50 protein-coding genes and 1 pseudogene (1 of these 51 cut by a window edge) are annotated in these 57,671 nt (G+C 58.6%); 29 read left to right on the top strand and 22 right to left on the bottom strand.

The annotated features are described in order from the left end of the window. The 4 genes in view from ACSQ8V_RS31080 to ACSQ8V_RS31065 are tightly spaced (at most 58 nt apart) and all read right to left on the bottom strand, a layout consistent with a single transcriptional unit that may run on beyond the window. Window positions 1-672, bottom strand: partial view of a hypothetical protein gene (locus ACSQ8V_RS31080; RefSeq protein WP_436208340.1) — the 5' portion only. Its footprint begins 675 nt before the window's first position; the window shows 672 of its 1,347 coding nt (coding positions 1-672); its start codon is at window positions 670-672; its stop codon lies off the left edge, out of view. After that, complete coding sequence (locus ACSQ8V_RS31075) at window positions 624-1,709, bottom strand: T6SS immunity protein Tli4 family protein (RefSeq protein WP_436208339.1); 1,086 nt, start codon at window positions 1,707-1,709, stop codon at window positions 624-626. The genes ACSQ8V_RS31080 and ACSQ8V_RS31075 overlap by 49 nt, the downstream gene beginning before the upstream one ends. After that, entirely contained in the window at window positions 1,703-3,274 is a 1,572-nt protein-coding gene (locus ACSQ8V_RS31070) for an esterase/lipase family protein (RefSeq protein ID WP_436208338.1), read from the bottom strand. Before ACSQ8V_RS31070 ends, ACSQ8V_RS31075 begins: the two co-directional genes overlap by 7 nt. Before the next feature lie 58 nt (window positions 3,275-3,332). Continuing rightward, a complete protein-coding gene (locus ACSQ8V_RS31065; RefSeq protein ID WP_436208337.1) occupies window positions 3,333-5,801 on the bottom strand; it encodes a DUF2345 domain-containing protein in 2,469 nt (822 codons plus the stop codon). Window positions 5,802-6,095: 294 nt separating this feature from the next. Here ACSQ8V_RS31065 and tssB point away from each other — a divergent pair, with 294 nt between their 5' ends. The 13 genes from tssB to ACSQ8V_RS31000 all read left to right on the top strand — a co-directional run bounded on the left by tssB (window position 6,096) and on the right by ACSQ8V_RS31000 (window position 18,457). Then, entirely contained in the window at window positions 6,096-6,602 is a 507-nt protein-coding gene (tssB, locus tag ACSQ8V_RS31060) for a type VI secretion system contractile sheath small subunit (protein WP_213765271.1), read from the top strand. A gap of 60 nt (window positions 6,603-6,662) precedes the next feature. Next, complete coding sequence (gene tssC / locus ACSQ8V_RS31055) at window positions 6,663-8,228, top strand: type VI secretion system contractile sheath large subunit (RefSeq protein ID WP_213765270.1); 1,566 nt, start codon at window positions 6,663-6,665, stop codon at window positions 8,226-8,228. 118 nt (window positions 8,229-8,346) lie between these two features. Continuing rightward, window positions 8,347-9,693, top strand: coding sequence for a type VI secretion system baseplate subunit TssK (gene tssK, locus ACSQ8V_RS31050; protein ID WP_436208336.1), 1,347 nt, complete (start codon window positions 8,347-8,349; stop codon window positions 9,691-9,693). Continuing rightward, window positions 9,690-10,361, top strand: a complete 672-nt coding sequence (locus tag ACSQ8V_RS31045) for a DotU family type IV/VI secretion system protein (RefSeq protein WP_436208335.1) — start codon at window positions 9,690-9,692, stop codon at window positions 10,359-10,361. The genes tssK and ACSQ8V_RS31045 overlap by 4 nt, the downstream gene beginning before the upstream one ends. Beyond that, window positions 10,325-12,136 carry an OmpA family protein gene (locus ACSQ8V_RS31040; protein WP_436208334.1) on the top strand — a complete coding sequence of 604 codons (1,812 nt, stop codon included), beginning with the start codon at window positions 10,325-10,327 and terminating at the stop codon, window positions 12,134-12,136. Before ACSQ8V_RS31045 ends, ACSQ8V_RS31040 begins: the two co-directional genes overlap by 37 nt. Before the next feature lie 13 nt (window positions 12,137-12,149). Next, window positions 12,150-12,635, top strand: a complete 486-nt coding sequence (locus ACSQ8V_RS31035) for an Hcp family type VI secretion system effector (protein ID WP_213765267.1) — start codon at window positions 12,150-12,152, stop codon at window positions 12,633-12,635. Window positions 12,636-12,752: 117 nt separating this feature from the next. Further along, window positions 12,753-15,479 carry a type VI secretion system ATPase TssH gene (tssH, locus tag ACSQ8V_RS31030; RefSeq protein ID WP_436208333.1) on the top strand — a complete coding sequence of 909 codons (2,727 nt, stop codon included), beginning with the start codon at window positions 12,753-12,755 and terminating at the stop codon, window positions 15,477-15,479. Then, window positions 15,476-15,904, top strand: coding sequence for a type VI secretion system baseplate subunit TssE (tssE, locus tag ACSQ8V_RS31025; protein ID WP_436208332.1), 429 nt, complete (start codon window positions 15,476-15,478; stop codon window positions 15,902-15,904). Before tssH ends, tssE begins: the two co-directional genes overlap by 4 nt. A 35-nt stretch (window positions 15,905-15,939) precedes the next feature. Further along, window positions 15,940-16,086 carry a hypothetical protein gene (locus ACSQ8V_RS31020; RefSeq protein ID WP_436208331.1) on the top strand — a complete coding sequence of 49 codons (147 nt, stop codon included), beginning with the start codon at window positions 15,940-15,942 and terminating at the stop codon, window positions 16,084-16,086. Window positions 16,087-16,136: 50 nt separating this feature from the next. Beyond that, window positions 16,137-17,033 (top strand): DUF6731 family protein, encoded by an 897-nt coding sequence (locus ACSQ8V_RS31015; RefSeq protein ID WP_436208330.1) that lies wholly within the window; start codon window positions 16,137-16,139, stop codon window positions 17,031-17,033. Window position 17,034: 1 nt separating this feature from the next. Beyond that, entirely contained in the window at window positions 17,035-17,463 is a 429-nt protein-coding gene (locus ACSQ8V_RS31010; RefSeq protein WP_436208329.1) for a hypothetical protein, read from the top strand. A gap of 101 nt (window positions 17,464-17,564) precedes the next feature. Then, on the top strand, window positions 17,565-17,837 hold the full coding sequence (locus ACSQ8V_RS31005; RefSeq protein WP_436208328.1) for a hypothetical protein: 273 nt from the start codon (window positions 17,565-17,567) through the stop codon (window positions 17,835-17,837). A 266-nt stretch (window positions 17,838-18,103) separates the two neighbouring features. Further along, window positions 18,104-18,457: a DOPA 4,5-dioxygenase family protein gene (locus tag ACSQ8V_RS31000; protein ID WP_436185541.1), complete on the top strand. Its 354-nt coding sequence runs from the start codon at window positions 18,104-18,106 to the stop codon at window positions 18,455-18,457. A gap of 26 nt (window positions 18,458-18,483) precedes the next feature. Here the strand turns inward: ACSQ8V_RS31000 and ACSQ8V_RS30995 are convergent, their stop codons facing one another. After that, a complete protein-coding gene (locus ACSQ8V_RS30995) occupies window positions 18,484-19,401 on the bottom strand; it encodes an AraC family transcriptional regulator (RefSeq protein ID WP_436208327.1) in 918 nt (305 codons plus the stop codon). 327 nt (window positions 19,402-19,728) lie between these two features. On the opposite strand from ACSQ8V_RS30995, the gene ACSQ8V_RS30990 reads away from it, so the two are divergent. Then, complete coding sequence (locus ACSQ8V_RS30990; RefSeq protein WP_436185539.1) at window positions 19,729-21,114, top strand: dihydrolipoyl dehydrogenase family protein; 1,386 nt, start codon at window positions 19,729-19,731, stop codon at window positions 21,112-21,114. A 29-nt stretch (window positions 21,115-21,143) separates the two neighbouring features. Here ACSQ8V_RS30990 and ACSQ8V_RS30985 read toward each other — a convergent pair whose 3' ends face one another. Continuing rightward, the gene (locus ACSQ8V_RS30985) at window positions 21,144-22,160 is read right to left on the bottom strand and encodes a LacI family DNA-binding transcriptional regulator (RefSeq protein WP_436185538.1); all 1,017 of its coding nucleotides are present in this window, start codon (window positions 22,158-22,160) and stop codon (window positions 21,144-21,146) included. 291 nt (window positions 22,161-22,451) lie between these two features. Here ACSQ8V_RS30985 and ACSQ8V_RS30980 point away from each other — a divergent pair, with 291 nt between their 5' ends. The 6 genes from ACSQ8V_RS30980 to ACSQ8V_RS30955 all read left to right on the top strand — a co-directional run bounded on the left by ACSQ8V_RS30980 (window position 22,452) and on the right by ACSQ8V_RS30955 (window position 30,470). Next, window positions 22,452-23,594 carry an ABC transporter ATP-binding protein gene (locus ACSQ8V_RS30980; protein ID WP_436185537.1) on the top strand — a complete coding sequence of 381 codons (1,143 nt, stop codon included), beginning with the start codon at window positions 22,452-22,454 and terminating at the stop codon, window positions 23,592-23,594. A gap of 11 nt (window positions 23,595-23,605) precedes the next feature. After that, window positions 23,606-25,546, top strand: a complete 1,941-nt coding sequence (locus ACSQ8V_RS30975; RefSeq protein ID WP_436208326.1) for a beta-galactosidase — start codon at window positions 23,606-23,608, stop codon at window positions 25,544-25,546. 35 nt (window positions 25,547-25,581) lie between these two features. Then, a complete protein-coding gene (locus ACSQ8V_RS30970; protein ID WP_436208325.1) occupies window positions 25,582-26,826 on the top strand; it encodes an ABC transporter substrate-binding protein in 1,245 nt (414 codons plus the stop codon). Window positions 26,827-26,883: 57 nt separating this feature from the next. Continuing rightward, a complete protein-coding gene (locus ACSQ8V_RS30965) occupies window positions 26,884-27,792 on the top strand; it encodes a carbohydrate ABC transporter permease (RefSeq protein WP_436208324.1) in 909 nt (302 codons plus the stop codon). A gap of 14 nt (window positions 27,793-27,806) precedes the next feature. Beyond that, window positions 27,807-28,658 carry a carbohydrate ABC transporter permease gene (locus ACSQ8V_RS30960; protein ID WP_213765258.1) on the top strand — a complete coding sequence of 284 codons (852 nt, stop codon included), beginning with the start codon at window positions 27,807-27,809 and terminating at the stop codon, window positions 28,656-28,658. Between the two features lie 213 nt (window positions 28,659-28,871). Further along, window positions 28,872-30,470: a methyl-accepting chemotaxis protein gene (locus tag ACSQ8V_RS30955; protein ID WP_436208323.1), complete on the top strand. Its 1,599-nt coding sequence runs from the start codon at window positions 28,872-28,874 to the stop codon at window positions 30,468-30,470. Between the two features lie 296 nt (window positions 30,471-30,766). Here the strand turns inward: ACSQ8V_RS30955 and ACSQ8V_RS30950 are convergent, their stop codons facing one another. After that, window positions 30,767-30,976: a hypothetical protein gene (locus ACSQ8V_RS30950; RefSeq protein ID WP_158937921.1), complete on the bottom strand. Its 210-nt coding sequence runs from the start codon at window positions 30,974-30,976 to the stop codon at window positions 30,767-30,769. Window positions 30,977-31,256: 280 nt separating this feature from the next. After that, window positions 31,257-34,733: a response regulator gene (locus ACSQ8V_RS30945; RefSeq protein WP_436208322.1), complete on the bottom strand. Its 3,477-nt coding sequence runs from the start codon at window positions 34,731-34,733 to the stop codon at window positions 31,257-31,259. Between the two features lie 282 nt (window positions 34,734-35,015). Here ACSQ8V_RS30945 and ACSQ8V_RS30940 point away from each other — a divergent pair. Next, window positions 35,016-36,703: pseudogene (locus tag ACSQ8V_RS30940) on the top strand (fibronectin type III domain-containing protein). A gap of 1,095 nt (window positions 36,704-37,798) precedes the next feature. After that, the gene (locus ACSQ8V_RS30935) at window positions 37,799-38,806 is read left to right on the top strand and encodes a LacI family DNA-binding transcriptional regulator (protein WP_255631434.1); all 1,008 of its coding nucleotides are present in this window, start codon (window positions 37,799-37,801) and stop codon (window positions 38,804-38,806) included. Here the strand turns inward: ACSQ8V_RS30935 and ACSQ8V_RS30930 are convergent. The 4 genes from ACSQ8V_RS30930 to ACSQ8V_RS30915 are packed head-to-tail and all read right to left on the bottom strand — an operon-like array spanning window position 38,796 to window position 42,362. Next, on the bottom strand, window positions 38,796-39,665 hold the full coding sequence (locus ACSQ8V_RS30930) for a sugar phosphate isomerase/epimerase family protein (RefSeq protein ID WP_436208321.1): 870 nt from the start codon (window positions 39,663-39,665) through the stop codon (window positions 38,796-38,798). The two genes, ACSQ8V_RS30935 and ACSQ8V_RS30930, sit on opposite strands and share 11 nt — an antisense overlap. After that, entirely contained in the window at window positions 39,662-40,915 is a 1,254-nt protein-coding gene (locus ACSQ8V_RS30925; RefSeq protein ID WP_436208320.1) for an NAD(P)/FAD-dependent oxidoreductase, read from the bottom strand. The genes ACSQ8V_RS30930 and ACSQ8V_RS30925 overlap by 4 nt, the downstream gene beginning before the upstream one ends. Beyond that, complete coding sequence (locus ACSQ8V_RS30920; protein WP_436208319.1) at window positions 40,912-41,262, bottom strand: non-heme iron oxygenase ferredoxin subunit; 351 nt, start codon at window positions 41,260-41,262, stop codon at window positions 40,912-40,914. The genes ACSQ8V_RS30925 and ACSQ8V_RS30920 overlap by 4 nt, the downstream gene beginning before the upstream one ends. A gap of 26 nt (window positions 41,263-41,288) precedes the next feature. Further along, a complete protein-coding gene (locus ACSQ8V_RS30915) occupies window positions 41,289-42,362 on the bottom strand; it encodes a fatty acid desaturase (RefSeq protein ID WP_436208318.1) in 1,074 nt (357 codons plus the stop codon). A gap of 287 nt (window positions 42,363-42,649) precedes the next feature. On the opposite strand from ACSQ8V_RS30915, the gene ACSQ8V_RS30910 reads away from it, so the two are divergent. After that, entirely contained in the window at window positions 42,650-43,528 is an 879-nt protein-coding gene (locus tag ACSQ8V_RS30910; protein WP_436208317.1) for a phytanoyl-CoA dioxygenase family protein, read from the top strand. 1 nt (window position 43,529) lies between these two features. On the opposite strand, the gene ACSQ8V_RS30905 is transcribed toward ACSQ8V_RS30910, so the two are convergent. Then, window positions 43,530-43,880 (bottom strand): response regulator, encoded by a 351-nt coding sequence (locus ACSQ8V_RS30905; RefSeq protein ID WP_213765249.1) that lies wholly within the window; start codon window positions 43,878-43,880, stop codon window positions 43,530-43,532. 213 nt (window positions 43,881-44,093) lie between these two features. Here ACSQ8V_RS30905 and ACSQ8V_RS30900 point away from each other — a divergent pair, with 213 nt between their 5' ends. Then, the gene (locus ACSQ8V_RS30900; protein WP_436208316.1) at window positions 44,094-44,795 is read left to right on the top strand and encodes a hypothetical protein; all 702 of its coding nucleotides are present in this window, start codon (window positions 44,094-44,096) and stop codon (window positions 44,793-44,795) included. A gap of 93 nt (window positions 44,796-44,888) precedes the next feature. Here ACSQ8V_RS30900 and ACSQ8V_RS30895 read toward each other — a convergent pair whose 3' ends face one another. The 4 genes from ACSQ8V_RS30895 to ACSQ8V_RS30880 all read right to left on the bottom strand — a co-directional run bounded on the left by ACSQ8V_RS30895 (window position 44,889) and on the right by ACSQ8V_RS30880 (window position 48,322). Further along, window positions 44,889-45,695, bottom strand: a complete 807-nt coding sequence (locus ACSQ8V_RS30895; RefSeq protein ID WP_436185525.1) for an SDR family oxidoreductase — start codon at window positions 45,693-45,695, stop codon at window positions 44,889-44,891. Further along, complete coding sequence (locus ACSQ8V_RS30890; protein WP_436185524.1) at window positions 45,689-46,141, bottom strand: GlcG/HbpS family heme-binding protein; 453 nt, start codon at window positions 46,139-46,141, stop codon at window positions 45,689-45,691. The genes ACSQ8V_RS30895 and ACSQ8V_RS30890 overlap by 7 nt, the downstream gene beginning before the upstream one ends. Then, window positions 46,138-46,566 carry a nuclear transport factor 2 family protein gene (locus tag ACSQ8V_RS30885; protein ID WP_436185523.1) on the bottom strand — a complete coding sequence of 143 codons (429 nt, stop codon included), beginning with the start codon at window positions 46,564-46,566 and terminating at the stop codon, window positions 46,138-46,140. The genes ACSQ8V_RS30890 and ACSQ8V_RS30885 overlap by 4 nt, the downstream gene beginning before the upstream one ends. 124 nt (window positions 46,567-46,690) lie before the next feature. Then, a complete protein-coding gene (locus ACSQ8V_RS30880) occupies window positions 46,691-48,322 on the bottom strand; it encodes an FAD-dependent oxidoreductase (protein WP_436208315.1) in 1,632 nt (543 codons plus the stop codon). A gap of 215 nt (window positions 48,323-48,537) precedes the next feature. On the opposite strand from ACSQ8V_RS30880, the gene ACSQ8V_RS30875 reads away from it, so the two are divergent. The 4 genes from ACSQ8V_RS30875 (at window position 48,538) to ACSQ8V_RS30860 (ending at window position 50,658) form a co-directional block, all read left to right on the top strand. After that, window positions 48,538-48,993, top strand: a complete 456-nt coding sequence (locus tag ACSQ8V_RS30875; RefSeq protein ID WP_436208314.1) for a MarR family winged helix-turn-helix transcriptional regulator — start codon at window positions 48,538-48,540, stop codon at window positions 48,991-48,993. A 194-nt stretch (window positions 48,994-49,187) separates the two neighbouring features. Next, window positions 49,188-49,502, top strand: coding sequence for an EthD family reductase (locus ACSQ8V_RS30870; protein WP_436208313.1), 315 nt, complete (start codon window positions 49,188-49,190; stop codon window positions 49,500-49,502). A 131-nt stretch (window positions 49,503-49,633) separates the two neighbouring features. Further along, window positions 49,634-50,320 (top strand): type 1 glutamine amidotransferase domain-containing protein, encoded by a 687-nt coding sequence (locus ACSQ8V_RS30865; protein ID WP_213765242.1) that lies wholly within the window; start codon window positions 49,634-49,636, stop codon window positions 50,318-50,320. Between the two features lie 50 nt (window positions 50,321-50,370). Next, window positions 50,371-50,658: a muconolactone Delta-isomerase family protein gene (locus ACSQ8V_RS30860; protein WP_213765241.1), complete on the top strand. Its 288-nt coding sequence runs from the start codon at window positions 50,371-50,373 to the stop codon at window positions 50,656-50,658. A gap of 76 nt (window positions 50,659-50,734) precedes the next feature. Here the strand turns inward: ACSQ8V_RS30860 and ACSQ8V_RS30855 are convergent, their stop codons facing one another. The 4 genes from ACSQ8V_RS30855 to ACSQ8V_RS30840 all read right to left on the bottom strand — a co-directional run bounded on the left by ACSQ8V_RS30855 (window position 50,735) and on the right by ACSQ8V_RS30840 (window position 55,945). Next, window positions 50,735-53,512, bottom strand: a complete 2,778-nt coding sequence (locus tag ACSQ8V_RS30855) for an ATP-binding protein (protein ID WP_436208312.1) — start codon at window positions 53,510-53,512, stop codon at window positions 50,735-50,737. A gap of 458 nt (window positions 53,513-53,970) precedes the next feature. Next, complete coding sequence (locus tag ACSQ8V_RS30850; protein WP_436208311.1) at window positions 53,971-54,516, bottom strand: hypothetical protein; 546 nt, start codon at window positions 54,514-54,516, stop codon at window positions 53,971-53,973. Between the two features lie 21 nt (window positions 54,517-54,537). Then, complete coding sequence (locus tag ACSQ8V_RS30845) at window positions 54,538-55,434, bottom strand: carotenoid oxygenase family protein (RefSeq protein ID WP_436208310.1); 897 nt, start codon at window positions 55,432-55,434, stop codon at window positions 54,538-54,540. Continuing rightward, the gene (locus ACSQ8V_RS30840) at window positions 55,406-55,945 is read right to left on the bottom strand and encodes a carotenoid oxygenase family protein (protein WP_436208309.1); all 540 of its coding nucleotides are present in this window, start codon (window positions 55,943-55,945) and stop codon (window positions 55,406-55,408) included. Before ACSQ8V_RS30840 ends, ACSQ8V_RS30845 begins: the two co-directional genes overlap by 29 nt. Window positions 55,946-56,049: 104 nt before the next feature. On the opposite strand from ACSQ8V_RS30840, the gene ACSQ8V_RS30835 reads away from it, so the two are divergent. Beyond that, window positions 56,050-56,784: a TetR/AcrR family transcriptional regulator gene (locus tag ACSQ8V_RS30835; RefSeq protein ID WP_213765237.1), complete on the top strand. Its 735-nt coding sequence runs from the start codon at window positions 56,050-56,052 to the stop codon at window positions 56,782-56,784. Window positions 56,785-56,885: 101 nt separating this feature from the next. On the opposite strand, the gene ACSQ8V_RS30830 is transcribed toward ACSQ8V_RS30835, so the two are convergent. Continuing rightward, window positions 56,886-57,488: an SRPBCC domain-containing protein gene (locus ACSQ8V_RS30830; RefSeq protein WP_213765236.1), complete on the bottom strand. Its 603-nt coding sequence runs from the start codon at window positions 57,486-57,488 to the stop codon at window positions 56,886-56,888. Window positions 57,489-57,671: the final 183 nt, after the last annotated feature.

The following is a 57,671-nucleotide window of genomic DNA, read 5'->3' as shown; positions in this document are numbered from 1 at the left end:
CATAACAAAATGAACGTCAAGCGTAAGCCTTTGAGGCAGCGTTTTGATGACCTCCGCAAGTTCTTCAATCAGCTCTGCAAAGAGCCATTTGCTTACTTCAAGGTGCCGTGTCTTGTCTGCCACTAGGGTGCCTGGCACCAACTTCACGGTAGGTAGGACCAGCCACCGTGCAACGACCGGAGGCGCGTCTCGCGCAATAGCGACCTGCGAGACAAGCTTCATCGACTTATCGAGGATGCTATTCAGTGCGTTGTCTTTCCTGTCGCACGAAAAGCGGTAGGCCGTAGCGAGCACAGCGATTGGCTTGCTCGCTACGTCGAAAACGCTTTTGTTGTACGCAGTGACGACTTCGTTTTTGGCTTGTACGTCAAGCTTGCTCGCCTCATATGCGCTGAACCGACGCGTGAGGATGAAGGTAGCGAGCGCGCTCGGAAGGACAATGATGGTTGTCCAGAACAGCAAGCCGTTCGTGGGCATGCTCTTCGGCCAAAGTAGCATCGTTGCAGCGACTCCTCCCGCAAACACAAGTGCAAATACGACACTCCAAAGGAGCTTTGAGGGCGGGTTAGCCGGTTCCGATTCTTCACCCGGCAGTTGGAGAAAGTCAACAGCCATACTGATGTCTAAAAGCCGTTCGGCCGTGGCCGTAGCGTGCGCGAAACCGCGTCCCATAACGCTACGGACTCGTTTTCGGTAAGCGAGGCTTTTTCTAGCTTCTGTTTTGACAGGCCATCTGGAGCGGGCCATCCGTTATGCATCTCCACTCCGACGAGCGGATTTTGCGCGCTACTAGTGGTCGAATTAGCCTCCAACATGAAAAAGGTGCCTTGCACGGAAATCGGACTAAGTCCAGCCATAAGCCACTCTTCTGCTTGAATTTCCGGCAAGGACAAGGGGCCACTTCGTATCGTGCGGCCACCGTCAGCATTCTTAAGCATGCCTCTTATCTGTTCACCCCGTTGTAAGAGCGTAGTTGTTTCTCTTATCCCCGAGTTCGTCTCTACGCCAAAACTGACGTCAGTTGCAGCGGCAACGACAAATTGCGACGACACTTCTTCGTTGGTTTGGGCTTTACCTGAAAGAAATCCCCCAAGAAAACAAACACCAGGCTCAGTCGGAATGACATGGTCGTCCCGACCTCGAAGACGCCCTAGTAAATCAAACACCAGCCGAGACTTCTGCGGAACATCGTTCTTAACGTCAAGGCTCATCACAGACGGTGTGCTCCTGTAGATCGACTCGGTAAAGTCAGAGCCGGTAATACTCAATTTCAAGCGATATCCATCGGCCCACTTATAAGCGTCAATAGTTCTACTGCTGTCGCTTGACTCATTAGGGGTCTTTAAGTGAATGAAATACCGAGTATCAGCAGTGGGGCCGACGCCATGCTCGTATAGATACTTGTATCCAAAGACGCTTTTTGTCCCTGACAGTTTCGCTTCAGTTGCCTGCATATCTCGAACGAAATCTTCACGGGTCATTTTTTTCGAGTCCAGCAACACACCCTCTACCTTCGCGCGACCGAAGGTTAGCGCCTCGCTTGGTACATCGACGACGAACCGACCGATGCAGCGCGGCGCCAAACTAACTTTACCTATGCTCATGAAGTTGCTCTCTGGATATATGACCGACATTGAACTTTCGCACGCACCGAGGCAGATAGCGAGAGCGGTAATAGACAGGGTCAACCGTTTAGTAATTCTCAGCATCCATTCTCCGAAGCACGAACGCTGGCTGTAATTTTTGTGATCGCCCATAGAGCAAACGACTGTTGAATGGGTTTTTTGTATGCTCCCTCATGATCTACGTCGGGATAGCCAAGACATACCACGGCTTTTGATATCGGGGCTTTCCCCGAACGTATTGGCACGGTTCCATCCCCGTTTTCACCCGCAGCCTTTATCCTGAACATAGTTTTTATAGTTTTTCCGCCTGCCGCTTGACTTAGCGTTTGATAGCCGAAGCCCCTGTCCTTTAGAACTTGGCCACTTGCAGGATCGTCAATTGGTCGAGACGACCCGAACACCCTTGTCGTAGTGGGTATATCGCGCTCCCACACAACGTCACCCCAAGTCGCGTGATTTACGTCGTCACCATAAAATGCATAAGTGTTTCGGTGGTACAGCCCCGTCCCGTCTTCGCCGGCTAGCCGTTTGTGGAATGTCATCACGCTTTCGGTTATCAATGTCGCATACGCTGACCAGTCGGAATTCAGGTCCTTTTTCTCAACGTCGAAAGGGTTAACGAGATTTTCGTCGCACAAGCTCCACCACTGTCCCCGGGCCGTATAAATCTCGACGTATGGGTCAACCTTCGGTAAGGTAACAACGTTTGCCCCATCTTTGATCTTCAACCAATCCATTCCGTATTCTGGGGTCGGCAATAGCTGGAGAGGCCCAGGTGATTGTGCAAAAACAGCAGTCATTTGCGCAGCGTTGAGGCCGAGCGCGAGACCTGAGGGAAACTCCGTTCCTGCCTTCACGCGTTTGTAGGCGGTTGCCGATCCAGTGGCTGGCATAACGCCATGCACGACCCCCGCAACTTGTGCACTCCCCCCAAGGCATTCGGAGTAAAAGCGAGAAACTAACCCGCCCATCGAGTGGGTCAACAAGATTACCGAGTCACACTTAAATCCCTTCGAGACGTAATAGTTTTTAAACTCGTCAATCTTTTGCTGCAGACGTTGCGCGGAATCTGTATTCGATCCAAGCCAGTTATAACCAACGGCGTGCAGTGGTAGTTGGTATCGGTATGAAGATGCGACCTCCGTTGGAGTCAAAGGTGCAACCCCTAACGGCTCGACGGTCGCTTTCTTCATTAAGTGTGCTCTGTGGCCAGATTTCCATGCACCCACGTCGTCAAGAGCGGATTGCAATGTTTTTAAAAATGGGCCATAGCTCATATTTGCTACCTCTCCCCATCCTCGCCGCTTCAACTCGTCGTCGGTCAAATTCGTGCCGCTCGGAAGCTCGCCGTCGGTGTAAACATCTGTGGCTTGAGGATCGAGTAACGATTTCCGTCGTTCGGAACCTCTCCCAGCCCAATCCCAGACGACCCTCGACTGACTATTTACTAACCAGACCGGAGTTGGGGGCTCTGAGTTTGACCTCAAGTTTGTTCCCATTACCCCGGGGACAAAAATAACGGGAATGTAATGATCCGGTACCATATGGCAAACGGCAATGCTGCTGTCGCTTGGTGACATCACGGACGAGTAGTGAACCGATCCATCGTCGTCAATTTTTGCTTGTAAAATTCGTTCCGTTGTATTCATTGGCTTTGTATTGGCTTTAGGTGATGTCGGGTGGATTGAGCGAAGAGACGCCGCGTCTTTATTTTGGGTCTATGCGTAGTCGAACGCCGTCCACAAAAATGCTCTTCTGCAGGCCCGTCATCCCCGCACTGTCAGTGACACCCTTGATGACGCTCCCGTCCTCGCGAATGATGGAAAATGCGCGGTTAGCGACAGGCTCGTTATCGACTGGCCATTTCAAGACGAACTGCTCGTCGAACTTCGCATGCTTCCATGTGTTCATTGATTCGCCAAGTGACGCCGGCTCCTGTCGACCAAACGAAGCAGACTTGAATGTCCGATCACCGCGAGTACCGTCTTCGATGCCAGTAGACGACATGCGAAAGTAAGACCCGCCACACTTAAGCAGCAGTTCTTCTTTCGCCTCGATCGTCACTCGACCGTTGACGCTGGTGATGGTCATGTTCTGGTCAGAAAGCAAGCGCATTTCATCGCTTTGCGCTTGGATTTCAACCTTGCCCTTCGCGGCAAAAAGCTTCATGCCAAGCCGTTGCGCATAGAGCGACACAGCTTCGCCAGCAGCCACGGTGAAGCGCTTGATGACACCAATGTCCGCGTTCCCGCCAGCCGTTGCAATCAGGTTGTCCGTCGCGCTCAGTTGCAGGTGCTCGCCCGAGGCCAGCGCAATACCCGCCGGGGCGCTCACCAGAATCCCGGCCTTTTTAAGCTCTTTTAGCGTACCGTCGAGAAGTGTCTTCTGTTTCTCATAGTCCGCTGCAATGGCCTGTGCCGCATTGGCCGCTTCAGCGAGGGCCTGCATTTGCTGAAGTGCCTGCTGAAGCAATCCTTCCGCGGCAGTCATTTCAAGCTGTTTGCCGCTCGCGGCAGGCTGATCGTCAGCCGAGATGAACATGCCTTTACCGGCTCGAATCGCGCCATAACCGGACGTTCTCAGCTCATACCCTTCACCCCGATTTTGCCGCTTGCCATCGACAATGTGACCGAGGGTCAGTTGGCTTTTCCCAGAATGCTCAGTCGACAGCTTGATATGCTCTTCGCCCTTCCAGTCCTCCATGCGCAGCTTGTTGTTGCTCTGCGTGCGAATAACGTGGCGCGACATCCACCGGTCCTGATTGGTAATCAGGTCGGTTTGAAGGCTGGTGTGATGAAATTGCGAGATGAATAATTTATTTGGGTCACCGTCTCGGGCCATGATGACCGCTTCCGTGCCATCGAGCACCGGGAAGTGGAACCCCGTTTGCAGCCCACCCGCGAAAGGTTTGGCAAGCCGCAGCGGCACGCTTTCACCACCCGGATTCCAGGCATCGAAATCGAGGTCGAGCCGAACCGTGTAATGACCGAACTTCGTGATGTACGGATACGGGTATTTGTTCGGCGACGTGACGCGTGCACTGAGCGCACCGCTGATCTTCGGCCACTTGCTTTCGTCTATTTTCATGCGAAAACGTCGGTCGGACGGGATCGCTTTATACGAATTGGTGTAAGCCTTGCCCCGGCCACCGGAATGCGTCACCTCGATAATCACCTGCCCACTGGGCGCATCGGGCAGGGGTTCATCGATGCGCAGAATGCGCCCCGGCCGCAACTCCAGCACATTACTCTGCCCGTGATACACCACCTGCCACGCAATGGCCGCCTCGTGGCGCAACTGAGCTTCCCACTGCGCGCCAGCCTGATTCAGATGATTCGTGCCGTAGATATACGGTGTGCCGTAGGTCGTCGTATCGTTGATCGCGACGTTGGCTTCGTCCTTGAAGCGCTCCCATGCAATCAGCGGGTTGTAGTCGGCGACCATCACTGATTGCGGCACCACTTCAGCGTGCGTCTCCAGCGCGAACACCGCTTCAATCCCCGCCTCAAGCCCGGCGTTCTCCCGGTACGGCACCTTCAACTGAGGCGTATAGACGTAGTGATCGATATCGTCTCCGAACACGATCACGTCACCATGCTTTCCTTGTTCTGTATAGAAGAAAATTCCTTCTTGCTCGCAGATCAGGCGAATATAGTCAAGATCCGACATCTGGTACTGCAGCCGGAAATCATGGATGGGATAGTCACGGCGCAGCTTGAAGACAAACTGATGGTCCATGAACTTATCGCGCAGCAGAATTGATTCGATGACCTGCGGCCCGCTCTGGTGCTGAAACACGCGGCTTGCGTGCACGAGGCCCAAACGTGCGATCTGCGACTTAATGACGAAGGTGTAGTGAAACTCGTCCTTCGTCTTCTTGGTCCGTATCAAACTGACGAGGATGCCGGTGTATATGCGCGGCTGCGAGCCGTCTTCGGCGGTGATCGTGAAGTGCGCATCGCGGCCGAGGAAGTCAGCGCGCGTGAGCTGCTCGGGGTGCGTCACTTGGACCACGATCTCGTAGGGCTCACTCATGGCCTCGCGCAGATGATAGGACACCACGGACAGGTCCTTCGCGTTCGTCGCGCTCGGCACGTCAACGTGATACGCCTGCCGACCCGTTATGAGTGCGCCGGACGAGCGTTGCGATCCCGCTCCCTGATCAGTTTCTGCCATCTTTTTAAGGCCCTCGATTTGCTCTGCAAGGTCACCGTCTGCGTTGTTTTGCACGGCGTGTACCGATGCAAAACGCGAAACGTTCGACCTCATTGGTTCGCTGAACAGTCAAACTCGTGGATGATCGTTGAACCTGGGCAAAGAGGAAAGTGATTTTGGTAACGAATGGTCGCAAATCAAAAATCGGATTTGTCCTAGTAGGGTTTCGGTGGATTTTTATCCGAATCACGTGTTACCGTTTTTCGCGAGATTGGTTGTGCTAACCAAATAAAGACCAAAAAACGGAGAAGCAAAATGGCCGAAAGTTTTCAGAATGAAGTGCCTAAAGCACGCGTCAATATCAAGCTTGACCTTCACACGGGCGGGGCATCGAAGAAGGTTGAACTGCCGCTAAAACTGCTGGTGATGGGTGATTACAGCAACGGCCAAAACACGTTGGCACTCGGCGAGCGCGTCAAGGTTTCGGTCAATAAAAACAACTTCAATTCGGTTTTGGCCGACCTGAATCCAAAAGCCAAAATATCGGTGGTGAACACACTGGCCGGCGACGGCAGCGAACTGCCCGTCGACCTGGACTTCAAGTCGATGGAGGACTTTCGCCCTGAGCGAGTCGCCGCTCGCGTCCCCGAACTTCGTACTTTGATGTCGGCACGCAATCTCCTACGCGACCTGAAATCAAACCTGCTGGATAACGCCACGTTCCGCCGTGAACTCGAAAAAATCTTGTTAGACCCGACGATGTCCGCCAGCTTGCGCGCGGAGCTTCAAGGCATCGCTGAATCCGCGCCGTCGGCCGCGTAGTCAACTGCGTTGTCCGCTGCGTCGTCAGTCCAATAACCCGTTTTATCGAGAAGACACATCATGGCAAAAAACGAATCCCGCATCCACGAGGCTGCGGCGGAAACGCTCGTCCTGGATAAACCCGTTGCCGCTACGGCAATCGTTGAAGAGAACGTCTACGCGAATCTCTTTAACAAGATCAATTTGAATACGGTTGCCTCCGCTCGCTCGGTTGGCTCCTTTCACAACCCCGATTCCCTATCCGAATCGTCGGCTGACGAGCGCGTAACGCAAGCGCTGCGCGTGTTCCTCGATATGATCGCCGAATCGTCCCAGCACGTGGACCGTCTGGACAAGAGCCTGATCGACCATCACATGGCGAGCATCGATCGCAAGATTAGCGAGCAACTCGACGCGATCATGCACAACGAGACATTCCAGCAAATCGAATCTGCATGGCGCGGTCTCAAGTTTCTCGTCGACGGCACGGACTTCCGCAAGAACGTCAAGATTGAAGTGCTGGATGTATCGAAGGACGCGTTGCGCCAGGACTTCGAAGACACGCCGGAAATCATCCAAAGCGGCCTGTATCTTCACACGTACATCCAGGAATACGACACCCCGGGCGGCGAGCCGATTGGTTCTGTGATCTCGAACTATGAGTTCGACCGCAGCCCGCAGGATATTGCGTTACTGCGTAATATTTCAAAGGTCTCGGCTGCTGCTCACATGCCGTTTATCGGCTCTGTTGCGCCGAAGTTCTTCGGCAAGGAATCGATGGAAGAGGTCGCGAGCATTCGTGACATCGGCAATTACTTTGATCGTGCTGAATATCTGAAGTGGAAGAGCTTCCGCGAATCGGACGACGCGCGCTATATCGGCTTGACGCTGCCGCGCTTCCTCGTGCGTTTGCCCTACGGTCCAGATACGGTGCCCGTGCGCGCATTCAACTACACGGAAGCGGTCAAGGGACCGGATCACAACCGATATCTCTGGGCCAACGCTTCGTTCGCGTTCGCGGCGAACATGGTGAAGAGCTTTATCGATAACGGCTGGTGCGTGCAGATTCGCGGTCCGCAAGCGGGCGGTTTGGTTGGCGATTTGCCGATTCACCTGTATGACCTCGGAACCGGCAATCAGGCGAAGATTCCTACCGAAGTGTTGATTCCGGAAACGCGTGAATTCGAGTTCGCCAATCTCGGTTTCATTCCTCTGTCGTATTACAAGAACCACGATCACGCGTGTTTCTTCTCGGCGCACTCAGCGCAGAAGCCGGCGATTTATGACACGAAGGACGCGACGGCGAATAGCCGCGTCAACGCGCGCCTGCCGTACATCTTCCTGCTCTCGCGCATTGCGCATTACCTGAAGCTGATCCAGCGCGAGAACATCGGCACGACCAAAGACCGGCGCGTGCTCGAACTCGAACTGAATACGTGGATCAAGACGCTCGTCACCGAGATGACCGATCCGGGCGATTCGCTGCAGGCATCGCATCCGCTGCGCGAGGCGAAGGTGACGGTAGAAGACATTGAAGACAACCCGGGATTTTTCCGCGTGAAGCTCTTCATCGTGCCGCACTTCCAGATTGAAGGCATGGATCTGAATTTATCGCTGGTCTCGCAGATGCCCAAGGCGAAAAGCTGAAGCGTTAAGCATTAGCTCCCGGTTTTAGAAAGCAACACATCAATAGAGTAAGTCGCGCTGCACGGTCGCTACCGTGCAGCGCCTCTCTGCGCGCATAAAAGAAACACAAAAATAAAGAATGAAAATAACCAGACCGCTGTGGGCCAAGGGTGTGTTCATGACGCCCCAGCATTTCCAGCAACAGGCGATGTGGAATCAATTCGCTGACGAGCGGGTTGCGAGAATGATCAGCGCCGATCCGTGGGGTTTAAGCCGCGTCGTATTCGACCAGCAAGCGCTGGGCGTCAACCGGCTGCAACTCAACGCAATCGACGTGCGTTTGCCCGATGGTACGTTTATCGATTCGGAGACGGCGGATCGCTTGCCGGTTCCGCGTCAACTCAGTGACATATCAACGGCGGTTGACGGCGTGGTGGTGTCGATCGGGCTGCCCCTGATCGATGCGCAAGGCGGAAATTGCATCGAGGAAGGCGAGCGTCACGCGCGGCCGCGCCGTTTCGTGCGCGAATATTTGAACGTCGCCGATATCAACGGCGAAGGTCACGAAGAACTGAGCGTCGAGCGGCACGCACTCGCCTTGCTCTTTGACTTCGAGGCGTCAGATAGTTATGTCACGTGCCCGATCGGGCGTCTGCTTCGCAACACGCAGGGATTGTTCGAGTTCGATCCCGCGTTCGTGCCGCCGTGTTTGTTCCTGTCGGCGAACGAGCGCTTGATGGAACGCATGAAGCGTTTGTCCGAGATCCTCAGCGCAAAAAGCGCGAGTCTCGCTGTGCGCCGCCGGGAGCGTTCGGATCAGATCGCCGACTATGCTGTGTCCGACGTATCGCTCTTCTGGCTGCTTCACAGCGTGAACAGCACCTGGCCGGACCTCGCGCGGCTGTGCGCGGCGCCCCAACAGCATCCAGAGCGGCTCTACGGTGTGCTGGCGCGCCTGGCCGGCTCTCTGCTGACGTTCTCCACCACCGAGACGCTGCAGGCCATTCCCGCCTACGATCACCACGCGCCCGAGCCGATGTTCGCGGAACTGGAATCGCTTATTCGCGTGCTGCTTGATACCGTCATTCCGTCCCGTGTCGTGCCGATTACGCTGGAACGTCCTAAACACACGATGTGGGCAGGCAAGATCAACGACGAGCGCCTGACCGATGGCGCCGACTATTACCTGTCGGTGCAGTCGTCGCTGCCGGCGCACGTGTTGCTCGAACAGTTGCCGCGATTGTGCAAGGCGGGTGCGCCCGATGAGGTCGAGCAGATCGTGAATTCCGCGATGCCGGGCATTCCGTTGCGCGTCATGTCGCGCTTGCCGGCCGCGATCCCTATTCGCATCGAAAGCCAGTATTTTGCGCTCGACAGTGCTCACCCTGCGTTCAAACGGATGATCGCGGCGCGCGCGTGCCAGTTCTATGTGCCGTCGTCCATTCCCGATGTCGTCCTTGAACTCTACGCGGTGCTGCCGACATGAACGAGATAACTACTTCGCCCGACAAATACACAGCGCTATTACCGAACGCCTTTCGCGACACCGCGTTTACTGTCGCGAGCCTTGCCGATGACGCGTCATCTCTCACTTTCGTGTCGTTCAGGGCGAAATGCGTCGCGCAAGTCGATGCGCTCGGGCGCGAACTCAGGGCGGCAGGTCACCTTCCCGATGTCGTACGAGATGCAACTTACGCTCAATGCGCGCTGCTGGACGAAACGGCCCTTGCCCATTTGAAGGGAACGGAGCGCGACGCATGGGAGCGCGAACCGCTCCAGGTGCAGCAATTCAAAAGCAATGATGCAGGCTACGAACTCATCGACAAGATCCAGCAGCGGCTCGCGGAACCAAGACCTAAACTTGCCCTGTTGCACATGTTTAACACCGTGCTCGGACTTGGGTTCAAGGGCAAGTTCGCACTGAGCGGCGCCGATGCGCGCCTGGAACTCATGCGTGCGCTCGACCAGCGCATCGGTCAAGCCGGGAGTGTAGATACCTCGGGCACAGTGGTGCTCACGCAGGATGCCTCGCGCCGCTGGAGCACAAACGTCTCGCCGCTTGGCTGGGTGATAGGTGCTGTTCTCGTTGCTGGACTCGTGTATCTGGCGCTGGGGCAGTGGCTCACCGCGTCGATTGCGCGTATTCCGGTTTGACGGGACGTAGCGTGATCCATTCGGCGATCCATTCACCCACCGGCTATCCGTATCGATCGATCTTTGCATGGATCGCAACGCTCGCCATTGTGTGGCTGGTGCTGTGTTCACCGTGGTCGATCGGCTGGAACGTATTCGCGGGCGTGCTCGTCGTGCTGAGTGTGACGGCGGCGATCGTTGTCGCGACGCGGCGCATGATTGCACGCGTGGGTGCGACGCAGCAAGTCCTGCGCAAGATCGACGGTGCGCTCAGTGGACTGCCCGCGGATATCAAGCGCAATACGCCGCTCGTGCTGGTGGTTGGGACAACCAGCACGCTTGTCGCCAGCGCGTTCGGTCGCGAGTTAGCTCAGGAAGCCATCCGCGTGACCGAGACGGCGATCTGGGTACGCGTAAGTGATCCGAGTCGCCTCGCGCACTTTGCCGATTCGCTCAAACGCTGGCGCGACGGTCAAGGCCCCGACGCGCTTGCGTATCTGGTCGATGCAGACGCGGCCAATGATCAGGCAACGTTGATCGGAGGCCTTCGGCGCTGGCGCTCGGCAATCGATGAAGCCGGCCGCGCGGTCGGTTATCCGTTGCCGGTTTGTGTCGCGGTGTATGCGAACGAACTGCGTCCTACCGCCGACGAGTGTCCGTGGTTCGGAACGTCGGGCGGCCACGACGTGAACGTGGCCGCATTGCCTGAGCTGATCTCGGCACGTCTTACGCAATATGCGGGCATGGCGATTCCCGAGGTTCGCGAAGCGCGCGCGCGTCGTGCGGCGCGGCTGGATATCGTGACATGTTGGGCGACGGCCGCCCTGCTGCCAGCGCTTTCTGACGATCAACGATCAACGCGCGCAGTCCACGTTCGCGCGTTCGGCGTGATCGCAGTCGAGGGTCAACCGGCGACGAATTCACTACTTGCGCGGTATGGCTTCGATCGAACCGGGCTCGTGTTGCCTACGAATACGAACGGGATAACCGATGCAAGCGCACGTTATCCCCTGCCCGAACCGCTCATCCGCGGCATTGCCACGCAACAAGCGCATCGTGCGTTACCGCGCGCGCTCGCCCACGGGTTTGTTGCGCTCGTTGCGCTGTTTTGTGCGGCGGCGGCCGCTTCTGCGTGGCAGAACCGCAAACTGGTCGAGCGTGTAAATACCGACATGGCGCAGTACCGGGCGATCCCAGCGAGCAAGGACGCAGCGCGTGTCGATGCGCTCAACGTCGTCAAGCGCGACCGGGATCAACTCGCCGCGTATGCAAGCAACGGCGTGCCCCCAAGGCTCGGCCTGGGCTTCTATCGTGCGGCACCGCTACTTCCTGTCGCCAATGCCTTGATTGCCAGTTATCAGCCGCCTGAACCACCGGCATCGATGATCGAACTCAGCAGCTTGTCGCTATTCAACAGTGGTAGCGCCGTGCTTAACCCCGGCTCGAACCGGGTGCTGGTCGGCGCGCTTGAATTGATTAAAGCGCATCCGTCCAAGCGCGTATTGATTGCTGGTCATACCGATTCCGTGGGCGATCCGCGAAGCAACCAATTGCTCTCCGAAGCGCGGGCCGGGTCGGTGCGCGACTGGCTGGCCGACGCATCCGGTATCTCCCCCACACGATTCGCGATTCAAGGCTATGGCGACACACGCGCTAAAGCCAGCAACGAAACAGAGGCGGGGCGCGCTGCGAACCGTCGCGTCGAAATTACGCTCGTTCCGGACTGTCGTGACGATCGTAAGAACGGGACACCTCCCGAGGGTCATGAAGGCAATGTGGCCTGCTCATTTAATTAGAAGAGGAAAGAAAATGGCAATTCCGTCATACATGTGGATCAAGGACGATGGCGGCGCGGACGTCAAGGGTTCCGTCACCGTTACCGGTCGCGAAGGCAGCGTTGAAGTGGTTGCGTTCGAGCACGGTATTCACATTCCGACCGATGGCAACACCGGCAAGTTGACCGGCACGCGTGTGCACAGCGCGGTCACGTTCACGAAGGAAACGGACGCATCGACGCCGTACCTTTACAAGGCTGTGACGAGCGGTCAGACGCTCAAATCGATCGAGATCAAGTGGTACAAGATCGATGACGCCGGCAAGGAAAAAGAGTACTTCAACACGAAGCTCGACAACGTGAAAGTGGTGAGCGTGAAGCCGAAGATGCACGACATCAAGGACCCGTCGTACGAGAAGCATAACCATCTGGAAAACATCGAACTTCGCTACGAGAAGATCACGTGGGCGTACAAGGACGGCAACATCATCCATGCCGATAGCTGGAACGAACGCTCGTAAGCGTTTGAGTTTTTGCGACTGGTAACGGATGGCAACCAATGTCTTCTCGAACCGGTTTGTTCGCACGAGCCTCTCTCGCAGGTTCGTGCGTTTAATCTTCTCTTCGATGACTCCCCCATGACCGCTCGCGACCTCTCTCCATTCCTGCGCCGCCTGAACGACCACTGCGCCCGTGCACTTGCTGATGCAGCGAGCCTGTGCGAGACCCGCGCGCATAGAGAGATCGAGATCGAGCACTGGCTGATCAAGTTACTGGAACTCGGCGACGGCGATCTGGTAGCCATCGCGCGGCGCTACGAGCTGGATATGGACGGCATCTGGAACGGCTTGCTAAAAAGCATCGACCGGTTGCCGCGTGAACTGCGGGGCAAGCCGGGGTTGTCGCATCGGCTTGGACAGATACTGGAAGCCGCCTGGTTGCGCGCTTCGTTTGAAGGCGATCAGCCTGCCATCCGCTCGGCTCACTTGCTGGCCGTGCTCGCTGATATGCCGCATCTGCTGCGTGCACCGGATGCCTGGCAGTTGTTGAGCGTGTCGGCGGTTCAGATAGAACGTTTGAAGCCCGAGTTAGATCGCGTGTCGATCGAAGGACAGACGGGAGCGTCGGCAGATAGAGTGGCGGGTTCCGATGCCATGCGCACGAACGCTGAAGAGCCTGCGACGATAGTACCGAAACAAGCGCCATCCGACGCGCTGCAGCGTTTCACCATCGACATTACGCAGAAAGCCCGCGACGGCAAGATCGATCCGGTGTTCGGGCGCGAAGTCGAAATCCGCCAGATGGTCGATATCCTCGCGCGACGCCGCAAGAACAATCCGATCCTCGTGGGTGAACCGGGAGTAGGCAAGACCGCGCTTGTTGAAGGGCTCGCGCTGAAGATTATCGAAGGCGATGTGCCGGCGGCCATCCGCAATGTCAGCGTGCTGACGCTTGACCTTGGTCTTCTGCAAGCAGGCGCGGGCGTGAAAGGCGAGTTCGAGCAGCGGCTGAAGAATGTGATCGAGGCCGTTCAGCAATCGTCCACGCCGATTTTGTTGTTCATCGATGAAGCGCATACGTTGATTGGCGCGGGCAACACAGCGGGTGGCGCGGATGCCGCGAACTTGCTGAAGCCCGCGCTTGCCCGAGGCGAGTTGCGCACGATTGCCGCCACCACCTGGTCCGAATACAAACAATACTTCGAACGTGACGCCGCGCTTGAACGCCGTTTCCAGATGGTCAAGGTCGATGAACCCGACGACGACAACGCGTGCCTGATGCTGCGCGGTTTGAAGGAGCGCTACGCGCAACATCATGGCGTGCATATCACCGACTCCGCGGTGAGCGCGGCAGTGCGTTTATCGCGTCGATATCTCACTGGCCGTCAGTTGCCGGACAAGGCCGTCGATCTGCTGGACACGGCGGCCGCGCGCGTGCGCATGAGTCTCGACGCAACCCCGATCGCCATCTCCACCCGGCGGGCAGAACACGCAGCGCTCGAAGTGGAACGCGCGGCCTTGCTGCACGATGAAGGTGCGACGTCGGTGGAATACGCGGAGCGTCTTGCTTCCATCGATACCCGGCTGGAAACGCTCACGCGCGAACTGGTGCAACTGGAAGTTGAATTCGCGCAACAAAAGGACGCGATTCTGACGCTCTTCGCGCTACGCGCACGATGGCATGCTGCAACCGACGACACCCAGCGGCGCGACTTGCAGCCGTCGATCAAACAGGCGCACGACCAACTCGCCCAACACGGCAACGGCGCGTTGATCTACGCAGAAGTCGATGAAGCCGCGATTGCACGGGTGATCGCGGATTGGACGGGCGTGCCGGTGGGTAGTTTGTTATCGGATGAACTCGCCACGCTTCTTGAACTGGAAGCGCGACTCGGGCAAGTGGTCGTTGGTCAGGACGATGCATTGCAAGCGCTCGGCAAGAGCCTGCGTGCGGCCAAAGCGGGGCTCAAGTCCGAGGACGCGCCGCTTGGCGTGTTTCTATTGGTTGGACCATCGGGCGTGGGAAAAACCGAGACGGCGCGAGCGCTTGCCGACTTGATGTTCGGCGGCGAACGCGCGCTTCTTACGATCAATCTCTCTGAGTATCAGGAAGCACATACCGTTTCTCAACTCAAAGGCTCGCCTCCGGGTTATGTCGGTTACGGGCAAGGCGGTGTGCTCACAGAAGCTGTGCGCCGCCGTCCCTACAGCGTGATTCTGCTCGATGAAGTTGAGAAAGCGCATCGCGATGTGTTGAACGTCTTCTATCAAGTATTCGATCGCGGTTTCATGCGCGACGGTGAAGGACGCGTGATCGACTTTCGCAATACGGTGATTGTGATGACATCGAATCTGGGCAGCGACCAGATCATGGCCGCGCAGGAAGCGGTAGTCGAAGCCGGCGGTGAGGTCACCGCCGGCATGCTGATGGAGGCGATCAGGCCGACGCTTGTCGAGCACTTCCAGCCGGCGCTGCTCGCCCGCTTTCAGACAGTTGTGTACCGGCCGCTTTCTTCGGATGCGATGACCACGATCGTACGCATGAAGCTCGCGAAGGTGGCGCAGCGCATCGAGCGCAAGTTCAATGTGCCGCTTATTTGCGATGACGCGCTGATCGGCGAACTGGTGCGTGCGTGCCAGTTGCCGGATTCGGGGGCACGCAATATCGATAGCCTGCTGGATCAGCAGATTCTGCCTGTGCTTTCGCGGGAGTTGCTGATGCGCGTGTCGCAAGCGCAGACCCTCCATGCGATCAGGTTGTCGTACTCAGATGAAGCCGGAATTGCTGTCGATTTCGATGAGGCCCCAAGCGATGTTCATGCGGTGTCGATCAGCGAAGAACTCTCACCAGAAGCGACGCCATGACGCGCGGCGGACCTGGACTGTTCGAAGCGGTAACGGGGCACTTTGCGAACGGCGATCCGATTGATCTTCACAGCCGGCACCAACAAACGTTTCTCTCGGTGCGCGACAACATTCAGCGCATCCTGAATAGCCGCCGCAATAGCCTCGCGCACTTGCCTGACTACGGTCTGGGTGATCTGTCGAAGATTTACCGACACATGCCCGCGTCGGCGCACACGCTCCAGCGTGAGATCGAAGGCACATTGCTCAAGTACGAACCGCGTTTGAAATCGATCGAGATTAGCGCCGCTGAACCTGAAGACGGCATGTTGTTGAGCTTCACGATGTCCTGCGAATTGCATCAAGCAGGACTTGTGCGCTACGGCACGCACTTCTCACCTGATGGACAAACCCGGCTTACGACGCAGGACAACACGCGGGGCTAGCACGTACATGCAGATTAGTCCCCAAGGAAGCAAACATGAAAAAGATGGCGGTGAAAGGTAACGGAAGAACGACCGGCGCAGAAATACTCGACGGCGATGGAACCGCTGCTCGTAGTCCCATCAGCAACGTGGTGCGAAAGCGTCGGGGTATGCAACGGCGTGCCAACACGACAGACATCTGATTCATTAATTACGAATATTTCAACTTATAGGGAAGATGATGGTAGGAGTAATGGCTGTTCACTTGTTTGAAGTTCGAGCCTTGCATCGCACGCCTCCATTGGCACAACTGCTGGAGCGCATACACGGGGACGCAATCGCTGATCGCCTGAGAACCGTAGGCCATCAGGAGGTGCGCGTCGAAACAATCGCCGCACCGCGCAGTAGGGGCAACAACACGCCATATTGGCTACTCGATTTCACGAAAATTCGCTTCGAGCACGGACCTGGTAAGGCGAGCAGAGAAGATCCAATTGAGAGTTTCGAACTCGATGCCGATCAAGGATTCGGTGAAGAGACCGCTGTCCTCTATGATCCCCGGCGGCAAGCAATGTTGATCCAGTACAATCACTATGGCGCACGCTCGACGATCATAGAGAACTACTTCGCGCTCTATGACCATGATCAAAACGAGGCTAGGGGCTACGATTTCGATATCCGAATGGACGAAGACGCAGACTTGCGTTTTGCCAAAAAGCAAACCATCACCAAAATGCATTTTAAGATCGCCCCGCCTCGCATGACAAATGCGCAGCGCGGCGGAAACGTTTCTCTCGGCCGCTCTATTGACTTAAGTAGTAGCCTTGATGCCGAAAGCATTGAAGTAATTGTTTCTGCTGGAAGGGGCGTCAATGCGTCACTGTCATTTGCACAAGTCACTGCCTTTACCCGCCGCTTGATGCGAATGAGGGTAGCAAGAGGTGAGGAGCCTGTCTTATCGAAGTTAGAAATCGCAGGCCGAGATTCGCCCCTAGAACCCCTTGATGTCGTTGATTTGCTTAGGCCAAAGCTGGTTCACTACATAAGTGACCTTGTTTTGAACCCAGCAGATCGACGATACACTCAACGATCCCGATGGGATGGGTTACTTCGAGCCCGCAACGGCTGGGAACACGTTATCGCAGGTTGAAATGTCGCTAAGAACTGAGCGCTGGTACCCCCACGTTGTCGCCAGCGCTGCGGGACTGGCGTGGTGGCATTTTGAAGTTCCGCTCCCTGTTGCGATCAAAGAGTTTTTGTCTGCGGCCATAAGCGTCAGTGCGATCCTTACTGGTTTCGTTGCGACCTCGCAGGCGATTCTTGCCGCATTGCCCACCGACACAGTAGTTGGTCGCCTGCGAGCGTCGGGGTACATTGATGATTTGATCTCTTACCTAGCCGGAGCGCTCTACGGATGTTTGATCCTGAGTGGCTATTCGATATCAGGATTTTTTTGGAACGAACATCTTCCATTTTGGTACGGGCCGGCTTGGATCTGTCTAGCGACATTCTCTGCATTGTGTTTTCATCGCGTCTCTCGAATATTCTTCAAGATATTGCGTTGGGCACCGCCAATCTGAATGTGTACCATAAATGCTTGAATCAGATGGCATCGTCTCGATGGTAAACGACCACGGAGATCTCATGATATCGGATGCTATCGCATGGCCAATCTAACAGCATGAATAGCAGACGCGTCCACGCCATTTTCAACAAAACCTATCCATCGATCGACCTGTCGGGATGCGAGTGGAAGCACGTTTATTCGAAAGACGGCATCCAACGGGAATTACTGCGGCAATTGATGTCTGGTCTTCCCGGCGACGACTATTTCGTTCACGCGCACCGCAAACTTGGAAATTTTTTACCGAAGCAAAGTGCGCTGGATTTTGTAGTTGAGCATATCGGGAAGGGTACCATCCGCATCACGGATCGCGCCTTCATGAGGTTGTGATCGTCGGCTAGAACGGTGTAGTGACCACCTAGCCGCCCGCTTTGACGCCCGCTGCAGTGGTTTTGGGTGATGATGTATCTATGTAGACTAAGTGGGGTTCGCAAACACAAGAGCGACTTCCGAAGACCCGCCAATTTCGAATCTGATGAACGGTCAGGCTGAAAATGAGATGTTCAGACCATTCTCTAAATGGAATATCGGCCTAGGCGGATCACTATGCTAAGCAGCAAATCCCTAACCTTTCAGCCTGCGCGAGAGAAACTTCCATGACCCTCCTCACCACCTCGTCCATTCAAACCTGGCATGCCCACATCTACTTCGACGCCGCCACCCGCGATGCCGCCTGGCAATTCCGCGAGGAGATCGCGACCCGTTTCGGCGATGCACTGCAACTCGGCCGGTTCCACGAGAAGCCCGTCGGCCCGCATCCAAAATGGTCCTACCAGCTCGCTTTCGAGCGCACGCAATTTGCCGATATCGTGGAGTGGCTGACGCTGAACCACGGTGCGCTAGACGTTTTCCTCCATCCAAATACCGGTGATTCGTTGTGGGACCATCGCGACGCGGCGGTGTGGATCGGCCATTCGCACAAGCTGGTGCTCGACAACTTCATGGCGTGACTAAAGCGTAAACCCGTCCGTCCGACTCACGACCCACGCCCTTGCCTGAACCCACCCGGCCCAACCCCATACGTGTCTTTAAACTTCTTGCTGAACGCCGATTCCGACTGGTAACCAACATTGTCTGCAATCTCGGCGATGCTCTTCGATGTACGCGTCAGCAAAGTCCCCGCAAGCTGCATGCGGATGCGGGTGAGCAGGGTCATCGGCGAGTCTTCGGTGAGTGCGCTGAACGTCCGCATGTAGGTGGCGCGTGACATTGCCGATTGCTGCGCCAGCATGTCGATCGTCCATCGTTCAGCGGGCCGTTCCAGCATGGCAATCACCGATGTCCCAAGCCGCGGATGTGCGAGCAGCGCGAGTACATCGGTGGTGGATGGCTGCTGTTCAAGATGCGCCCGCAGCAACAGGGTGAACAGCGCGGTAGAGAGCGCTGACACGATGGGATATGCCCCGGGCGCCGCCTCGCTCGCCTCCTTGCGCATCATGCCGACCATGCGCGTGAGGTCGCGGACATCGGCGCGGGCGAAGGACATTTTCACGAGATCCGGCAGCACGTCGATAAGTAATGCATTCGCCGCGTAGTTAAAGCGGCCGCATAACAAATCGAGGCTCGCGGCATTGGGCCCGCAATTCGAGCGGACGGTCACCGCGCCGTTATGGCGGCTCTCCATCTCACCATGCTCGCGGCCGTTAGCTAGTTCCACTCCCTGGAGCACGTGGGCATCGCCGCGCGGCAACATGACAATATCGCCAGTTTCCAGCAGCACGTCCGCTTTCCCGCGGAATTTGAGGAGGCAACTTCCTTCCAGTACCACGTGGTACACCGCTTCGCTCGGCGGAGCGGGCGGATGATCCCGCTCCCACTGCCCGCTTAGAAGGCAGCGCAGGTCGAGCGCGCCTTGCAGGCGGGATAACTGGATCAGTCGGTCGAGTGCGTCCATGGTTGAGCGGAGAGGGGCAAGTAGCAAGGCATCAACAGCGGCAGCGGCTTAGCGAGCTTACCGGAGAAAAGAGCCCGCGATGATCGGCTGAAGTTTGTGGGCACACCGCTTCCTTTACGCAATTCGTCTGCAATGAAACCCGGGCAATGAGACGAACGAGCATCTATTCGAGCCGGTCCGGCATGGAGATTCAGCGCTCCGAGGTCTACATTTACGTCATGGCGGGGGCAGGATTGGATCGAAACGAACCCGCTCTCTCGGCATAGTGCGAATCCTCCCATACCGGCTCGGTTCAGCTATGCGCAAACCTTTGAAAGGGAGCTGAAAATGTCGACGGTCGAGCAATTCGAATATGTGTTTTTGGGCGGCGGAAAGGGCGGCAAGACGCTCGCGATGGAACTCGCCAAAGAAGGCGAGCGCGTGGCCGTAGTCGAAGAGGGAATGATTGGCGGCTCCTGTATCAACGTGGCATGTATTCCGAGCAAGGCGCTGATTCAAACCGCGCGCATCATGCACGCGGTGCAATCCGCAGACATATTGAAGGGCGCCGCTCGCGACGCCACGGTCGATATGACGCAGGTTCATCGCCGCGTGCGTGAAGTAGTGGACGGCATGGTCGATATCAACGCAAAAGCGTTCGAAGCATCGGGCTTTGACCTGATCCTCGGCACCGGACATTTCGTGGGCCCGCGCCGCATTCACGTCGCGATGAACGACGGGCGGGAACGCGTGGTCGAGGGCGTTAATGTGTTCATCAACACAGGGACGTACGCCGCTGTCCCGGATATTCCCGGCCTGCGCGACGCGGCACCCATGACGCACGTTGAAGCACTCGAACTCGACTCGCTGCCGGAGCGTCTGATCGTGATTGGCGGTGGGTATGTCGGTCTGGAGATGGCGCAAGCGTTTCGGCGCTTGGGCAGCAAAGTAACCGTCGTGCAAGAGGCGCCGCGTGTTGCCATGCGTGAGGACGCCGATGTCACGGATGCGATTGAATCGGTCCTTACCAACGAAGGAATCAACCTTAGGGTGTCGGTCAAGCCCTTGCAAGTGAGCGGGCGCTCAGGGCAATCCGTCACTGTCGAGCTCAACGACGGCAGCCGCATAACGGGCACGCATCTGCTGGTCGCGACGGGCAGGGTGCCGCGCACGGCAGGCATTGGACTGGACTTGGCGGGTGTAGCGCTAGATGAACGCGGATTTATCAAAGTCGATGAGCGTCTGGCGACGTCCGCGGCGAACACGTGGGCAATCGGTGAAGTGGCGGGCACTCCGATGTTCACGCATGCTTCATTCGATGACTATCGCGTACTCAAGTCGCAACTCGCCGGCGGCAATCTGACCACGCGTGATCGCGTCATTCCGTACGCGATGTTCATCGAGCCGGAGCTTGCACGTATTGGTATCAACGAAAGCGATGCGCAACGACAAGGCATCGCCGTGCGTGTGGCGAAACTCCTGATGGCGTCTATCCCCCGCGCCCGTACGACCGGTGATACGCACGGCTTCATGAAAGCGATTGTGGATACGCAATCGGATCGCATCCTCGGTTTCACGATGCTTGGTTCGAACGCCGGCGAAGTGGTTGCGGTAGTGCAGATGGCTATGCTCGGTAATCTCCCGTACACCGCTGTCCGGGACGCGATCCTCTCGCATCCGACCATCGCGGAAGGCCTGAACATGCTGTTCGCGACGATCCCTGAGAGAGCGTGATTGGGCCGCAATAGGTCTTCAATAATGCTTCAACCACGTACCGGTCCCGTCGATGCCCTTTGAACCAGCACGGGCGGGGGCGCTACGCGCATGGGTGTCTCGCAGTGACCACCGCTTTCGATCAACGCCTCCAGCAACTCAACGGCCATGGCAGCGGCGGCATCGGTAGGGACCGCAACCGTCGATAACCCCGGTCGTGATTCGCGTGCCAGTTGAATGTCAGTAATCCCAATCACCGACAGGTCGTCGGGAATGCGCATGCCCCGATCTGCCGCGGCGTGCATCGCGCCTAACGCAGGCAAGTCGTTGGTCGCGAAGATCGCGGTCAGGTCCTCATGCTCCGTCAGCAATTCGCACGCGGCCTCGTAGCCGCCCTGGACGGCGTCGCGAGTAAAACGCGCTTCTTGCGCCGGATGCGCCACGCCCGCAGCCTTCAGCGTGTGACAAAAGCCGGCGTATCGCGCTGCCTGAACACCATCCGGCTGACTCCCGATGATCGCGCCAATCCGTGTATGCCCGAGGTCCAGCAGATGCTGTGCGGCCAGTGCGCCGGCAGCAAAAAAATCGACGGCGACGCACGGCAATCCCGGCGATACCTCCGGACGTTCCCACATGCACAGTACGACCGGTGTGCCGCGCGCGCGCGTGGTGTGAAGATCGTCGAAAGCGATTCGCGAGTTCATCACGAGCACGCCTTCCGACAAGGTCCCCGCAATCTGATCCAGATACGCACGGCTGATCACGGGATCTTCGTTCGTATTACATACGATCAGAAAACGTCCGTTCTTGCGCGCAGCCCGTTCTGCCGCCAGCGCGAACTCCGGATAAAACGGGTTCGCGATACTGGTCACCATCAACGCAAGAGTCGGTGCGCTTCCTTCAGCCAGCGCCCGTGCGGTCAGGTGCGGCCGGTACCCCAGCGCCTCCACCGCGTCGAGCACTCGCTGACGCGTTGCGGCGCCCACCTTGCCGCGCTTGCGCAGCACATTGGAGACGGTTGCCGGGGTGACGCCGGCGCGTACAGCGACTTCGGCCAACGTAGTCATCGAAATCTCGAGGCAAGGGTTAACGCAGGCACAACATCGGCCAAGTCCGGTGAACTATCGGGCGCTTGGCCGCTTCGTCCAAATATCCATCTCGCTGTCCATATTTTGGGATGGCTTCCCGGCATTTGTATAAATCGGCCGACGCCGCTAGATTTGAGACCCAATGCAGTTAAAAAACATAGACGGAGACAGCCGGTCAAAGCGATCCCAAACACGGATCGTTTTTTCACAGGCAGAAGGTTAAGCGCTTAACCTTCCGTTGTCTCCCCGGTAAAACACGGAGACGTCGGCATGGCGAGCATCTCGTTACGATCGGTTCAAAAAGCGTACGGCGATCACGCACTCGTGATTCGCGATGTCGATCTGGAGATCGGCGAGCACGAATTCTGCGTATTCCTCGGCCCTTCGGGATGTGGCAAATCCACCTTGCTGCGCATGATCGCGGGGCTGGAAGACATCACGGACGGTGACCTGTATATCGACGGAAAACTCGTCAACGAAGTGCCTGCTGCACAGCGCGGCGTGGCGATGGTCTTCCAGAGCTATGCGCTCTTTCCGCACATGACCGTCTACCAGAATATGGCGTTCGGCTTGATGCTCGCGAAGACGCCGAAGGACGTGATCGACCAGAAAGTGAAGGAGGCCGCGCGCGTGCTGCAACTCGAAGCGTTGCTTGAACGCAGGCCGAAAGAGTTGTCCGGCGGCCAACGGCAACGCGTGGCGATTGGCCGGGCAATCGTTCGGAGTCCGAGTGTGTTTCTCTTCGACGAACCGCTCTCCAACCTCGACGCTACCTTGCGCGGTCAAACGCGGGTCGAGATTGCGCGCCTGCACAAACAGTTCAATACCGCCAGCGTTGTCTACGTCACTCACGATCAGATAGAAGCCATGACGCTCGCCGACAAGATCGTCCTGCTGCACGCAGGTGCGGACACGGCGAAGTACGGCAGCATCGCGCAGGTGGGTGCGCCGCTCGAGTTGTATCACCGGCCGAGAAGCCGCTTTGTCGCGGGGTTTATCGGCTCGCCGCGAATGAACTTCCTCCCCGCGCGAGTGGTATTGGGCGGCGCGGAAAGCGTATCGATTGTCCTCGACGAAACGAACGAGCGACTGCAGGTTCACGCCAACGGCGAGGCCTTGCGACCGGACCAAGCGGTCACGCTCGGCATTCGTCCCGAGCATCTCGAACCAGCCGCAAACGATGGTTCGATTCAACAAATCGCCCGCACCGTGTCGCTGGTCGAACAACTCGGCGAGCACAGCTATCTGCATCTCGATCAACCGGGCGGTGCGGTGCTGATCGCCAAAGCACCCGGCGACAAGACCCCACGGCAAGGCGAGAACGTCGTCTTTAACGTGCCGCCCGCGTCCTGTCATCTCTTCACCGAGGACGGCTTCGCCGTCACATCGGCTGCCATTGAACACTTTGCGTAGGAGCGCACCGTATGCATCTTGGAGTCTGCTATTACCCGGAACACTGGCCCGAATCGATGTGGAAAGACGATGCGGCGCGCATGAAAGCGCTGGGTATCGATCGCGTCAGGATTGCGGAGTTTGCATGGAGCCGTATCGAACCTGCGCCAGGTGAATACAACTGGGACTGGCTGGATCGCGCAATCGATGTGCTCGCCGACGCGGGCCTGAAGGTCGTCATGTGCACGCCGACCGCGACGCCGCCGAAGTGGCTGATCGATCGTCATCCGGACATCCTGCCCATTGGCGCCGATGGCCGTGCGCGCGCATTCGGCTCGCGTCGGCATTACGATTTTTCATCGCCGTCGTACTTCGAAGCGTCGCAGAAGATTTGCACGGCAGTGGCCGAGCGTTACGGCAAGCATCCCGCCGTGGCGTTCTGGCAAACCGACAATGAGTTCGGTTGCCATAACACCGTCGTGAGTTATTCGCCTGCCGCGTTGCAGCGTTTCAGAGGATGGCTGAAGCATCGCTACGACACCATCGACGCGCTCAATGCGGCATGGGGCACGGTTTTCTGGAGCATGGAGTTCCGCAGCTTCGACGAAATCGATCTGCCCGTTGGGACTGTGACGGAAGCGCATCCGACACATCGGCTCGACTACCGGCGTTTCGCTTCGGACGAGGTCGTGCGCTACAACCGCATGCAGGCCGACATCATTCGCGCGCATTCACCCCAACGGCCAGTCGCGCACAACTTCATGCAGTTGTTCACCGAGTTCGATCACTACAAGGTGGCTGCGGACCTGGATATAGCAACGTGGGACAGTTATCCGCTCGGCGCGCTGGAGGAGCAGTGGTTCGATCCGTCGATCAAGGCGAAGTGGCTGCGCACGGGTCATCCCGACTTCGCATCGTTTAATCACGATGTGTATCGCGGCATGTCGAAGCTGCCGTTCTGGGTGATGGAGCAGCAACCGGGGCCGGTGAACTGGGCGCACTGGAATCCCGCGCCGCTGCCGGGCATGGTGCGTCTCTGGAGCTGGGAAGCGTTCGCGCATGGCGCTGGGTGTGTATCGTATTTTCGCTGGCGGCAAGCGCCGTTTGCGCAGGAACAGATGCACGCGGGTTTGAACACGCCGGATAACCGGCTCGATAGGGGCGGCGCGGAAGCGTCCGTGGTGGCTAAGGAAATCGAGCAGGTGCGGGAGGCAGATGGTGAATCAAAGGTTTCCACCAAAATTGCACTCGTTTGGGATTACGAATCAAAATGGTTATTCGAAATTCATCCGCAAGGTGCTGATTTTCACTATCCGCGTTTCGCGTTCGAGTACTACAGCGCGTTGCGCAGCCTGGGACTCGACGTTGATGTGATTCCGGTAGATGCACCACTGGACGGCTACAAGATGATCGTTGTGCCGCCGCTGCCGGTGGTGTCCGAGGAGTTTGCCGACAGGCTCGCGGCAAGCGGTGCGCAGGTGGTGCTTGGTCCTCGCACGGGATCGAAGACCGTCAATCTGACGATTCCCGCCGCGTTGCCGCCGGGTGAGGGCGTCGCGAAGCTCATCCCCATCCGAGTGTGGCGCGTTGAGTCGATGCGGCCGAACGTAACCGAAAAAGTGGACCAACGCGGTGAGGCGCGTCACTGGCGTGACTTCATCGAGACGAACAATGGCGTGCAGATTGAAGCGACGTTCGCCGATGGGCACCCCGCTATCGTACGTAACGGTTCGGTACTTTACCTCGCCAGTCTCTTCGATGAAACGCTCACGCAGGACATCTTCCTGAATGTGGCGAAAGCAGCCGGACTCGATGCCGCACCGCTGCCCGAGGGTATCCGGATCAGCCGGCGTGGTGGCTTGACCTACGTCTTCAACTACAACACGACGCCGTACAGGATTCCGGCCGCCGTGAATTTTATAGTCGGGCAGGAGGAAGTGGAACCGCAGGGCGTCGCGATTTATAGAGCATAGCTAAGCAAACAACACTCATCAATGAGGAGACACGCATGAAAACCTTGATTCGTCACGGACTGACCGGTGTGGCGCTGGCCGTCGCAATGGCTACGACCAGCATCGCGCAAGCGGGGACCTTGACTGCGAACATTGCGTTTAAAGGTGCAAGCCAGCGCGCGGTCTGGCAGCAGACCTTCGATGCTTTCAAGAAAGCACATCCGGATATTGACGTGAAGGCGACCTTCGTCGATGAAGAAGCCTACAAGGTGCAACTGCCCGGCTGGCTCACAACCGTCGCCCCCGATATTGTCAACTGGCACAACGGCGAGCGCATGGCGTATTACGCGAAGCGTGGCCTGTTCGAAGACCTGACGCCTGACTGGAACAAGAACGGTTGGAACGCGATGTACGCGTCGACGAAAGAATCGTCCACGTACAACGGCAAGCAATATTCGGCGCCGACGGTGTATTACGCCTGGGGCATGTTCTACCGGAAGGACCTGTTCCAGAAGGTCGGCATCACCGCAGAGCCTAAGACGTGGCCCGAATTCCTCGACGCCTGCAAGAAGCTGAAAGCAGCGGGCATTGCACCGGTTGCGGTGGCGGGGCGCGATGCGTGGACACTCGCTGGATGGTTCGATTACCTCGACCTGCGCATCAACGGCAACGCGTTTCATCAGAAGCTGATGGCAGGCGATGTAGCCTACACGGACCCGCGCGTGAAGAAGGTTTACACCGCGTGGAAGGGCTTGATCGATGACAAGATATTCATCGACAACTCGCTGTCCTACGACCTTGACGCGGTGCAGCCGTTCCTGTTCCAGGGCAAGGCGGCCATGATGCTGATGGGCACGTTCATTACCGGCGGATTCCCGGAGAACATCAAGCCGCAGATGGGCTTCTTCCAGTTTCCGATTATCGACAGTAAGGTGCCGACCGCTGAAGATGGTCCGGTGGAGTCGCTGCATATTCCGTCGAAGGCGAAGAACAAGGCGGACGCGCATACGTTCCTGGCATTCGTGGAAACACCGGAAATCAGCGCGCAACTGGCGAAGGGACTGGGGTCGTTGCCGGCCAACAGCAAGTCGCCGGAACCGGATGATCCCATTTCCAAGATCGGCTTCCAGATCCTCTCGCAGACGAAGGGGGGTATCGCTCAGTTCTACGACCGCGACATGACCAAGGAGATGGCCGACGAAGGCATGAAGGGCATGCAGCAGTTCGTGTCTGACCCGACCCAACTTGACGCGATCCTGGCGCAGCTCGAAGCCACGCGTAAGCGTATCTACAGGAAGTAGGGTGCGACGGCGGCTCGCGATCTTCACGAGCCGCCCAGGCGATCAGGAGAGAACCTCATGTCCGAAACCCTCAGCGTTCCGGGGATTAAAACGAAGCGCCGCAGAAGGATGTCGGCCGCGGCACGGCAGCAGCGGCTGGCCGCGTTCCTGTTCCTTGCGCCGGCCTGCCTCATGGTCGCGATCTACGTGATCTGGCCGATTTTCTCCAGCCTTCGGCTCAGTTTTTACAACTGGGACGGGATGACGGAGAAGACCTTTGTCGGCTTCGATAACTACATCGAACTGTTCCACGCACCCACGTTTTATACCGCGCTGAAGAACAATGTCTTGTGGCTGATCCTGTTTTTGCTGGCGCCGCCGATGGGTCTCGCCGTCGCGTTGTACCTGAACCAGGCCGTGCGTGGCATTCGCATGGTGAAGTCGCTGTTCTTCGCACCGTTCGTGTTGTCAGGCGTGGTGGTCGGCTTGATGTTCAGCTGGTTCTATGACCCGACCTTCGGCTTGCTGAAGCTGATTCTCGGACACGGCGTGCCGGTGCTCGGCGATCCGCATTACGTGACGTTCGGCATTATCTTCGCCGCGCTTTGGCCGCAGACTGCCTACTGCATGATCCTGTACCTGACCGGACTGACATCGCTTAATTCCGAGCAGATAGAAGCCGCCCGGATGGAAGGCGCGAAGGGCTGGACCATGCTGTGGCACGTCGTCCTGCCGCAGCTCCGTCCAACTACCTTCATGGCGATCGTGGTCACGATTATCGGCGCCTTGCGAAGCTTCGACCTGATCGCCGTCATGAGCGGCGGCGGCCCGTTCGAAAGCTCCACCGTGCTGGCCTATTACATGTATGACCAGGCGATCAAGTATTACCGCATCGGCTATTCCGCCGCGATCGCCGTGGTGCTGTTCGCGATCATGATGGTGTACATCGTTTATCACTTGCGCAGAATGTTGCGCGCCGAGCAATAAGCCAGGAGCGCGCCATGTTTCCAATGCCCGTCGCCAAGTGGAAGCCCGTGAACCGGGCGCTTTACAAGTTATCGTTACCGGTTGCGCTGGTGATCTGGTTGTTGCCGCTGATAGCAGTCATGGTGACGTCCATTCGTTCCTCCGATGAACTCGTCGAAGGCAATTATTGGGGCTGGCCGCGCCACTTCTCGCTGATCGCCAACTACAGCGACGCGCTGACGACTTCACCGATGCTCCACTATTTGTGGAACAGCGTGCTCATCACGGTGCCTGCTGTAATCGGCTCGATCGTGCTGGCTTCCATGGCCGGTTTTGCGTTGGCGATCTATTCGTTTCGCGGCAACACGACGTTATTCGCAGCGTTTGTCGCGGGGAATTTCGTGCCTATCCAGATCCTGATGATCCCGGTGCGGGACTTGTCCTTGCAGTTGGGCATCTTCAATACCGTCGGCGCGCTGATCCTGTTTCATGTCGCGTTTCAGACCGGTTTTTGCGCGTTGTTCCTGCGAAATTTCATCAAGCAATTGCCGTTCGAGCTGGTCGAAGCCGCGAGGATTGAAGGCGCGAATGAGTGGACGGTGTTCTTTCGTATCGTCCTGCCGTTGATTCGTCCGGCGCTGGCCGCACTGGCAATCCTGGTCTTCACGTTCGTGTGGAACGACTATTTCTGGGCGCTGTGCCTCACCACGGGAGACGAGGCCGCGCCCATTACCGTGGGTGTCGCCGCGCTCAAAGGCCAGTGGGTGACGGCGTGGAACCTGGTCTCGGCGGGATCGATACTGGCCGCATTGCCGTCGGTCATGATGTTCTTCGCGATGCAACGGCACTTTGTTGCCGGTCTGACATTCGGAGCAACGAAGGGCTAGGGCGATGATCTGTTCGTGCAAGTCATTTTCTATCCGGACAACGACATAGTCTGCCCTTGGTGTCTATTCGTTAGTGGAAAAAAGCGCTTATAACCGAGCTAAATCCCGCTAATTGGGCCGCTTTGATTTATTCATCGATGACCCCTCCAGTCTTGCCTCCGGCCCGCCGATATACCTTCGATAGAAGGTACACGACGAGTCGGAGACAATCGGATGAAAATATCAAAAACGCCCACCGTATCCCATCTTTCGGGATATTCAAGCTTCTTTAGTCACATCAGCTTGCGTACCAGCATCACGCTTGTATTGACGGTTTTTGCCGCGCTGTTGATTGCGGTTAGCGCATTGGCTGGCGTCGCGCTTCAAACCAGTAACGCAGCCATTGAAAAGATGTACACGGAAGACACGCGCTCGCTTCTTCAAATCAAAAGCAGCTATGAACATGTAATGCATGCGCGTCTCGCGCTGGGCAGCTTTGCGGCGCTTTACGGACTAGGCGATGTTCAGCCGGCGCTGCTTGAGGGCGCACATGGCGACCTGCGTCAATCGGACGAGGAGGTGCGGGCGTATCTCGCGACCGCATCGGCGGACGATACTGAAACGGCGCTGCGCACCCGCTTTGTCGCTGCACGTCAGAAGTACTTGCGTGACGGTCTGGAAGCCTCTTTCGACGCGCTGGGTAAAAGCGATTTCTCGGCCTACAAATCCCTGCAAGGCGCTGAAACAGAAGCGCTGGCCAACAACTTCGGCGCGCAAGTGGCCGCACTGGAAGGTGTTCTTACCGAGCGCCAGAAGGCACGCTACACCAGCGCTCAAGACCGCTTCCACATGATGCTCTGGCTGCTTGCCGCAGCGGCGTTCGCATCGGTGGTCATCGGTACATTTGCTCGTCATGCATTGCTTAACGCAATCGTCAAACCGGTGGGGCAAGCGATTCGCCAGTTTCAGCGGATCGCTGCGGGCGACCTGACGAATCCCGTCGATACCGGCCGCGACAACGAGATGGGCGCGCTATTGCGTGCGCTCGAACAGATGCAGCAATCGCTGGTTGAGACGGTGACGACCGTGCGCGCCAGCACCGAATCGATCAACGTCGGCGCGACGGAGATCGCAAGCGGCAACAACGATCTTTCGGTTCGAACAGAGCAACAGGCGGCGTCGCTGGAAACCACGGCAAGCAGCATGGAGCAAATCACGGCGACGGCGAAAGCGAGCTTCGAGAGCGCCCGGCAAGCGAGAGAAATGGCGACACAAGCATCGGCAATGGCGGTCAAGGGGGGAGCCGTCGTCAGCAATGTAGTAACGACGATGCAAGGCATTGCCGCTCATTCGAAGAAAATCTCGGAGATCACGAGCGTGATCGATGGCATCGCTTTTCAGACGAACATCCTGGCGCTGAACGCGGCAGTCGAAGCGGCGCGTGCCGGCGGACAGGGTCGGGGTTTTGCCGTCGTGGCCGGTGAGGTACGCAGTCTCGCGCAACGCAGCGCAGCGGCGGCCCAGGAGATCAAGATGCTCATTCAGGACTCGAGCGCGCATATCGACGCCGGATCGACGCTGGTGGAAAGCGCAGGGACGACTATCGGCAGCGTGGTGAGCGCGGTCGAACGCGTTTGCCAGATCGTGACGGAGATATCCGCCGCGGCGGGCGAACAAAGCAAGGGTATCGAGCAGGTCAATCTGGCGGTCGCGACCATGGACCAGAGCACGCAGCAAAACGCGGCGCTCGTCGAGGAAGCCGCCGCCGCGGCACAGTCCCTGCAGAGTCAGGCGAGAACGTTAAGTGAGGCGGTCGAGGTGTTTCGGCTTTAAGGCGCGTACGCTCGTTCGGCTGTTGAACCGCGTCATAAGAAAAATCCAGACGTTGCAGGAAATGAATCGGCGCACTGAATCGAAGTTCGGGAACGTACGACGAATACGGAATAGATAAGGGGAATATTTTCGGCGCGTGGCGGCCGGTTGCGGTGGGAATATTTCAGCGGGAAACCGTCTGCGCGAGTAAGGAATTAGTCAGCATGACGACGAGCACCGCATGATGCAGCGCGACGAGTGAACGCTATGCACCAGGCCAGCCCCTTGCACAGCGGCTGGCCTGGTGCGACAGGAAATCAGGCCTGTGTTCCGGCACTGTCCGCGTCATCCGGACTGGCTTCGTCCTCTTTCTTTTCTACCAGCGACTCCAGAGCGCCGGCGCCTTTAAAGCCGGCGACGGCCGCAATCCCTTTCGTCAGAATTGAAGCATCCGGATCGACCTTGTCCGTCGCTTCCACTGCCGCGATTGCACCCGCGACCTTACCTACCTCATCCAGAAAGCCCATATCAATCACCGTATATATTGAACATGAACGCGCACTATTTCACGTTCACGCATATTAAAGGACGTCGCGGTTGGAATCTTCAGCGGCATCTTCCACCGGCGACACTTCTTCCTCTTTCAGCCTCGTCGACGAACACGCCCATTTCGAGTGCACGGCAACGAGGGTATATCTTACGTTGATGACGGGCGTCTAACCGCCATCGTCAATGACAATATCACCGCGCGAACCGCGAGACTGTAAATTCTTGTCATGGGCCTTCGCGGTCGTTCTTCAACTCAGCTTAGCTACGCATCCGTTCGAGACTCGGCAGCCACACGCGCAGCAGCGAATAGAGCCGGTCCAGGTCGATCGGCTTGGCGAGATAGTCCGTCATCCCCGCTACACGAGTCTGTTCCTGATCGTCCTTCATCGCTTTCGCTGTGATCGCGATGATCGGCAGGGTGGCGAAGCGAGGGTCGGTACGAATCCGGCGCGTGGCCTCAAGTCCGTCCATGCCGGGCATCATGACATCCATCAGCACAAGGTCGATGTCCGGCGTTTCGTTCAGCTTGGTGATCGCTTCGAACCCGTTGCGTGCGATCTCCACCGTCATGCCCTTATGTTCGAGCGCGCTGCTCAATGAGAAGATGTTGCGGATATCGTCGTCTACCAGTAGGATGCGCCGCCCCTCGAAGGCACGATCCCGGCTGCGCACCGCCTTCAACATGGTTTGTCGTTCATATGAAAGGTCCGCCTCGACCTTGTGCAGGAACAGGGTTACTTCATCCAGTAATCGTTCAGGCGAGCGCGCACCCTTGATGATGATCGAGCGCGAATATTTCAGCAGGTCGGCTTCTTCCGCATGCGTCAGGTTGCGTCCGGTATAAACGATCACCGGCGGGAAAGAGCACATGCTTTCGCTCGACATCTTCCGCAGCAACTCGCCACCCTGCATGTCGGGCAGCTTCAGGTCGATGATCATGCAATCGAAGATCGTCGTTCGCAGCAGCGCCAGTGCCTGTTCGCCAAACTCGACGGCGGTGATGTCGATATCGTCGTCTGCAATGAGTTGCACGATGCTTTCGCGCTGGCGTGCATCGTCTTCAACCAGCAGCACGCGCTTGACCTTCTGCGTGAACTTTTCCTCCAGCTTGTGGAAGATGTCCTTCAGTTGCTCACGCGTGGTCGGCTTGACTGCATAGCCGATTGCGCCGAGATGCAGCGCGGCCTCGCTGCGATCAACCGCCGACACTACATGCACAGGAATGTGACGCGTGAGGGGGCCGTCTTTCAACTGCTGCAGCAGTGCGAGACCTGACCGGTCCGGCAAGCCGATATCGAGAAGAATGGCATCAGGCAGGTACTGCGCGGCGAGTTGCAGCGCTTCAACGGCAGTCTGTGCGACCAGGCAGCCGTACTGCATTTCATGGGCAAGCTCGAACAGAATGGCTGCAAATGAAAGGTCGTCTTCGATCACCAGCACTGATCGGCGGCCAGGCGTCCAGTTCGCGCGATCGTCGTCATAGGCTGCCACGTCTTGCATCCCGGAGGCCGGCTGCTGAGCCGGTGCGACGACGACGGGCGCTGGAGCCGGTGCCGTAAATGCACGGACGCTTTCCGTCGGCTCGCTGGCGCCCGTCCAGTGCCTGGGTAGCGTCAGCTCGAACGTGCTTCCTGCGCCGAGCGCGCTGTTGACGCGGATTGCGCCGCCTAGCAGCGTTGCGAGATCGCGCGAGATGGACAGGCCCAGGCCGGTGCCGCCATAGCGCCGGCTGGTGGTTCCATCGGCTTGACGGAACGCTTCGAAAATCGTCTGCTGGTGTTCTGGCGCAATGCCGATACCCGAGTCTGTTACGGTAAAGCGTACTCGATTGCCGCTGTCCAGACCCAAGGCGAGCTTGATGGTTCCGGCGTCGGTGAACTTCAACGCATTCGACAGCAGGTTCTTGAGAATCTGTTCCAGCCGCCGCGAGTCGGTGAATATGGACGGCGGCATATCCGCCGCTATATCGACGGCGAATTTCAATTGCTTTTGGGCTGCGAGCGGCTCGAAGGTGCGCTTCAACGATTCAACCAGACGGGGCATCGATACATCTTCCGGCGCGAGTTCGAGCTTGCCGGCCTCGACCTTGGAGATATCGAGGATGTCGTTGATGAGGTTGAGCAGATCGTTGCCGGCTGAATGGATCGTATTGGCAAACTTGACTTGCTCGGCGCTTAAATTTCCACCCGGGTTTTCCGACAGCAGTTTGGCGAGGATCAGCGAACTGTTGAGCGGCGTGCGCAACTCGTGCGACATGTTTGCCAGGAATTCTGACTTGTACTGGCTGGCACGCTGCAGGTCGTCGGCGCGCTGCTCCAGTTCTGCTTGAGCATGGCTAAGCTCCTCGTTCTTTTGATCGAGTGCAAGGGCCTGGAAGGTGAGCTGCTCGTTGATCGATTCGAGCTCCGTTTTCTGATTGCCCAAATTGGATTGCGATTCTTCGAGCGCGGCAGTTTGCTCTTCCAGCTCCTCGTTCGCGGTGCGCAGTTCTTCCTGCTGAAGCTGCATTTCCTCGTTGAGGCGTTGCGTTTCCTCTAGCGTGTCCTGCAGCCGTTCGCGATACATTGCCGCTTCAACCGACGCCCCCATGTTTCCTGCTATCAGCTTCAATAATTCGATGTCCCGCGCCGATACCGGCTTCATGAACCCGAGTTCCACGACGCCATTGACCATGCCGCCGTTCTCGATCGGCGCTATGACTACGCTCTTCGGTGCACTGGTTCCCAGTCCCGATGTGACCTTGAGATAGTTGTCAGGGACGTTGTCGACTTTGATCAGCCGTCCGTCCGTGGCAGCTTGGCCGACCAGCGTCTGCGTGCCCTCGAAAGCTTGCGCGTGCTCTTCGTTTTCGCAGCTGAAACCGTAGGCGGCGGTCCGCCGTAACGTGCCGGTTTCATCGCGGACATAAAGTGCCGCTACCGCCACGCCGAGGTACCGGGCGAGAAATTCAAGCATTGCACGGCTGAGCTGCGGCAGCGCCTGTTGCCCGGCAGCGCTTTCCGCCAGCAGACTCTGGCCGGTGCGCATCCATGCCTGCTGTTGCAGGGTTTCGGTGTGTTCAGTCTGCGCCCGCAGTGCACGGTCGTAGGTGGTCGACAGGTTCGTTAGCTCGCGCCGTCCGAGCACGGCGAGTAGCAAGCTGAGCGAAAGGCTGATGCCGAGAAAAACGGCCACGGCGGTGATGGTGACGCGTCTGACCGTCGTCGTGCGTTCCCAGCGCAGGTTCAATTCGACATCCATGAACGTGTTGAACTCACGGCGCATTTCATCGAACTCAAGCTTCCCTTTGCCGGTGCGCATGATGCCCTGGAAATCCTGGTTCGAACGACGCAGGGTAATGAGCTGTCCGGCAATCCCGTCCCATTGCGCCTCCAGCGCGCCGATACGTTTCAGACGTTCGATTTGCGGCGGGTTGTCGCTGACGAGATCGGTCAACGTGGCCAGCTTCGCGGCGAAACTGGCTCGACCGAGTTCATAAGGCGCGAGATAAGACTCGTCGCCGGTGATCAGGTAGCCCCGCATGCCGGACTCGCGATCGACGGCGATCTTGATCAGATCGTTGCTATCCGCGACCACGCGTTCTGAATGGTCGAGCCAGTCCATGGCCGACAGCAGATAGAACAGCAGGGCGACGAATACCGCGGCGGTGGTCAAGCCTGCGCCGATCGGCAACGCAATGTTGCGACGAATTATGCGGCGAAAGCCACGCTGGTCGACAGCAGTATGCTCGGGCATTTTTGTCCCTGTTATTTAATGCGCAAAAAGCGCGGTTCGACCGAATGATTAGCGTGAGTGGGATACCCCGGCACCACGTTCGGTGGTGTCCAGCCAGCGGGAAATGCCACGTCAACCGCTGGCGGGATAATACAGATTTCACGCCGAAAACGAATTACCGCGACCATGTCATGGCCTGGTAAACACATCTGGCAATAATGGAGTGCTTCGGGCCGGTCTGCTCTCTGCGCCGCCGTGGATGCCTTTCGCTGGCTTATCCTCTCAAGGACTGGAACACCAGACATGTCCAACAAGAACATTGACGATCTTCCGTCGGCCGAGCAGGGCGCGAGTGTTTCGCGGCGTGGTTTTCTCAAGCTTGCCGGTGCATCCGGACTGGCAACGGCTGCGGGCGGTCTGGCTTCAGCTAGCCGGGCCGCTGCGGCGAGCCCGGACGGCACGCCCGAGCAAATCCATCTGACGTGGGGCAAGGAGCCGTCGGCCGAGGTGGTGATCTCGTGGGCCTCGCTGGCCCCGGCGGTCAATCCGAGAGTACGCTTTGGCCGTGCCGGCGAGACGAGGATGACGGTGCATGGCATTCAGCGCACTTATACCGATGGACTCAACGGCGAGATTGTCTGCACGTATCACGCGCGCCTTCATGGACTGAAACCCGCGGTCAACTACCAGTACGAAGTCACCGCCGACAACGACAGCAACGTGGCTCACCCCTTCACGGCGAGTTTCCAGACTGCCCCGCACGGCCGTGCCCCGTTTCGCTGGACCAGTTATGGCGACCTCGCCACGCCGAATACCGGCTGGGTGCTCTCGTCGCCGCAGAGCCGCTTTGCCGTGCAGGCAGTGGAGCGGTTCCAGCCGCTGTTTCACTTGCTCAACGGCGACCTCTGTTATGCCAACCTGAACCCGGCGCATCAGCCCGAGGTATGGCGTGACTTCGGCAACAATGCGCAGACTTCGGCTGCCAATCGCCCCTGGATGCCTTGCCCGGGCAACCATGAAGTGGAATTCAACAACGGCGAGCAGGGCCTCGAATCGTATCTGGCGCGTTATACGCTGCCGGAGAACGGCACGCGTTTTCCCGGTCGCTGGTATAGCTTTCGTGTGAGTTCCGTGCTGTTCGTCTCGCTCGATGCCGACGATGTGATCTATCAGGACGCGGCTGCTTTCGTCGCGGGTCCGAGCCCGCTGATGCCGGCGGCAAGTACGGGCAAGCCGCCGATCGCCCCGGGGACATCGCTCTACATTCGTGGCTACAGCGGCGGCGAGCAGACGCGCTGGCTAGGGGAGACATTGCGCCGGGCGGCCGCGGATAAGGATATCGACTGGATCGTCGTCCAGATGCATCAGGACGCGCTGACTTCATCGAAGACTGGCAAAATGGCTCCGACAAGGGTATCCGGGAGGCATGGCTGCCCTTGTTCGACCGCTATGGCGTGGATCTCGTACTCTGCGGCCATGACCATGACTACGAACGCAGCTTCCCTGTGCGTGGATGCAATCACCATGCGGGCATGGACGCCTTGACGGGCGAACCGGTGGATACGTTGCAGCCTCGGCCGGTCGTTACGTCGAATCCCGCTGATGGCGCCTTCGATACGAGTCAGGGCACGATCCACCTGATCCTGGGTGGTGGCGGCACGAGTGCGCCGTTGGATGTCTATGGGCTGGACGCTGGAACGGGCAAAGTGCAGGCAAAGGTGTTTACCAAGCCTAACCGGCCGGTAGCGGGGACCGCGGTGAATACGTTCGTGCGTCAGCCCGCCGATGCGCTGGAGGACGCGATCTGGTCGGCGCAGCGTGATACCGGTACGGGTTACGGCATTGCCGTGTTTGATCATGATCCGGGGAAGCCGGGTGACAAGACCACCATTACGATGAACTACTATCACGCGCCCGGCGCCGACCAGACGCCGACTGCGACTTACGAATTGTTCGAAACCATCACGTTTTCGAAGACGCGGCCGGGGTGATTTCGTTCGCACTCGGGTTTGGGGTTTGTGCGGGTTCTTAGGGGCTAAGGGGTAGTGGTTGGGGTTTATGCTGGGGTGGTCGGGGGCCAGTGCCGGGGTGGTGGTTTCCATGTTAGTGGTCTGCGAGAGTCGGATTTTCTCTTTATCACTGTTAGCCACTGTGCGTGGCGGCACGTCATTTCTTTGTCCAAAGCGACAAAGAAACGAAGCAAAGAAAGCGCTTTAACCGCTCTACCCTAAGTGTCCACAGCGTGCAGTTTTGATTCATAGGTGCCCCAAAAGCACGGTGCTCGCCAGAGCGACGGATGTGTGAACCCCTCCTTCTCGCGAATCCTGACACGAACACGCTTCGCCCCGTACGCTCTCGGGCAAGCACAATTGCTAAGGAACCCGCACGGCCTTACAGGTATTTACGGCTGCGGTTCTTCGCGGGTTAGCTACCTGGTCTGCGCGACCGTATTCGTAGGCCACAGCCTGATGCGTGTTCGTGTTTACTGCTTCAGTTTTTGTGAATTGGCCGCGCGTTCTGTACAGCTATTTTCGTCGGTTACGGCCGTCCGCATCTTTGCGGCCTCGTTTCCTGGCGGGTTGGCGACGAGGTTCGAGGCGCGTACTGATTTGGAGGGAGGTTGTCCGCGGATAGCGCGGGGTGCCCCTTGGGCAGGTTCAATCACTGGTGGCGAAGCGTGTGGGTATCCGTGTTCGGAGAAGGAGGGGTTCAAACATCCTTCGCTCTGGCGAGCACCGTGCTTTTGGGGCACCTATGAATAGAAACTGAACGCTGTGGACACTTAGGGTAGAGCGGTTAAAGCGCTTTCTTTGCTTCGTTTCTTTGTCGCTTTGGACAAAGAAATGACGTGCCGCCACGCACAGTGGCTAATAGTGATAAAGAGAAAATCCGACTCTCGCAGACCACCACGGCCGAAAGCACCAACCCAGCATAGACTCAGACCGCTAACCCCAGAACCGACCACCTCGGCATAAACCCCGACCACTAACACCATTGGCGAGTGCGATCATCAGGCCAGTCCCGTGGTTCATCCCCTAAACCGTATAAGGCTCATGCCCGACCCGACCAACCGCCGCAAAACGAGCATGGCCGACATCGCCAAGGCCGCCGACGTCAGCGAAGCAACCGTCGATCGCGTGCTCAACGGCCGCGGCGGCGTCTCCCGCGAGAAGGAACGGCGCGTGCTCGAATGGGCGCGCAAGCTCAAGATCGATCGGGCGCTCGACGCGGTATCGGTGCGATGGCTGCGCATAGCAATCCTTTTGCAACAACCCGTTGCGCCGTATTACGTCTATCTCAAGCAGGGTTTTGAAATTGCCCAGAAGACCTTCGAAGCGCAGCGCGTGATCTGCGCAGTGACCTACTTCGATAACCTCGAACCGGCGCGCGTGGTCGAGACCATCAGCCGCGCGACGCAGAAGGCCGACGCGCTGATCATCGTCGCGTATGAGCATCCCGACATCACGGCGGCACTGCGCCTGGTCAGCCGCGCGATGCCGGTCGTCACGCTCGCCAGCGACCTGCCGGGAACGGGAAGGCTGGCTTACGTGGGTATCGACAATCGCGGCGCCGGACGCGTCGCGGGCGAGCTGATGGGCCGCTTTCTCGGCGATGCGGGAGGCAAGGTGCTCGTGATGACGGGCATGCATGATTTCCTCGGCCACGAAGAACGCGAAAGCGGTTTCCGTTCGGTACTGCGGCGGCGTTTCCCTAACTGCGACATCGTGGAGACCGTCGAGAGCCGCGAGCAATCGGCGGTCACCGAAAGCCTCACTCGCGACGCCTTCCGGCGTTATCCCGACCTGCGCGGGATCTACAACATTTCAGTCGGCGATGAAGGCGTCGGCGCGGCGCTCCAGGCGCTCGACCGCGTTCGCTCGACAGTGTTCGTCGGCCACGAACTCAACGACATTTCGCGGCGCTTGCTCATTGAAGGAACGCTTGACGCGGTGCTTGACCAGAATCCGGCCGCCGAAGCAATGCGTTCCATCGAAATCATCTTGCGGCACTATCATCGCGATCCCGGCGTGGCGTTGCCGCAGCAAATTCCGGTCACGGTGTTGTTACGTGAAAACCTTCCGCTCAGCGACTAGGCGCTAACGGCGCGGATTTTTCCTGGCGGCTCAGGCCATTCCAGAGTTCCCGAATCCAGTCGCGCATCAACTGCGATTCGGCCCAGCGGTCGGTCGTGTCGTTGCCATCGCGGCCGATGATTGCATAAGGCCTGGGTCCGAGTTCGCACGTGAAGACCAGCGTGTCGTCAGGACCAGCGCGCCGTTGCCACGACGCAAAGCCGTAACGCCACCAGTCGAGAAACAGGTCAACCCAGATCCGGTGAGGCTCGAATGAGATCTCTATCTGCACCTGTTCACGGCTCCCGACGCGGCCGTGAAATGCCCACGAGTGGTCGAGAATCCGGTGCATGTCCGCGTGGTTTTCATCGGACACGGGCAGCGCGAATTCACGTCCGACCAGATAGTGCGAGATGTCGCCGAGCAGTTTCAGATGCGGCCGGGCATCGAGCAGATCGAGCGTGAAATGCAGGTCAGTTGTCATGCGGTCCCGATGCGTTTCGATATACACCGGAAAATCCACCTGCTCGGCGAGTCGCGTCCATCCATCGATTAACTTGAGCGCGCCATCGAGGCGACGTGGGCGTACATCGGGCTGCAAGTCGATGTGATGCACGCCGAACTCGGTGGCTATTTCAAGGATCGGTTGCAGGTCATCGACCGTACGCGGAAAACATTGTGCTTCTGCTTGCAGGCCGAGCGGTCTTAACAAACCGCTAAGCCGACGCACATCATCGCGCGATGCGTAAGAAGCGCTGACGCCGTTGAAACCCGCTTGCGCGATCATCGCTATGTTGTCTTCAAGTGAACGTTCATGACCATCGGTATGACGGCGCTCCATTGCCCATAGCGACTGATAGATGTCGAGCCGTTGCGTCATAGTGCCTCCACGGCAAGGAGAGGTTTGAGCTTTACGCTGCGATCCGAGAGCAACGAAGGTTCAACGCACGCACGCCGCGCAATCAACTCCTGTGCTACGCGCACGTCACGCGCGATCTCGCTTGCCTGTCCCACGCCGCTCGCGCCGACCAGCACGCCGTCGCGATCCAGCACAAAGAAGACCCGCGATGCGGCGCTCGTCTCACGTACGACGGTCGTCACGCCGAACGCGGGCATGCCAGCAATCTGGATGGTCATGTCGTATTGATCGGACCAGAACCACGGGACTTCGGAGTAAGTCTCGCCTCGGTCCAGCATGTTGCGCGCAACAATGCGCGCATGGTCTTCCGCGTTCTTCCAGCATTCGAGTCGCATGCGCCGGCGGAACAGCCGGTGCGGGAACGAGCAGACATCGCCGGCTGCGAAGATGTGCGGATCGTTGGTGCGCAGCGTGTCATCCACCGCGATGCCGTCTGCTACGTCGATGCCCGCCGCTTCCGCCAGCTCGGTGCGCGGCTTCACGCCAATGCCGACGATCACACAATCGCACGCGGCGGTCGTGCCGTCCGAGAGCTTCATGCCCGTAACGCGTTTCATCGTCGATCCAATGATCCGGTCGACCTGCACGGCGAAACGCACGTCCACGCCCATCTGCCTGTGCCGTTCCACCAGATACGCCGCGACTATCTCCGGCACGGCGCGCATGAGTGCATGGGCTGCCGCTTCAATCACGATCACCTCACAGCCTCTTGCAATGGCCGTTGCTGCGATCTCCAGCCCGATAAATCCTGCTCCCACGATCGCGATCTTCCGTTCCGGCAACAACTCGCCGACGATGCTCGTGGCGTCTGCTGCCGTGCGCAAGACATGTACGCCATCGAGCGTCGCACCGGGCACGCTCAAGCGACGCGGCGCCGCGCCGGTCGCGATCAGCAGCCGCTGATAGGCGACGGTATGCCCATCCTTCAAAACCACCTTGCGCGCTGCGCGGTCGATCTTTTGAACGCTTGCATCGACACGCAGGTCGATGCGTTGCCCGGAGTAAAACGTCTCGTCATACAGCGCACACTGCGCCGTAGTTTTCTGACCGAGCAGAACGGCCTTGGAGAGCGGTGGCCTGTCATAAGGCGCAACCCCTTCGTTACCGAGCAGCGTGATCTCGCCGTCCCAGCCGTTATCGCGCAACGCATGGGCGGCGCGCGCTCCGCTTTGCCCGGCGCCGATAATCACCATGGCGGCCCGGTTTTTCATGACGCTGCCTTGGCTTGCGGCGGTACACCGAGCAGCACTTCGCCGCCTTCAATGCGCACCGGGTAAGTCTTCAAATGGACACAGACGGGCGGGCTTTTGGGCTTGCCTGTGGGAATATCGAAACGTCCCTGATGCAGAGGGCATTCGATCTCCCGATTGAGCACGAAGCCATCGGCGAGATGCGCGCGTTCGTGGGTGCACCAGCCATCCGACGCAAAAAAACCTTCAGCGATCCGATACACCGCGTAACTCGCGCCAGCGTGATCGAAACGGATTACGTCTTCTTCGGCGATCTCGCTGGCAGCGCAGGCGACGACCCATTCGATGTTATTCGTTTCAACGGCCACAAAAGCCTCCGGGTGGTTAAAGTTGTTCAGATGCCCGACTGGGTCGCAAATGTTCCGTGCGGACCGCTTTCAACCGGCACCTTGCGTTCGATCACATGGTCTGGCTCGGAGCGCTGTTTCCATAACGCGGGCACCATCTCGCGATACACCGCGTAAAGGCTCGGATAAGCGGGCGGAAGCTGATCCTTGATGACTTCATGCAAACGCGGCAGCGCGTGGAACGGCACCATCGGCAAGAGATGATGTTCGAGGTGGTAGTTCATGTTCAGATACAGAAAGCGGAAGACCGGATTGATGTACACCGTGCGTGTATTCAACCGATGGTCCTTCACGTTGACCGCGAGCCCCGCATGCTGCGTCAGGCCGAGCAACTGATGCAGCCAGCCGCCGTAAAAACGGGGCGTCCACACGAACATCAGCGGCAGGAAACTACGGAGTGCGATGGCAAGTCCGATCGTGCCGATGACAACAAGCAGATAGATGCGGCATGACCAGATCATCTTCGGCTTTTCGGTGGCGGGGAGGAATGCGTCGGTGGTGGCATCTACGCGGCCGAGCGCATGCCGGATGATCTTTCGGATCTCTAGCGAACTACCCAGCAGTCCGAAGAAATCGACGATGATCGGCAAGACCTGCGTCGGCCGTGCGACCTGGATTTCCGGATCACGCTCCTGGAAGTATGTGTGCGTGTGATGCCGCGCATGGCTCCAGCGCCACCAGTAGCCTTCGCGGATCGTCATGAACGAAGACAGGTGATAGAAGGCGTCATTGAGCCAGCGGGTCTTGAACGGCGTGCCATGGGCGAGTTCGTGCCAACGGGCGTCGCTGGACGAATAGATCGTGCCGTAGACCAGGAAGGCCGGCACCGCCCACCACGTTCCCCAACAGAACGCCGCCACCCAACCCGACGCTACCAGCAGCAACAGCCATGGCACGAAGTTGCGGAGGCCTTCGGCGTCGCTGCGTTTCATCAACTCTTTCAGAACGGCGCGGGGAATGCGCGGCTGGTACCACTGCTGGCCGATACGCTCATCGAGCTTTGGGTCGGTGAGGCCGGGCTTGGCCGCATCGCCGTCGCTGACGCCGGGAGTCGAGGACATGGGTTGTCTCCTGCTTATTAATGTTTCAAGCAATGTTTAAGCGATGTCTGAGCACTTCCCGTCAGGTCCGACCGCCGGGCGGCCTTCTTGTTGAGACAACGATAGATGACCACCGCTTGCTGCTCACTCAAAAAAATGATGGATTTCCATCAAGTACGTCTGCAGGCCGCATCGGCTATGGTTTTCTAAAATAGAAATTAAATTCCACCGAATTAACGTGTGAAATTTTCGTTGCATTGACGAAAGCGGTCTTCTATGCTTGTGTGCATTAGCAGCCGGAGTGCTGCGTGAATTCGCCCAAGGAGACTGCTGTGGACAGCATGGAAGCCGGCGCGGTGACGCCTGAAGGAGTAGTTGAAGCGCTGCTGCGAGGACCGGGCGCGGTGCGTATTCGTGGCGTGTTCAGCGCAGCGCAGGTGGCGGAAGCGCGGCGCGTGGTGATGGCGCATTCGCAGGATCGCGCGCAGACGGTCACGCATTTTCAGGGACAGGCGGCCGAAGACCAGCGGTTGCATTTACAGCGGCGCGTGTGGAATCTGCTTGCCAAAGGCGACGTGTTTTCGGAGATGGCCGAGCAGCCGGCTATTGTCGCGGCCATGCGGCTCTTTCTCGGCGACGATTTCATCATGGGGTCGATCGCAGCGAACCGGATCTTGCCGGACGGTCCAGGACAGGAGCCGCATATCGATTACCCGTACTGGGATTTTCATGCGGCGACGACATTTCCCGTTGGCATCAACACGAGTTTTCCACTCAACGCGCAAGTGACCATTCCGCTCGATCCGTTCACGGCGCAAACCGGTGCGACGGCTTTTGTGCCGCACACGCAGCATGAATTGCGTTATCCCGGCGAGGGCGATGCCTTCTTCGAGCGCTGCGAGCGCATGGAAGCGGAGCCCGGCGACGCGATTGTTTTCTTCGGTGCGACCTGGCATTGCGCGATGCCAAACCACAGCACGCAGGATCGCAGCGCGGTGCTGATTCAATACCTGCCGAAATTCGTCAAGCCGATGGAAGATTTGCGCACGATGGTCGGCGAAACGTTCGTCAAGAACGCTAGCCCGACGATGCGGCAGTTGCTCGGATTGAACTTCCCGTATCCGCAGAATCTTGATGCGATCGCCGTTGCGACGAACGCCGAGGGTCGAAAAAACGCCATGCGCTGATTCAGCCTTCCGAGAATTTCAGCGCATGCTCCAAAGCGCCCGCGCTGATCGGCTTGTGCAGATAACCGTCGAACGGTTCAAGGTCCTTGTCCCCAAGATCGGTCCTGCCGGTGACCGCGATTACACACGCGTCGCGGGACGCACCTTCGTTGCGTACCCGCCGGCATAGCTCCCGGCCATCGGCGTCGGGTAATTCGATGTCGAAGAAAACGACATCGAAACTCTGCGCCTGGATCAACTCCATCGCGGTGTGGCCATCGTACGCAACTTGAACCTTGTGCCCCAGGCCGGACGCTATCGCGCCAAACGCGTCGGCTGAATCTTTATGGTCATCAATAAACAGGATGTGCACGATTCCCTCGGTATTAAGCGGATGTTGCTGCTTTGCAAGCAGATGAACCGAACGAGATCGCGCGTTCGTGGTTCGTGTTTAACACCTTGCAACGAAGATGCCAGCTTGAGCCGACCCTGAAGTGTGGGAACGGCGATTGCAGAGAGCGGTTGCCCGGCGCAATGTCGTCGGCAATCCGTTCGACAATCGACTTCCCGTTCAGAGGGGACACCTATGCGACTCCTGACTACTCAAGATGGCTTGCCCCGTATCGCGTGGGGCGCGGTCATAGCCGGCGTGATCCTGTCGCTGATCGTTTATTTGATCATGAGCGTGCTGGGGACCGCGATAGGCGCGTCTCTTCTCGCGCCCATGTCGCTGCCAAATCCCGGGCGCGTCTTTGGATTCGGCTCGGGCGTGTGGGTGATTGTTACAACCGTTCTTGCCGTGTTTATCGGTTCGTACTTTGCGGGGCGTTGCGCGCCGGTGCTCGGATGGCTTCACGGTTTGCTTGCGTGGGCTGTGATGACCTTGCTGCTTCTCTATGGCATGACATCGATTATTGGCGGGGCGGTCAGCGTGGCGGGTAACGTCGCGGCGACGACTGCGACCGTCGGGGCGGCGGCGGGTAATCAACCGCCTGGATCGCTCGCCGATTCCGCCAGGCAGCAGGCGCAGGCAGCGGTGGAGGGGGCAGCGTCGGCGGCGGCCGGCGCCGATGCGCAGCAGGACGCGATGCAAACGGCGCAGACGGCCGCGCGTGGCATTGCCCGTGCGACGTGGTATTCGTTTGCGGCGCTGGTGGTCGGCGCCATCATTGCGGTGGTGTCCGGCAGCGCGGGTTTTCGCCATCAGCCGCCGTTTGAAGAAGGCGGCGGTTCAGCACGCGATGATGCAGTAGTGACCGATGCAATGGGACGGCGAAGGGTTTCCTGACCCGAACCTGCGCGGACTGCAGGCCGGTCGGGTTCGACCGGCCTGTTTCCGGGATCTGACTGGCACCCGTCGACCGAGTACTGACAAGCGCCGCTATTCGATGCGTCTATCCCACATCGCGGCCTGGTGTTTCCTGAGAAGCTCTTCCACGAACTGCGGTACGACGTTGCGAAATTTTCCCTGGTTATCGGGCACGATCTCGACCATGCGCGCAATCATGTCGGACGGGTCGAGACGGCCCTCGGGGTTGCCGATCAAGGCCGCATAGGTGTCACGCAACGCTTGGCGCCCTGTGAAATGAACGTCGTCGTTCAGCCATCGGAACGCGTTCTCCGCCATCGCTTCGTTAAAACCGGTCAGGAACGCGCCTGGATTGATTGTCTGAACCTGAATGCCAAAAGGCTTCATTTCCTGCTGCATCGCCTCCGCCATCGCTTCGATTGCGTGCTTGGTTGCCGCGTAGGCGGAAAAACCCGGCGGGCTGAAGAGGCCGCCCATCGACGAGACGAAAACGACTTTTCCTGCTTTCCCAGCATCGATCCAGCGCTTCACAACTTGCTGGGTCAGGTGCAAAGGCGCGAATACATTGATCTCGAAGTTGCGGCGCACCAGGTCGAGCGGAATTTCCGCGATCGGACCGCCTTCTCCGATACCTGCATTGTTTAGGAGAACGTCGAAGTCCCAGGTCAACGCATTCGCGACGTCGTATGTGTCGAGCAGATCGAGCTTTTCGACGCGAACATTATCGAGGCCCAATTCAGCGACTTTTTCACGCAATTGCGTCACCTGTGTCCAGCTATGTGCCGCAGCGATGACACGGTGGCCATTTTGTCCGAGGCCAAGCGCTGTGCCTTCGCCCAGACCTGATCCCGCGCCGGTTATCAGTATCGTCTTCAACATGACCGTTCTCCATCCACGCGTTCGCCCGCAAGCAGCGACAGTTGTTCGAGCCATGCCGACTGACCGGCCTTGGCGATTGTCCGATCCTCGGTCACCTGGCCGCCCGATACGCCAATTGCACCGCACAGTTCACCGTGTGCGTCGAGCAGCGGCATGCCGCCCGCGAAGGTGACCAGACCGTCGTTGGTCAGTTCAAGACCATGCGCCTGAGCATCGGGTTTGCAAACCTCCCAGATCTGCTCGGTATCGGTTTCGAACAGGATCGACGTTCTGGCCTTCTTGATTGCAACATCGATTGTTCCCAGCCACGCGCGGTCCATCCGCACAAAGCCCTTGAGATGGCCGCCCACGTCGAGTACGGCAATGCACGCGGCTACGCCAAGCTTTCCTGCATGTGCTTGCGCGGCCTGAATCACATGATCCGTTTGAGAAGATGAGAGGTTCATCGTTCGCTCGTCCTGTCGACAACGTCTGCCAGACCGCCGGGGAACATCGCGTCCGCTGCGGCAAATACGTTGAGTGCTTCGCGCAGCAGGACGATCTTGCCGTTCGCGGCGGTGCAGTGGCCAAAGAAGCGCTGGTGGACCGTTTTACCGGAAATGCCCGATTGGTGATGAATCGTGTATTCGCCAAAAGCCTGCTCGGGCGTGTCGATATAAATCTGTACATCAACGAAGCGAAAACCCGGGTACATCCGTTCATGCAGAAAGGTTAGGAATGCATCAATATTCGCTGGCCCTTCATAACGTGGCTCAACCCCCAGATCGGACAGATAGGGCAACTCAAGCGCGCCATTCTCGGCAAAGAGCGCGGCAGATTCGCGCGCGCTTCCATCGATATACGCTTGCAGCAGTTCCTTTGCGGTTTTCATGATTCAAGCCTCCTCGGCGGGTTGAGCAATTGCCTGGGTCGCAGAAACGTGTTTGCCGGTTTCGCGATTCAGGCGTGTTATCGAAACAAGAGTGGTCAATGAGCGGCTCATGCGAGCGGCATGGTTAAATTCCCGCCAGCACCTGATGCACCATGTGCACGACGATGGAACCCTCTCCCACCGCCGATGCAACGCGTTTCACGTTTCCCGCACGCGCGTCGCCCACGGCGAACACGCCAGGCAGACTGGTTTCGAGCATGTAGGGACGTCGCGTGAGCGTCCACGGCTGCGGCGGCGTGGCATTTTCCAGATCCCGGCCTGTCAGCACGAACCCTTGTCGGTCGAGCGACAGGCAGCCGGCGAGCCATCCGGTTTTCGGTGAAGCGCCTGTCATGACGAAGACATGCCGGACCGGCTGCGTGGTCACTTCGCCCGTCGTCTTGTCGAGCCACGACACCTCTTCAAGGTGGTCATCGCCGCTCATGCCGGCGAGCTCGCTGTTGAAGTGCATGTGAATGAGCGGATTTTCTTCAATGCGCTGGATCAGATAGCGCGACATCGTGTCGGCCAGACCATGCGACCTGATCAGCATCTGTACGCCCGCAGTGTTCTGCGCGAGAAACACGGCGGCCTGTCCTGCGGAATTGCCGCCGCCGATGACGACCACGGGCTCGTCCTTGCACAGTTGGGCTTCCATGAAGGTGGCGTTGTAGTAAATGCCGCGACCCGTAAAGCGATCGATGTTTGGCAGCGCCGGCTGGTTGTACGTGGCGCCGGTGGCAAGCACGATGGCGTGAGTAAGGATCTGTTGGCCGTCATCGAGTGAGAGCCGGTAGGGGCGTTCATTGCAGTTCAGGCGTGCGACGTTGCGTGCCACCATGATCTTTGCACCGAACTTTTCCGACTGGGCAATCGCGCTTGTCGCCAGTTCCTGACCGGACAGCCCGGTTGGAAAACCGAGGTAGTTTTCGATCCTCGAGCTGGAGCCAGCTTGTCCACCGGGCGCAGCACGCTCGATCACGAGCACATCGAGCCCCTCTGATGCGGCATACACCGCGGCCGCTAGTCCTGCGGGACCGGCGCCTACGACCACGATGTCGCGCACTTGGGAATCGTCGATATTCCTGTTGAAACCCAGCGCTTCGGCGACTTCGCGTGGCGTTGGATTTCTCAGCACTTTTCCGTTGTTGCAGATCACGACAGGGACATCGTCGCTGCATACGCCGAAGCGGTCGAGCATTTCCTGAGCCGTGCGATCGGTGTCGAGATCGACGTAGGCGAAAGGATGGCCGTCTCGCGTCAGGAATTCTCTAAGCGCGAGCGTCCCCGCTGAATAACGTGAGCCCAGAATGAGCACGTTGCTATGACCATCGCTGGACAACTTGAGACGACGTGCGAGAAACGCCTTCATGAATATGTCGCTTAACTCAGCATCCTTGCTGATCAACGTACGCAGATTTTCTGCGCTCAGTTCGAGCAGGCTCGATGACGTGACGGCCTGGCATCGGTAGATCGATCGCCTGCCGGCAATCATCAGCAATTCCCCGGAAAACTGGCCTGCTGAGTAGGTCGTCACCGTTTGCTCGATGCCACCCGCGAACGAGATGATCCGGATATTGCCGTCTATCACGACGTACACCGGCGGCGTGTCGTCGTCAGGGTCATAAAGCACTTCACTGGCTGCGGCCTGTCGCGGTTTCGTGAAGACGCGAACCCGTTCAAGCTGCGATTCGGTGAGTATCGGCGCGTAAGACATGACAGCCTCCTGTTCCGGCAGCGCGACCTTCAAAACCCGCGAGGAGCGTCCGGCTCGCACCGTCGCCCGCAATTTGATGATGGGTCGCTGCAGCGGAATTCGCGAATAAATCGATATAAATTGCTGCTAACGCAGGGTTGCGGGTGCGACACAACAGGAATGGAGCATATGCACGGATTTACCTATACTCGAACGATCGTGCTCAGGAAATCGATATGAAAGCTTTGCAGTGCAATTGCTCGACCCTTCGCAGCGCGGCGCGAGTACTCAGCGCCGCGTACGACGAAGCGCTCCGCCCCACAGGCTTGAAGATGACCCAGTTTTCCATTCTTGCGCGCCTCGCGGCCGTTGGTCCGATTACGCAAAATCAGTTTGCCAACGTGCTTGCTATGGACCGCTCTACCCTGGGACGAAATCTGCGGCCCCTCCAGCGCGATAAATTCGTGCGGCTCGATATTGGCGAAGACCGGCGTGAACGGGTTGTCGACCTCACCGCGGCTGGCCGGCGCATGCTGGCCAAAGCGATGCCGCTGTGGGAAGAGGTCCATCAGCGCTTTGAAGACAGCTTTGGCGCGGCGGAGGCGGTTCGGCTTCGGCATGCGCTTAATATCGTCATCAAGGTTGGCCGCGAGTTGTCCTCGCAGAACGAGGACGGCGTGGACCAGGCCTGATGAAATGGCGCGCTCATCATTCACATGCCGGCGGCGGGCGATACGCATTGAAGGGCGTTAGCAACCTTTAGCAACGCTTTAGTTGCTGCTGGTGTTCCGGCTGCACGAGAATTGGCTCATCGTGACCTTGTGATGTGGTGTCCGTCACATTTCTGCCCATTGGGTCGCTGCCATTTCCGCTGAAGGAGCGCGTCATGATCAAGGTTAGCGTGATGTACCCGGACACGGTCGGAGTGCGGTTCGATCATGAGTATTACCGGGACCGCCATATGCCGATGGTCAAGGCCAAGCTGGCGGAAGCTTGCGCGTACTACACGATCGACAAAGGCCTTGCCGGCGGAGCGCCCGAAATGCCGGCGCCCTATGTCGCGATGTGCCACGTTTTCTGTGAATCGGTGGATGTGTTCCAGGGCGGCATGGCGCTTCATGGCAATGCGATCTTTGGTGACATCGTCAATTTCACTGATCTCGTTCCGGTGGTTCAAGTGAGCGAAGTCGTGGTCGGGTAGCAATATGCATCACGAAAGAGTAGTCATACTAAGAAAATATATAGCTGTCATTGACCTGTTGCGCCGGAGTCGATCATTGCGACACGTTGCGTAGCGGGATACCCTCGACATCATCATTCAAGGAGCGCGCCATGAAAGCCCTTTTTGTTATTTCCAGTTTCGAGAATGGGGCCTGGTTGTCGGAAATCACCCATCCTTACTGGCACCTCATCGAACGTGATGTCGAGGTGGATTTTGCCAGTCCGAAGGGTGGCAAGGTCGGCTGGTCTCCCTATAGCGATCCCTATGCGGAGGGCACGACGGAACCTCACGACCTGGTCAGCAAGGGATTTCTGTCCGATCCCTCGCTGATGGCGAGGCTTGCGACGACCCTCGCCCTCCAGGATGTCGAACTGGATCAGTACGACGCCGTGCACGTGGCCGGCGGACAAGGTGCGACCTTCGACCTCTATCCGAACAAGGACCTCGCGAAAGTGCTGGAGCATTTCTGGATGCGTGAAAAGATCGTCGCCGCAATCTGTCACGGAGCGATCGCACTCGGCAATATTCCCGAACTGATTCGCGGCCGGCGCGTCACGGGGTATCCGGCTGCCGGCGATCGCGAACTGGAGCGTCTCTTCGGCGCGGGTTTCATTCCGCGCTATCCGCAGAAGGTGCTCGAAGAAACGGGAGCGCGCTATCAGGAGGCGGGCACCGATGCGCCGTGCGTTGTCATCGACGGTAAATTGCTGACCGGTCAGAACCAGCAATCCGCTTCGGAGTACGGCATCGTCCTGTATCACTTGATGTCGGGTCACTCCCCTGTAGTGAGTGCATAACGCTTCGGCATAGCATCAGATTGTTGGCGGGCTCGCTGTTGGAGGTGTCCATGTTATATCTCGTCCATATGCAGGTTGTCATTCCCGCAGGCACGAACCCGGCCGAGCTTGAGCGTTTGCAAGCGGCGGAAAAAACTTTCTCGCAGCGATTGCAGACAGAGGGCAAGTGGCGACACCTGTGGCGCGTGACCGGGGAGTTCGCGAATTACAGTGTGTTCGATGTCGAATCGCACGATGAACTGCACACGTTGCTCACCGCGTTGCCGCTCTACCGGTTCATGACTTCCGTCCACGTCACGCCGCTTGCGCAGCATCCGTCGGCGCTTGTGGTGAACTGAGCGTGATGGCTGGCGTCGCATGTCTGGACGCCTGCGCTGCCACTCTTCGGATGGCGTCGACTCACGGGCCCGCGAACTACGGCGCGCAGTTGTCGAGCAGCTGCAACGCAGCCTGATAGTCCGGCGTTGCAGACTTGTCGGGAAACCGTTCGAGCACAGACTCAAGCGAAGCTCGCGCCTCGTCGAACCTGAGTTGATCGCGCAGTATCCCGCCAAGCGTCGTCGCGCTGCGCAACTCCCAGGCGAGTGCGCCTTGTTTGCGCGCGATTGCAAGTGAGCGGGCCAGCATCTCGATCACGCTGCTGACAGCGGTCGTGTCGCGCTCGCGAAGTAGCTTGCAGGCTTCGAGGCGCAGGATTTCCGCCGAACACCAGATCGGGTTCGTGGACCAGGCGCGCTCAATCAACTGCGGCGATGCGAATCCTTCCGCGAGCACGCTGTATTCCTCGAAATGCCGATAGCCCCATTGCGTGTCATCGCAGCGCCGGCGCGAGATGGGCATGGCGAGCGCGGCAAACGTGGTGGTCAGAAAGCGTCGATAGGCCTCAGCAAACCGATGCCAGAACGACACGGCCAACGCGGCGGAATGCTCCTCCAGAAGCACCAGGTTGCGGCTGGCCATTGCCAGTTCACCTGCCCATAGCGCAACGGGACACGCCCCCATCGCCGTAGCAAAGCAAATGGACAGCGTGTGCTTGCTGGCTATCGCCACCGATACACTTTCGTCCGCCAATTCAACCGCACGTGTCGAATTGCCCTCCAGCCAGAACACGCGCGCGAGCATTGCGTGATGGATCACCTGCGGTACATACAGGAACTGTGTTCGCTGGCTGTCCGGCACTGAGGCCGAAGCCGACAATGCAGACGAAAGCCATTCCCTCGACGCCGGCAGATCGCCTTGATAAACGTGGGTAATGCCTCGCATCGTCATATAGATGCTTTGCCCCAGCGTGTCCGGATGCAGATTGGCGTACGTCTCGGCTTCGACCAGCGCCGCGTCGTGTTGCCCGAGACCCTGGTGATACCGCCAGGTGCCAAGAGCGGCCATGGTTCGCGTTTCCACGTCACCCAGCTGTTCTGCGATTTCGTCCACTCGACCATAGAGTATGGGCAATTCCGGCGCGCTGCCCTGGGTGTTGTAGAGCGCCTTGCCGATCGCAATGAGAATCTTGGCTTCGGCCCGTAGCGTCTGTTTCGACGGGGCACCGATGAAGGTGAGCGCTCGTCGGCCATACGACATGTATTCGTCGACCAGCGACAGATTGTCCCAAACGAACCACGACGCTGCGGTCAGCAGTAGTCCCAGGTTCCTGTCGCCACTTTCGCTAAAACACCATTCGAGCGCGATGCGGATCTCAGCGGCGACCTGCCGGAAACTGGTCAGCCAGTTCACGTCGTTCATGCTTTGCTCGAATGCCGGCTCGCTCACCCGTTCATAAAAGTGCCTCGCGTGCCGTTGACGAAGGAGGTTGGCCTCAGGGTCGTCATGCAGTTTCTCCAGCGCGTACGCACGCGTCATGTCGAGCAGGCGAAAACATACCCTGCCATTCGAAAACTGCAGCACGACCAGCGACTTTGCGACGAGATTGTTCAGCGATTCCTTGACCCTTTCTGCATCGAATATGTCATCTGGAAGGACCGCTACGACCGATTCGCGCGTGAATGTCGCCTTGAAAACGCCAAGCCGGCCGAATACGGCTTTCTCGGCATCGTTTAGCAATCCGAAACTCCAGTCGAGCGTCGCGCGTAACGTGCGGTGTCGCGGCTGCGCGGTTCGGCGGCCCTTGGTCAGGAGCGCCAAACTGTCGCTAAGTTCCTCGACGAGACCGGCGAGTCCGAACATGTCGATGCGCGCGGCTGCAAGCTCGATCGCGAGCGGAATACCTTCGAGCTTGCGGCACAGGTCCGCGAGCAGCGGGGCCTGCGCATCGGTGAGGGTGAAATCGCTTACGACCGCCGCCGCCCGCTCCACGAAGAGTTCGGCGGCGGAAAACCGGATCAGGGCTTCGGCGGTCATCGGCGTGTCAAGTTCGGGCGGCACCTCGAGCGCCGAAAGCTGACGGACGGATTCGCCTTCCGCACGCAGCGGTTCCCGACTGGTGGCCAGAACATGGACATCGGGCGCGGTCCGCAGCACCGCTTCGACCACTTCCGCCGCCCGGTCGATGACGTGCTCGCAGTTGTCGAAGACCAGCGCGACGTGGCGATGTTGAAGGTGATTGACGATCGCCGAGAGCGACGTCTCCGACGCAACCGGTACGCGCAACGCTTCGGCGACCACAGTCGACACCAGTTCGGGATCGCTCAGCATGGCAAGGTCGATGAAGAAACAGCCGTCCCTGTAGCAGCCCTTGAGTGCATTGGCGACTGCGAGCGCCACACTGGTCTTGCCGATACCGCCCGCGCCCACAATGGTCACGAACCGATTCCCGCTGACCAGTTTCTTGATCTCGTTGACGAAGGGATCGCGCCCGACCAGCCGCGTCAGTGGCAGAGGTAATTCAGCAGGAAGGGTGCGCTGATCGGGTACCGGCTTGTGGCGTTCGACCTGCGTTGCAAAGCGGTATCCTCGGCCTGGCACATTGAGGATGTATCGTCCCCGATTCTGGCTCTCGCCGAGAGCCTTGCGCAGCGACGTGATGTGGACGCGGAGATTGTTCTCATCGACGATCGTCGTCGGCCAGACGCGCGTCACGATCTCCGCATTGCTGACGACCTCACCGGCGCGCTCAACCAGTAACACCAGCACTTCGAACGCACGCTGCCCAAGGGAGACCCGCTGCCCATCCCGGACAAGCGAGCCTTCTGCGGGACTCAGTCGGAATGGGCCGAACGTGTAAGCGGTTTTATCCACGCAAGCTCTCGATGTCATTGTTCGATGCACAGTGCAGCGAGCGCGGCGACGCGCGTTTGTTGCACGAAGACTGTCAGCAGCGCGGCGGTAATCGGAGCATGTGTATTCGTATGTCGAAAGCAGTTTTCGATCTGCCGTTATTTCCCGTGAGTGGGCCTAACAGCGGACAGGCAATCGTGCTGCATCGCGTACGATCGGATGCGCCGGTATACAAATTACGAACGGCTTTCGTGGCGTTCGGGAAATACGGGTACATACCCATAATAGTTCACCGAAAGCCGTGAAATCAATATTTTGCGCGTTTCAGTCTGAAGGGGTAGCGGTGATCGCTACCGTGCTGGCGCGCCAGCGGTGAGTTCGCGCTGCTTTGCGCTTAAAGATATTGGAGTTAATTGGTTGCCGCGGTCAATTGCCTACAGAGGCTGGCGACGCCCAACGCGCCGGCGCAGCTCGTCAGTTCACGCTTGCCTCGCCGCCTGCTGTTCGGGATACCATGACGTAAATTTCGTCGCCGCGACAAGTGCCACTACCGTCGCGATGACTCCCGTCGAATGTGGCAGCGCGGGCACGTAAGCCATCACGATATCAGCCATCGCGAGCACGCCGAATGCAATGGCCCACACCGCGCTGATCACATAGTTGATGCGCGTGAAATCCGGGCTGTCCCAGTGCTCGCGAGCGACGGTCTCGCGTGCGTACTGCAGCGTGAACGGCTGCCGCAAAGCAATCGACGCCAGCACGATCAACATCAACCCCGCATCGACGCGCAGCCGAACCGCGGCGATCGACCATTGCACATTATTCGTGAGCGCATAAGCCGTAAGCGCGCCGAACAGCAAGACCGTACCGACCTCCAGCAGCTTGACGCGGCGGCCCGTCGCGAGATCGCGCACCAGCAAGACGGCGGCGATGATCGTGCCGGCCGCGAGTCCCGCCGGCACACCGGCCAGGCGCTCAATCACTGCGAAGGCGATAAAAGGGGCAAACGCTAAAAGAAGATTCATCTCGAGCTCCAGAGTGTCCAGTCATCCACGCGCCAGCGCAAGGTCGCGCGCCGCGATCCAGTTACCATGAAAACCGTTCGGCACACGGTGAGGAATCTCGACCGTTGCGAGCGGCCCTGCCGAAACATGCCGCGCATCGAACACCAGCAGATCGCTGCGCATCTGCGCACCACGAAACACCACCGCGAGAATCCAGCCGTCGCCTTCTTCCGACCCTGCCTCCCGCGGCACGAACACCGGCTCCGATGTCGCGTCGTCATCGTCCAGCACGTAAACGTCCTTTCGCGATCCGTGGTCGTGGTCGATATGCACGATCCGCGTAAAGAGACCGCCGCCTTGTTCTGCGTGCCCCGCAAGCCAGCCGTGACGATACTGCGCGCCGGCAAAGCGCTCGTCGACGCGGGGAAACTCGCCCGTCGCATCGGCGATCACCTCACTGGTTGCGATGCGCTCAGGGCGACGCAGATCGAACGTCCAGCGGCACAGACGCGCATGGCCGACATCCCCGATTGCGCGGCCATCCGGCCAGGGGAAATTCGGCGGCGCATCGAATTGCATCACGTCCATGTGAATGCAATCGTCACGCTCCCATGCGTTCATCACGTGAAAGACGAAGCACACAGGACCCTGCCACCATTCAATCTCGCCGCTTCCGTCGCGACGCATCAGACCGACGAACGTGCCGAACTCCGGTTCCCACGCATAGGCGGGACCGCCGGCCTTCACGCGCGCTGCGCTCGCGGTCAGCGGCGCCACCGGAAACAGCAGATGACGCGACGTGAACGCGAAATCGTGGACCATGCTTGCGTAAGGTGCATCGAACCGGCACACGCGCGTCACACGGCCATTCGCATCGATGCTGCCGGCGGTCATTTCCGCGCCGAGTCCGTCAGCTCCGCCGTAGCTGAAAAACAGCAACTCGCCGGTACGCGGATCGCACTTTGGATGCGCGGTGAACGACCCCCCGCAATACGCCGCCGAAGTCGACCTGACCGCGCGTACCCAGCGTCGCCACGTCGAGCTCAACCGGAGGATGTGCTTCTTCCAGCGCGAGCAGCCGGCCACCATGCATCAGCACATTCGTGTTGGCGACACCGTCGTCGAATGCCAGGCCTTGCGGGGCTGCGGCGCCCAGACCGCGGACGTCCGCGGCGGCGCCTGCCCGCTCCGCGCACCATCTCTGCGTGCGAACCCAGCGGTTCCGGTATGTAACATCGCCATTCGAGAATTCGAAACGGTGCACCATCCCGTGCCCCGCAAACCAGTGTTGCGCGGCATCCGGATGGTGCGGATTCGGGCCATTGCGCACCAGCGCGCCTTCCAGCCCGGCCGGTAACGCGCCGCGTATGAACAATGGTCCACAGTCCGCTTCGAAGTCGATCGGCGGATGATTCGAGCGGTATGAAAGCGGTTGGGCAAGCTGGTTCATGTCGTCGGCTCCGTATGTTTCCAGTGGAAAGATTTTGACTTCATCGTCCCGCGAGGTCAAGATATCTTTTCATTGTAAAAATCTATCGGAGCAGATTCATCGTTATGAGTGAAGCGTCAGCACACCGCAAGACGCCGGCGCGAACGCCGGCGGAAACACCGCCGATCAGCCCGGCGCGCGACAAGCCTTACCACCACGGCGCGCTGCCCGAAGCGCTGTTGCAGGCCGCGGAGTCGGTGTTGCGGCGAGACGGGCTGCGCGGTCTGACACTGAGGGCGATTGCGCGCGAGGCCGGGGTGTCACACACTGCGCCGCAACACCACTTCGGCGACATAGCGGGCGTGCTGAGCGAACTGGCTGCGACCGGTCACCGGCGGCTGGCCGCGACGATGGCCCAGCACGCAACGGGTATTGAACGCGGCAAGGCGCGACGCAAGGCGATCGCGCGCGGCTACGTGAGCTTCGCGGTGAACGACCCTGATCTGTTCCGGCTCATGTCGCGCAACGAACTGCTCGATCAGGCGCGGCCGTCGCTGATCGAGGGGCGGCAGGTTTCGATGCGTGGCCTTGCCGGCGTCTTCGGCGACGATCCGGAGCAAACGCAGGGCGAAGCAAAGGTGACGGTGCGGCCGGACGCGACGCAGGCTGTCGCAATGACCGCCGCATGGGCTTATGTCCACGGACTAGCGTTGTTGCTGATTGACGGACGCCTCTCGGGCCTCGCCAAGGCGGCTGAAGGCGTAAGTGACGCCGAACAACTCGTCGATGCCGCGATCGAGCACTTGCAGATTGTCCCTGATAGTGACGACCCGGCTCGCAACACACACGACTACGGCTGACTTGCGACCATCAATGCGCGCTCGAGTCAGCCGTCGCCAGAGCATAGGTGGGCACTGCGCTGACCGAGTTCGTCGATGCGCAGGTGTCACGACAATACCCCTCAGCCTTCCGATAGTTTTTTCAGCCGCGTGATCCACAATTCGTGGCCCCGGTGCAGCACGGCAGGGTCCGACTTGCGTCCGGCTACCGCTGCGGGTCCCTTGGTTGCCTCTTCCGTTACGACGTGGCAAGACCCGTGCGAGGGGGTGAGCAGCCACGTGTGGTATGCGGTGACGTCCGGGCCTTTACCGAACCACCCGAGGCGTGTTTCAGGAGAATATTCGGCAACCGTACTATCGATATGTACCCCGAATGTTTTCCAGCCGAATTGCGTACTGGCTCGCAGGACTGACCCGCCACCGGAGATTCGTACGTCATGAGAATTCGGATACCACTGCGGCCAACGTCGGGCACGGACGATGTGATTCCATACCGTCTGGCACGGCGCATCGATCATGATCTCGTTGTGCGAGAAAAGGTCAGCTTGTTCGGGGCCCAACGAAGTGGGCCAGTGGATTTTATTCGAGCGGCTGGCTAGGTCAGTATCAACCTGATCGGCGAACGCGGACTGGGATGTTGCCAGTGCCATGACGCCCAGGCACAGAAAAGCTGCCAGGATAACCGCGAGTATGCGAGGGCGGCGCCAGCCGTTGTAATTGTTCACGGAACCGCCTTCGCGACATGCTGAAAAATTTATTAAGGATTGCATTTTAATACTCCATATCCACCAGGAAGGTATCAAAACCGGCCCGTAGATAATTGACAATAGGCTGGCAAGTGTTTAACGCTTGGCTTGATCGTCAGGTGAATGAACATTTCATTCGAACCAAACGCTGAGCCCGGGAGC

The organism is Caballeronia sp. LjRoot31 (assembly GCF_964253885.1).
In the GTDB taxonomy this organism is placed as follows: Bacteria; Pseudomonadota; Gammaproteobacteria; order Burkholderiales; family Burkholderiaceae; genus Caballeronia.
The sequence above is the reverse complement of the archived record's forward strand: the minus strand, read 5'-3'. Positions and strand labels throughout refer to the sequence as shown.

Bases quoted from the DNA above. Each gene is read 5' to 3' on its own strand.
- ACSQ8V_RS31075 (WP_436208339.1), bottom strand. From the start codon at position 1,709: ATGCTGAGAATTACTAAACGGTTGACCCTGTCTATTACCGCTCTCGCT.
- ACSQ8V_RS31070 (WP_436208338.1), bottom strand. From the start codon at position 3,274: ATGAATACAACGGAACGAATTTTACAAGCAAAAATTGACGACGATGGA.
- ACSQ8V_RS31065 (WP_436208337.1), bottom strand. From the start codon at position 5,801: ATGGCAGAAACTGATCAGGGAGCGGGATCGCAACGCTCGTCCGGCGCA.
- tssB (WP_213765271.1), top strand. From the start codon at position 6,096: ATGGCCGAAAGTTTTCAGAATGAAGTGCCTAAAGCACGCGTCAATATC.
- tssC (WP_213765270.1), top strand. From the start codon at position 6,663: ATGGCAAAAAACGAATCCCGCATCCACGAGGCTGCGGCGGAAACGCTC.
- tssK (WP_436208336.1), top strand. From the start codon at position 8,347: ATGAAAATAACCAGACCGCTGTGGGCCAAGGGTGTGTTCATGACGCCC.
- ACSQ8V_RS31045 (WP_436208335.1), top strand. From the start codon at position 9,690: ATGAACGAGATAACTACTTCGCCCGACAAATACACAGCGCTATTACCG.
- ACSQ8V_RS31035 (WP_213765267.1), top strand. From the start codon at position 12,150: ATGGCAATTCCGTCATACATGTGGATCAAGGACGATGGCGGCGCGGAC.
- tssH (WP_436208333.1), top strand. From the start codon at position 12,753: ATGACCGCTCGCGACCTCTCTCCATTCCTGCGCCGCCTGAACGACCAC.
- tssE (WP_436208332.1), top strand. From the start codon at position 15,476: ATGACGCGCGGCGGACCTGGACTGTTCGAAGCGGTAACGGGGCACTTT.
- ACSQ8V_RS31020 (WP_436208331.1), top strand. From the start codon at position 15,940: ATGAAAAAGATGGCGGTGAAAGGTAACGGAAGAACGACCGGCGCAGAA.
- ACSQ8V_RS31015 (WP_436208330.1), top strand. From the start codon at position 16,137: ATGGCTGTTCACTTGTTTGAAGTTCGAGCCTTGCATCGCACGCCTCCA.
- ACSQ8V_RS31010 (WP_436208329.1), top strand. From the start codon at position 17,035: ATGTCGCTAAGAACTGAGCGCTGGTACCCCCACGTTGTCGCCAGCGCT.
- ACSQ8V_RS31005 (WP_436208328.1), top strand. From the start codon at position 17,565: ATGAATAGCAGACGCGTCCACGCCATTTTCAACAAAACCTATCCATCG.
- ACSQ8V_RS31000 (WP_436185541.1), top strand. From the start codon at position 18,104: ATGACCCTCCTCACCACCTCGTCCATTCAAACCTGGCATGCCCACATC.
- ACSQ8V_RS30995 (WP_436208327.1), bottom strand. From the start codon at position 19,401: ATGGACGCACTCGACCGACTGATCCAGTTATCCCGCCTGCAAGGCGCG.
- ACSQ8V_RS30990 (WP_436185539.1), top strand. From the start codon at position 19,729: ATGTCGACGGTCGAGCAATTCGAATATGTGTTTTTGGGCGGCGGAAAG.
- ACSQ8V_RS30985 (WP_436185538.1), bottom strand. From the start codon at position 22,160: ATGACTACGTTGGCCGAAGTCGCTGTACGCGCCGGCGTCACCCCGGCA.
- ACSQ8V_RS30980 (WP_436185537.1), top strand. From the start codon at position 22,452: ATGGCGAGCATCTCGTTACGATCGGTTCAAAAAGCGTACGGCGATCAC.
- ACSQ8V_RS30975 (WP_436208326.1), top strand. From the start codon at position 23,606: ATGCATCTTGGAGTCTGCTATTACCCGGAACACTGGCCCGAATCGATG.
- ACSQ8V_RS30970 (WP_436208325.1), top strand. From the start codon at position 25,582: ATGAAAACCTTGATTCGTCACGGACTGACCGGTGTGGCGCTGGCCGTC.
- ACSQ8V_RS30965 (WP_436208324.1), top strand. From the start codon at position 26,884: ATGTCCGAAACCCTCAGCGTTCCGGGGATTAAAACGAAGCGCCGCAGA.
- ACSQ8V_RS30960 (WP_213765258.1), top strand. From the start codon at position 27,807: ATGTTTCCAATGCCCGTCGCCAAGTGGAAGCCCGTGAACCGGGCGCTT.
- ACSQ8V_RS30955 (WP_436208323.1), top strand. From the start codon at position 28,872: ATGAAAATATCAAAAACGCCCACCGTATCCCATCTTTCGGGATATTCA.
- ACSQ8V_RS30950 (WP_158937921.1), bottom strand. From the start codon at position 30,976: ATGGGCTTTCTGGATGAGGTAGGTAAGGTCGCGGGTGCAATCGCGGCA.
- ACSQ8V_RS30945 (WP_436208322.1), bottom strand. From the start codon at position 34,733: ATGCCCGAGCATACTGCTGTCGACCAGCGTGGCTTTCGCCGCATAATT.
- ACSQ8V_RS30935 (WP_255631434.1), top strand. From the start codon at position 37,799: ATGGCCGACATCGCCAAGGCCGCCGACGTCAGCGAAGCAACCGTCGAT.
- ACSQ8V_RS30930 (WP_436208321.1), bottom strand. From the start codon at position 39,665: ATGACGCAACGGCTCGACATCTATCAGTCGCTATGGGCAATGGAGCGC.
- ACSQ8V_RS30925 (WP_436208320.1), bottom strand. From the start codon at position 40,915: ATGAAAAACCGGGCCGCCATGGTGATTATCGGCGCCGGGCAAAGCGGA.
- ACSQ8V_RS30915 (WP_436208318.1), bottom strand. From the start codon at position 42,362: ATGTCCTCGACTCCCGGCGTCAGCGACGGCGATGCGGCCAAGCCCGGC.
- ACSQ8V_RS30900 (WP_436208316.1), top strand. From the start codon at position 44,094: ATGCGACTCCTGACTACTCAAGATGGCTTGCCCCGTATCGCGTGGGGC.
- ACSQ8V_RS30895 (WP_436185525.1), bottom strand. From the start codon at position 45,695: ATGTTGAAGACGATACTGATAACCGGCGCGGGATCAGGTCTGGGCGAA.
- ACSQ8V_RS30890 (WP_436185524.1), bottom strand. From the start codon at position 46,141: ATGAACCTCTCATCTTCTCAAACGGATCATGTGATTCAGGCCGCGCAA.
- ACSQ8V_RS30885 (WP_436185523.1), bottom strand. From the start codon at position 46,566: ATGAAAACCGCAAAGGAACTGCTGCAAGCGTATATCGATGGAAGCGCG.
- ACSQ8V_RS30880 (WP_436208315.1), bottom strand. From the start codon at position 48,322: ATGTCTTACGCGCCGATACTCACCGAATCGCAGCTTGAACGGGTTCGC.
- ACSQ8V_RS30875 (WP_436208314.1), top strand. From the start codon at position 48,538: ATGAAAGCTTTGCAGTGCAATTGCTCGACCCTTCGCAGCGCGGCGCGA.
- ACSQ8V_RS30870 (WP_436208313.1), top strand. From the start codon at position 49,188: ATGATCAAGGTTAGCGTGATGTACCCGGACACGGTCGGAGTGCGGTTC.
- ACSQ8V_RS30865 (WP_213765242.1), top strand. From the start codon at position 49,634: ATGAAAGCCCTTTTTGTTATTTCCAGTTTCGAGAATGGGGCCTGGTTG.
- ACSQ8V_RS30860 (WP_213765241.1), top strand. From the start codon at position 50,371: ATGTTATATCTCGTCCATATGCAGGTTGTCATTCCCGCAGGCACGAAC.
- ACSQ8V_RS30850 (WP_436208311.1), bottom strand. From the start codon at position 54,516: ATGAATCTTCTTTTAGCGTTTGCCCCTTTTATCGCCTTCGCAGTGATT.
- ACSQ8V_RS30840 (WP_436208309.1), bottom strand. From the start codon at position 55,945: ATGAACCAGCTTGCCCAACCGCTTTCATACCGCTCGAATCATCCGCCG.
- ACSQ8V_RS30835 (WP_213765237.1), top strand. From the start codon at position 56,050: ATGAGTGAAGCGTCAGCACACCGCAAGACGCCGGCGCGAACGCCGGCG.